We start from the raw sequence: 53,056 nt of genomic DNA, 5'->3' as shown, positions 1-53,056 counted from the left end.
GCGCCTCCAGGATTTATCCTGAACCCTGATGGTACGGTTACCGTTCCGCCAAACACACCGGGAGGAATTTATACGGTAGACTATCAGATCTGTCAGGTGGGCAATCCTAAAAATTGTACTACCGGATCCGTTAAAATAGAAGTTGGAGGACCAACAGACGCCTGCGCGATTAAGGTATCCAATGCCTTTTCTCCAAATGGAGATTTAGAGAACGATCGTTTCTATATCCATGGTCTCGAATGTTATCCGGATAATACCGTAGAAATCTACAATCGCTGGGGCAGGCTGATATACGAATGTAAGCACTACAATAATGTAGATCGTGTTTTCAGAGGAGGAAATGACGAATTGGTTGGGACTTATTATTATGTCATAAGATACACTGATGACAAGTCTCGAACGCATGAAAAAGTAGGATACTTATATATCGGTAAATAATAATTAAACCAAAAAGGGCTCAGTCAAACAAAGCTGAGCCCTTCTTAAAAGAAAGAACATGAGAAAATTATTTTTATTTTGTATAATTTATTCCACAATTGGATTTGCACAGCAAGATTCACAGTTTACCCAATACATGTACAATACGCTTACTATAAACCCGGCTTATGCTGGTTCAAGAGGGACAACGAGTATCTTCGGATTGTACCGTACCCAATGGATTGGACTCGAAGGAGCACCCAAAACAGGCAGTTTTTCGGTACATACACCGCTGAACAATAGTAAGTTGGGAATGGGGGTTTCGTTGGTAAACGATAAAATAGGGCCAACGGATGAGAACACATTATCGGCCGATATATCGTATACAGTACCCACATCGGCCACCTTTAATCTTTCTTTTGGGATTAGGGGAACAGGCAATTTGTTCAGTCTGGACCCCAATAAATTAAGCCCCGAACGACAGGGAGACCCACAGTTTCAAAATTTAAAAAGCGTGTTTTCACCCAATATAGGAGCCGGTGTATATTGGTATTCCGATAAGGCTTACATTGGTTTGTCGATCCCTGCTTTTATCGAAACCAATCGATACAACGATAACAATGTATCCATTTACAAGGATAAAATATGTTACTATTTTATAGGCGGTTACGTATTTGATTTGTCTCCTTCAATTAAATTTAAACCCGCAGTATTGACCAAAATGAGCGCAGGGGCTTCCTTGCAGATAGATCTTTCGGCAAACTTCATGTACAACGAGAAGTTTGTACTTGGAGCGGCTTATCGATCCAATGCTGCCGTAAGTGCTCTGGCCGGGTTTCAAATTACAGAAGGCCTGTTCGTAGGATATGCATACGATTTTGACACCACCGCTTTGCGCAATTACAATTCAGGTTCACACGAGATATTCCTGCGATTCGAATTGTTCAAAAATCAAAAATCAATAATGTCGCCCAGATTTTTCTAGACGGATAATAATAAAAAACGGAGGTAGAAACACCTCCGTTTTTTTTATAGCATACCGACTAAGAATTATTTTAAAACGGTGTGGATAAAGTCCATGGCACCAATTCCTTTGTACGAGGCATAGAGGGCTTTGTCAAAAGCTTCCCGCTTTGCTTTTTTATCTTTCGATTCCGTTTCAACAATCATTTCGTTGAAAATTCGCTCCTGTTCTTCACTATATTTTAAAGAAGCTTCCAGAAGATACGTTTTAGAAACAAACCCGAATGACTCCCAGATCTTATTCCTGATTTTTTCATTTATATTTTTTAACGGATTGTGACTCATATCTCCTGCATTAGTGTTCTACGTTTCCTGTTGGATTAAAAAGGGTAAACAGGGTGTTGGTTTACAGTATGTTTGTGGTTTTTTGTTCAAAAACGAACAAAACACGTTTCAAATGTGTTATTATGACGCAATGTAATTATTTTTTTTAACTCCATTTTTATTTTAAGCAAAAATTGTGATAATTACACGCTTTGTCTTTTACGGAAATCCGTAATATAACAAAAACTCAGTTGTCTAAAAAGGCTTCGGATTTATAAAAATGCATTAAATTGCAAGGACTATTAAAGAACTTGCTGATTTAAGAAATACCGGATGCCGAAAAAAATAATAGAAAATAGCGAAAATTATCAACCCGGACTTTCGATTGACTGTGTCATTTTTGGATTTCATGACAATCAGCTTAAAGTTTTACTCATCAAAACTTCTTTTGATGACAAATGGTCTTTGCCCGGAGGATTTATACCCCTTGAGGAGGATATTGACACCGCAGCAGTTACCGTTTTAAAAGAACGCACCGGAATGCAGGGGATTTTTTTAAGGCAGTTTGCGACTTTTGGCCGTGTAAATCGATACGATCAGGATTTTGGGAATGCAGTATTGGATCATTATGATATTCCGAGAGAAGAGGGGAAATGGCTCCTCCAGCGTTTTATAACCATTGGATATTATGCTTTGATTGATTTTTTGAAAGCGGTGCCACAAAAAGAAAACAGTCAGGAAATTATAGAATGGATCGATCACAAAGAAGTTCCCGAACTCATTTTAGATCACAGAGAAATTCTCGATAAAGCCTTGACTACCCTTAGGATTGAGCTGAATTTAATGCCCGTTGGTTATAATCTGTTACCTGAAAAATTCACCATTCCGCAGCTTCAAAAGCTGTATGAAACCATTTTGGATCGAAAATTAGACAGACGAAACTTTTTGCGTAAAATCACCAACATCGGGATTCTGAAAAAACTGGACGAAAAGAAAAGCAACGTTGCGCACAAAGCGCCGAACTTGTATACTTTTGATACCGATAAATACAAGGAAGTTCTTAAAAACGGATTGAATCAGGGGTGGTAAGAGAGGGGACTTCATCAATTTTAAGCAATAGAATCTTAAAAAAAAGAGTTACATATGGTTACAATTGAAACATTCAGAGCCCTTGCATTATCCTTTCCGGATGCAACAGAAGAACCTCATTTTGAGAAAACATCTTTTCGTATCAGCAAAAAAATATTCGCCACTTTTGATGAAAAGAACAACACCGCCGTTTTAAAATTAACCGAAATCGACCAGTCTGTTTTTTGTGCTTCGAGTGAGATGATTTTTTATCCGGTTCCCAATAAATGGGGCAAACAGGGCTGGACGATTGTAGCGCTTTCAAAAGTAAGACCCGAAATGTTTGAGGACGCTTTGATTCTTTCGTATCAAACTGTGGCATTCAAAAAAAAGTAGTGTTGTACTAAGGTGTTACAATAGTTCTGAACGTCAAATTAACTCTGGGTTTTGAAACCGTTTTTGTGGGAGGCAACCGATGCAACCAATGCGTTTGGGTAGTGCCTTTCATAACCAGTAAACTTCCGTGTTCTAAAAGTAAAGACACCGTTTCTTTGGTTTCTTTGTGTTTGAAGGCAAATTTCCGTTCAGCGCCGAAGCTCACCGAGGCAATGGCACCGTTCTTTTTTAAATCTTTTTCGGCATCACTGTGCCACGCCATTCCTTCCTCACCGGAATGATATAAATTGAGCAGACAAGAATTAAAGGTTTCTCCTGTTTTTTCTTCCATGATTGCTTTTAGTTCGAGTAATTCTGTCGTCCATGAAAGTGCTTTTTTGGTCGTATTGGAATACGTATATTCAAAACCCGAATCGCCGTACCAGGCTACTTTTCGTTTGGTTAAAATTAATTTACCAAAGATAACTGCTTCATCATTTTTCCATTCAATCGTATCGAGAAGCACCTCTAAATAACGATTTGAATCTGTTCTCGAAAAAAGCTTTCCGTAATAATTAACCGTCCCGTCTTTAGGAAGCAGATTCGTTGTTTCGTCGGTATGCGGATTAAATAAGTCCATTTTTCCAGTTTTGACATTCGGTTTTCATGCAATGTCCGCAAGGTCGGAAACCATTTTTTTCGGCTTCTTCCCGAGTAGAAAAGAAAACCCGGTTTTCTCGTTTCATTCTTTTCCCGGAATTGCATTTTAGCGTTCCGTAGATCTTTAGTTTTCGGTTTCCACCGAAGCAAATTTCTACATTTTTAATTTTACTTCGTAAATCCGAATCGGAAATTTTAGAGTGTAGGAGCATTTTTTTTGAGGTGCTGAGGTTCTGAGATTTTTAGGTGCAAAGGGACAGAGGTGCAAAGGGACAAAGGTTTCTTTAAATCTCAATTAGAGATTTAACAGTGTCAAGACATTTATTTTTAAGTTTCAAAGGCTAAGAATCTCAGAATCTTAGTACCTCAGAACCTCAAGACAAAGCATCATGAAAAATAATTCCTAAAGTATGTCGTTCACCCGAATGAATCTCGCTAACGCCATGTTTCATAGCAGCTCGATAATATCCTTTTGTTCCTTTTACGGGTCTGAAATTGGTGGTAAAAACTAAAATGTCTCCTTTTTTAGGTTTCAGTACGATGGCCTTAGATTGTGCCCGCGGTGTTTGCTGTGTCAATACAAACTCACCGCCTGTAAAATCTTCGTCGGGTTCATTGAGAAAAAGTACAATTTGAATTGGAAAATAAACGTCTCCGTACAAATCCTGATGCAAAGTATTGAAACCGCTTTTGCCGTATTTTAAAATTAAAACAGTCGCCTTAAATTGGTGATTGGCATGGCATTGCTCCAGTAATTTTTCGTGTGTATCGGGGAAAACAGTCGGGATATTAAGGGCTTTCATCCAAGTGTTTGCAATGGGAGCCAATTTGGGATAAATGGAAGTACGCAGGCTCTGAATTAAATCAGGCAGCGGATAATTGAAATATTTGTATTCGCCTAAGCCAAAACGGTAGCGTTCCATAACGACCGTCTTTCGGTATAAATCCGGATTGGAATAATTGGCTTTTAAAGCTTCGCATTGATCGTTATGAAGCACATTCGGAATGATTGCAAATCCATTTTCGTGCATAGATTCGGTGATGCTGTCCCAGTGAAGAGAAGCAATTTTTGAGGATATATTTTGCATAATAATTTTAGATTGAGTTTTTTTTCCTGCGATCCAGGCGATAGCGAACGGACGAAGTAATTCACGAATTTCTTTTTTACATCCTGAAAAAAAATAGACAGTAGCATTAGTTTAATTCGTGCATTCGCGGCAGAAGAATTAAGGATTTATTTGTGCACCTTCCCAGCCAATAATAGCCGTTTTACGGGTGTTCCCCCACATATATCCGCCAAAGGTTCCGGTGGATTGAATGACGCGATGACAGGGAATCAGAAAAGCGACAGGGTTGCTTCCAATAGCAGTTCCCACAGCGCGCGAAGCATTTGGTTTCTCAATTTGCTGCGCTATAGAACCGTAAGTAGAAAGCTGTCCCATTGGAATTTTTAAGAGCGTTTCCCAAACTTTCAATTGAAAATCGGTGCCTTTTAAATGCAGTTTAATTTCGGATAGTTTACTCCAGTCATTTTGAAAAATAAACAATGCATTTTGTTGTATTAAATCCAGTTTTCGGGAAAAAACAGCGTTGGGGAATTTATGTTTTAAATCCTCAAAGCCTATTGCTTCACTTGCTGCAAAAGCCATAAAACAAACTCCCTTGAGGGTTGAAGCCACAATGATATTTCCAAACGGACTTTCGGCAAAACTGAAATTGATTGCTAAGTTCTTTCCCCCGTTTTTATACTCGGCAGGGGTCATGCCTTCAATATTGACAAACAGATCGTGCAAGCGGCTGGTGCCCGAAAGACCAGTGTCAAAAGCGGCATCGAATAAAGTCGCCTGACGGTCTTCCTGAAGTATTTTTTTGGCATGTTCAACACTAATGTACTGCAAAAATTTCTTCGGACTTGTGCCGGCCCATTCCGTAAACAAACGCTGAAAGTGAAAAGGACTTAGATGCACTTTTTCGGCAACTTCATCAAGATTGGGCTGCGCTTTAAAATTGGCTTTGATATAATCAATTGCATCAGCAATCCGATTATAATTAATGTTTTCCTGTGTGTTCATTTTCGTTCCATTTTATAAGGCAAATATCGACAGGTTTTTACAGGTATAAAATCCGAAACTTGCGGAAGTAGTTTTTTGTTTCAAGTTTCACGTTCTGCTCAAACCTGAAACCTGAAACTTGAAACAATCACAGCTACAGTTCTTTTTCCATCTTATAATTAATCAGTTCAACCCCCAATCTTAGATTTCGCTGTTCGACTATTGAGGTGAAACCGTTCTTTTCGAAAAAGGGTTTAGCAGTGATACTGATATCAGAGGTTATGATTTTTGAATGTTGTTTCTTCGCTTCACGTTCTAATTCGGTTAAGAGTGTATTGGCGATGCCTTGTCTTTGATAATCTTTGTGGATGTAGAAAAAATCAATATAATTTCCATCCTTCAAAGTGCCAAAACCAACAATCTTGGACTCGATAATAACCAATAAAACAATTTGTGTATGGATAACTTCTAACCAGCGCCCGGTATTATGAACACCTGAAGTCCAGGCCTCAATTTGTGCAGGATTGTAATCGTTTTTACAAACAGCTTGTATGGTTTCGGTATACAATTGCTGCATTTCCGGTAAATCTGAAATTGTTGCTTTTCTGAAAGTTGTCAAAGTATTGATTTTTAGTGTGATGTGTGTCTTGATAGTATCAAATGATACTATCAATTATTGATTTAAAATGCCCTAATGTGCCGTTGTCTTCGAAAAAACATTAATTACAACAACACCAATTAAGATTAGGGCTAATCCAATTATCGCAGGTAAATCAGGTATTTGTTTGAAGAAAATAGCACCAATAATGGTGATTAATACAATCCCGACTCCCGACCAAATGGCGTAAGCAATTCCAACCGGAATGGTTCTGATCGCAAAACTTAAAAAGTAAAATGCACCGCAGTATCCAATAATGGTTATAATGCTTGGAATCAGTTTTGTAAATTCTTCCGATTTTTTTAAAGCCGAAGTAGCAATGATTTCAAACAGTATGGCAATTCCTAAAAAAAAGAAATTTTTCATGCTTTTGTTATTTTTATAAAGTTAGGTTTAATTATTTAAGATTATTTTTTCCCGCAGCAACAAGTATTAATTTATAACCGTTTTCGGTTCTTAAAAATTCAAGATGATCTTGTTTAAAGTCGGCTTTGTTTTTTGAGGTAATAACTATGTTTTTAACGGGATACATCCATTCTTTAGCTTCATTACAATTGTTGAAGTAAGCCGTATATTCATCTGTTTCAAAAATAAATGGATTAAGTCCGTCATTTGATACAAAATAATCCGTTTTAGCGTTTTTTAATTCTTCAAGTTTTAATTTTAGATAAGTATAATTCTGATGGATAAAGGCAGCTTTGGATTCATTTTTCCAGCCAATTGGTTCTTTCCAGTAGGTGATTTTATCAAAGGAATGTCGTTCTAAATTCTTTTTTGATAAATCAGAAAGCAAACTGTTTTTTAACCACAATTTAAATTCTTTCTCATAATTGATGAACGAATAATACTGACCGTCGAAGCCAGGGAAATTTTCTCTTGTTTTGTCTTTACTTGGGACTTTTGATTTTTCTAAAGAATAAAAATTAAGTTCGTCATGATAGGCGAAATTCTCAATTAGGATTTTATTGTTAGTGTCAATCAGATATTCTTTTCCCCCGGACCAGCTAAAGTGTTCGTCGCCAAATTTCTTTTTAACAGCACCTTTTAAGGCGATAATCATTCCGTTTCGGGCTTTGGTCAGGGCGCTATATTCCGCAGGGATTGCAATTTTTCCGTCACCGTTAAACATTCCTGTTAAGTCTGTTTTAGGGTCTGTAAAACGAATAAAACCTTCGTTTTCACAATCAGGACCATTGTCAAAAATGTACAAACTGTCGCGTCCGACTATTTTACCGGATTTGCTGAGATAATAACTCTTCCAGCTTTGGCCGGTTTCTTCGGTTACAGCAATAATTTTGTCAAATTTACGGGCAGTAGTAAATCCCATAAACTTTGGTGGTATCTTAATAGTTCCGTTCAGGTCTTTAAATCCGATATGGGTAGTGTCTTTGTCCCAAAACGCAATCCAGCTGTCTTTGTTTTGAGCCAGTACGGCATAATTGGTAAAGAGGAGCACATATAGAAGGAGCAGACGTTTCATGAAAAGAAATTTACAGTAAAGATAAGGATAACGTTTTTGAAAAAAAGATATTGGTTTTTTGGAACAAAAAAATGTACTTTTCAAGAAAAATAAATAAATGAATAGAATTGTATTGATTTTGATGAGCTTTAGTCTTTCTGTGTTTTCCCAAAAAAAGCAACCAAGTAAAGAGGAGAAAGACATGATTTATGAAGTTACGTATAATGTAAATAAAGAAATTTTTAAAGCTCCTAATTTCCCATTTAAAAAAGTAAAGGGAAAAATGGATGAAATTCAAAAGAAAGCAATTCAATCTGCTGAAGTGATAAATTCTTCAATAGATACGATTATCGCAAGAGGAATTTTGAAATTGGAAAAATCTAAGTATGGATACGACCTGTTGTTTAATTCGCGCTTTCCTTCCTATTTTAAAGAAAATGATGAACCTTCTATTGTAGATTTTCACCCTGTAACCAGCAAGCTGTTTAATCTGAAAAAAGAGTTGATTGAAATTCAGCATGTTGGAGGAACTTCTTTTGGAAGCGAGTTTTTGTATAAATACAAGAACGGAAAAGAGGTTAATTTGAATTTTACGACGCTGCGCAAACAGGATCAGATCAACAATGCTGTAAATTTTAAAAACAACAACGAGCTTGATGAAATTAAAGGAAGTGTGGTTTACAATATTAAATTCATTACAGATTATGCTCAGGTAAAGCTTTCTCAAAAGGATATAGGAAGTAGGTTTAAATTAAATAACATTGAGTACAATTTAGTAGATGTTATAAACAATGTAGTTTTGATAGAGGCCGTTGATCTGAATAGCGATCGGAAAAATAAGATGCGCTTGATAAATTATGATGAATTAGGCAATGTATTGGTCAATTACAGCCACAATGAACTAGCAGAATTAAAGAAGAAAAATAAAAAAATCAATGATGAAAGGGCTGGTTTTGGTGATGTAAGAGGTAATATCAGTAAACGTGTTTTTGAGGCTTTTAAAGCTAATCCTACGATGAGTTTTGAAGAGTTTAAAAAATTATTTACGATAGACGATATAATAAATGAAAAAAAGAACTACATCTTTATTCAGACTATTGCTCCAATTAAAAATGATTTTGTTCTTTTTGAACCTATTTATGGTATAGACAGGTCTTTTGAGATGATCCCGAATCTGAAAGAGCCAGAACCAAAAAAAATGATGGCAGAAGATTATAATGCGCCACAATTATCTGCAGATTGGAATGAGAAACTATTCGGAAATATTAAAGAATACACAGAGAACTTTTACTATGCAACAAAAAAGAACGGCAAGTATGTAAAAGGTAAAATGCAAAATTACACCACGTATAAAAAGAATTCGAATGGGGAGTTTGTCGAAGATAAAATGTTTCCTAAAAAGTCTGATTTTCCGGAGAACAAGTACAATAGTTTAAAGCAAAAGATCGAATCAATAGGTTACGATGATGATGAAAAGATTACCGGAAGAACGATTTATAGTTATGATGCCGGAAATAAATTATTGGAAGAGAAAAGTTATTTTTCGGATAATGATACTTTAAGAAGTTTAGTGAAGTATGTATATAATAAAAATCAAGTTGTAAAAACAAGCTTTTCTTATGATTATCAGGGAGGAGAAACGAAAATTTCAGAGTCTGAGGATGTATTAGTGTATGATGAAAGAGGAAATCTTATAGAAGAACATTCGAAGAATAATAAAGAGGATTCCGTGTATTTGGATGAAATGGTAATTTATAGAAAATACAACTCCGATAATAGAAGAATAGAAGAATCAAGTTCGGATACTTTTTTCGGGGATGGGAAAGTTAAGTTGAGTACAAAATTGGAATATCTTAAGATTGACAATCAAAAAAACTGGACCGAAATGTTTATTGAGGGAGGCTTAAGTTCAGAAAAACCAGAAGTTAATTTTGTTGAGCGAGTTTTTGTCTATGAATAAGAAGTGATACTAAAAACAAAACCCGACAGGTTTTTTAAAACTTGTCGGGTTTGAAAGATAGTAATATTTTAATTTTCCTAAGGATTAAGCGACAATCCGACACTGAAAAACAATCTGACTTTATCGATATTATTGATCCATGAAGTGTCGAAATGAATTGGGCCTAAAATGGACTGATAGGAGATAGCAGCTCCTCCGGATATCAGAAGGCTGGTATTGAAATTATCATCCCACTTTCCTTTTGGCTTAAACACATTGTCGCGGAAATCGCGAAAAGTATCAAAACCTACAGAGGCAATATTAACATGAGGGGTCAGATAGATTTTTCCGGTAATATTTATTTGTGATCCGAGTTTAAGCCCCATATATTGCGTTACATTGAGTTCGTCTTCATGCAAACCAGGGAATGAAAAGCGATTGCTGCCAGAACTCGGGATAATACCACCCAGAAAATATTTTGCTGCATATCCAAAATCGGTAAAGGGCAGTTGATGGTCTTTAAGTTTATCCTGAAAAACAAAATAAGCATCAAATCCTATGATTCCCGTAATTTTCTTTTTTAGGGATATTCTCTTTTCATAGCTAAAACCAAATTTTGTGTAGTCGTTTGTTGCCCCCGAAACACGCGTAAAACCCTCATCGGAAAAGGAGGCATTGATATCGGTAAGAAAGGATCGCGCAATATTTGACTTTATAATGGTTCCGTTTGTAGCAAAGAAAACTTTATCCATATCATTATAGGAATAATGCATGTTGAATTCGATGTTGTTAAAGTTGTAGCTTTTTAGCGAAATGGTGTTCGGACCGTATTCCCGATCATATTTTGGTTTTAAATTGGTGTAATTATAGTTTAAGCCAAAGCCAAAATAGCTTTTCAGCGAATTTAAATTTCGGTTGATCTCACTGCTAAATTCAAATGCGTTATAAAGGATATTGTCTGAGGCCCTGCCATTGATGTAAATTTCTTGTTTTAGGAGAGCTCCGTAAAGTTCAGTTCCCCACCACCATTCTCTGCGTCCTCCAAAATTTTTCTGAAAATTGATTCTGGCTTTTGGCTGTTCAGCAATATCAGCAGTGATCAAAAGGCGAGAGGCATCTGCAAGAATATTTCTGGCGGTGTAATTAAAAATAATACCAACCCCTCTATAGGTGTCATAGTGTACGGAGGTGTTCAGCTGGTTTTTGGCACGTTCAAATCCAAATAAGGTGATGCCCGTTTTGTTACCGTCTTTAACGAAATAGCTATAGCCAATTTCATCAAAAAGATTGGTCCCCATAGCTCTGTTTATACCTGAGATTAAATCTCTGGAGGTATATTTTACATGAGGTCTAAGATTGGCTCTTCCAACGACCAGAGGCAGGTTTTCCGGACTTATTTTTTTATAAACGATGGAGTCAAGAACAAATTCTTTGGGCATATACGGCAATTTGTGCGTTCGTTGCTGAAATCCCTTTAACTTTTCCGACAAAGCAATTAAAGCCGGAAGATTGTGATTTGCCGCTATTTTACCGTCTTTGTAGATTTCGTTACTGGCTGCAAAGTCAGCTGTCGAGAAGCGTAGGTTGGGCATATGATCGACCAGTATGGTACACAGATCACGGTTTGCCGGGTTTTTAACATTACTCGGAAACATACTGGTCTGCATTAATATCATCATAATATTGTTTAGCTTGCCCATTGGCTGCATTCCACCACCTACATCACTACCAATAATAATGTCGGCACCCATTTGTTTGGCAACATCAGTCGGGAAATTATTTAAGACACCTCCATCTACTAATACCGTTTTTTCGTAAGGTACCGGCTTGAAAATAGCAGGTAATGACATACTGGCCCGCATGGCATAAGCTAAATTACCTTTGCTTAAAATAACTTCTTTGCCTTCAACCAGGTCGGTAGCCATAGCTCTAAAGGGTATCGGGAGACTGTCAAAATCTTTAACATTATAGACAGGAAAGGTTAATTCGGAAAGAGATTCTCTAAGATTTTGATCGTTTAAAAGCGAACCGACACTATTGAGTTTTCCGTCTTTAATACCTATTCCGACCAAATATCTTTGGAATTCTCTTTTTTCTTCGGCACTTACCGATTGCAACGATTGGCCTCCGCCAAGGAGTTTGTCCCAATAAATATTCTTGGTGATTTTTTCGATACTATCGCCCGAATATCCCATGGCATATAAACCGCCAATGATACTGCCCATACTGTTTCCCACAATAAGATCCGGAACGATATGCAGAGAATCCAGTTTTTGCAAAAGCGGAATATGTGCAATTCCTTTTGCTCCACCACCGCTTAGTACTAAAACGACTTTAGGTTTTTTTTCCTGCGAAAAAAGAATGCCCGGAAGACATACTAGAAACAAGAAGATCAATAAAAGATATTTTTTTTTCAAGAGCAGGGTGTTTATGTAGTTGAGAAGTAGTGACTTATTTGAATTCTTAAAATTAAAAAGTTATTCTGAAAAAAAAACTTTTTTTGACAGAAATCTTTTGTCTCCTAAGAAATAGGCCTCGTTTATTCATGAAAAGCTATTAAAAACAAAATCCGACCCGTTTTTAAAAACCGGTCGGATTTGAAAGATATAATCGAAGAAATCTAAAATCAGAAATCTTTGATCTAAAATTATTTAGTATCTGTAGTATTCTGGTTTGAATGGACCCTGAACTTCAACACCAATATAAGCAGCCTGATCTTCGCGAAGAACTTCAAGCTCAACGCCTAATTTAGCTAAGTGTAAAGCAGCCACTTTTTCATCTAAATGTTTTGGCAACATATAAACGTCATTGTTGTAAGCAGCACTGTTGTTCCATAATTCGATTTGAGCCAAAGTCTGGTTTGTAAATGAGTTACTCATTACAAAACTTGGGTGACCTGTAGCACAACCAAGGTTTACTAAACGACCTTCAGCCAAAATGATGATATCTTTTCCGGCGATAGTGTATTTGTCAACTTGTGGTTTGATTTCGATTTTAGAAGCACCGTGGTTTTTGTTCAACCAAGCCATGTCAATTTCGTTATCAAAGTGTCCGATGTTACAAACAACAGTTTTGTCTTTCATTTGCTCAAAGTGCTCTCCAAGAACGATATCTTTATTTCCTGTAGTAGTAATGATGATATCAGCATTAGCAATTACAGTGTTTAATTTTTTAACTTCATAACCGTCCATTGCAGCTTGTAAAGCACAAATCGGGTCAATTTCAGTAACCGTTACGATAGATCCTGCACCTCTGAAAGAAGCAGCAGTTCCTTTTCCAACATCACCGTATCCGCAAACTACTACTCTTTTTCCAGCTAACATTAAGTCAGTTGCACGACGAACAGCATCAACAGCAGATTCTTTACAACCGTATTTGTTATCAAATTTAGATTTAGTAACAGAGTCATTAATGTTAATTGCAGGCATTGGTAAAGTTCCGGCTTTTACTCTTTCGTAAAGTCTGTGAACACCAGTTGTAGTTTCTTCAGATAATCCTTTAATTCCAGGAACCAATTCAGGGAAACGGTCAATAACCATATTCGTTAAATCTCCACCATCATCCAAAATCATGTTCAATGGTCTTCTGTCTTCACCAAAGAATAAAGTTTGCTCAATACACCAGTCAAATGATTGCTCATCAAGACCTTTCCATGCATAAACCTGAATTCCGGCAGCAGCAATAGCAGCAGCAGCCTGATCCTGAGTAGAGAAAATGTTACAAGATGACCAGGTAACTTCAGCACCAAGAGCAATTAAAGTTTCGATCAAAACAGCAGTTTGAATCGTCATGTGCAAACATCCAGCAATACGAGCACCTTTTAAAGGTTGTTCGTCTTTATATTCAGCACGAAGCGCCATTAAACCTGGCATTTCTGCTTCAGCTAATTCAATTTCTTTTCTTCCCCAAGCCGCTAGAGAGATGTCTTTTACTTTGAAAGCCACAAAAGGCGTAGTTGTAGTACTCATTTATAGTATATTTGTAATTGTAAAATTTTTGCAAATTTACGGAATAGCTTTTTAATTTTGACTACTTTCTGTCAGATTTGTGAAATGTTTAATTTCTTAATCTTTAGAATATTAGTGGATTACTGTTGCTGTCCTATTGAGCATAGTCGAAATAAGAAGCTAATCCTGCTGTCCACTATATCTTTTGTGTCGAACCCCGCCACAAAAGGATGCCGTTTCCATCAGGGCTAAAAAAGAGACGTTAAATAATAAATTTCGTTTTCAAATCAGGAAAACAACTCATAACTAAAAACTCATAATTCATAACTCATAATTAAAAAAAGAATGCCTCTATTTCAAACCATACAATTCAACGAAACGACTAAAATCTTAGTTTGGCACATAACCGAATCATTTGAGGAGTTAGTGAGCCAAGTAGTTTTGAAAGAAAAAACACAGTTAAGGTTGGACGGAATGAAATCTCAAATGCACCAGCGTGCCTTTTTGAGCGTTCGCATGCTCATTCAGGAAATGGGGTTTACAGATCATGATTTGCATTATGACGAATTTGGGAAACCGTATTTTAATTGTCACACTTACATTTCGATCACGCATTCGCATGATTTTGCAGCCATTATCATCAGCGATGAAACAGTAGGAATCGACATGGAATTGCAACGCGAAAAAATTCTCCGAATCGCCGATAAATTTGTAGAGACCGAAAACAGCTATTTAAACACCCAAAATACCCCCGACTACATCCGCGAACTGACGATAATATGGGGAGCCAAAGAAGCTATTTTTAAAATCAGAAACGAAAAAGGAATCAGTTTTAAAGATCATATCAGCGTAAATGCCTTTTCGTTAGCTAAGAACCAAACGGAGGCGAGTCTCCATTTTAATGATCTGGTACTGGATTTTGATGTGCATTATAAAGAAATTAAATCAGACAGCACAGGGCAAAACTTTACGTTGGTTTATGCTTTTGAAAAATAAAATTTTAATAAAATTCCAATAAAAAAAATCCAAATTCCAAGGTTTAGTCTTGTCATTTCGACTGAAAGGAGACTCGAGCGATAGCGAACAGGCGAAGCAAATCACACCAGAAGCTCGGCAAAGATTGGCAATTTTGTTAGCGGAATTGCTTATGTCATTTCGACCGAAGGGAGACTCGAGCGATAGCGAACAGGCGAAGCAAATCACGCTAGAAGCTCGACAAAGATTGGAATTTTTGTTGGCGGAATTCCCTGTGTGATTTGCTTCGCCTGTTCGCTATCGCTCGAGTCTCCTTTTAGTCGAAATGACAAACGATATGTTTTAATATTTAGAATCACAAGGTTTCACTCATATTCTTACGGTGCTCAAACATACTCATAAACAAGAAAGTGCCCATTTTTCTGGCTCGTCGTTTTAAGGTTTCGGCATTTTCGCCTTCAAAATGTTCCTCTAAAGTCTGAAACCAATAGTTCAGCCAGATTCCAAATTCATTCGAAGTGATTCTTCCTTCAAAATGCGAATCAACCTCATTGTGCACCGCATGCGGATTGCCTTTGTATTTTTTGACGGCAAATAAATTGGTTTCCCAAAAATCGGTTAACTTCTCTAAATGAGCGTCCCAGTCCTGGATCATGGTATTAAAATAAAAGCCGATCTCTTCATCGGCTCTTATTTTAGCGTAAAACTGATGTACTAAAAATTCGACATCTGCCCGGTTCTCTATTTGTTTTCTCATAGTATAAAACTATTTAACAGAATAAAAAATACACTTAAAAGGGCACTTGCAATAATAAAGTTAAAAACCGTTTTGTGTTTCATTTGCGCCAGTATAGAAGTATTGGCAAAAACACAAGCCAGAACAATAATAGCAAGTTGTATCATTTGTGGTATTGAGGTTCCGTTAGCCAGAACGTACATTGCCGCAGCACCCCCTAAACAGCTTTGACCAATTACCGCCATTGCAGCAGAACCCATATAATTTTTATTGAAATTTTCGAATGTTGTTTGATATAGTGTCATGATATTGAGATTTTTATACTACAAAGATACAGTCACTATAGGGGTGCATTTTATGACTTAAATCATAAAAACTAAATTATTTTATCGGTATACTTTCCTGTTTATAATTTTTAAAAGACCTTTTTTCTCAAGCGCTTTTATGGTTCTGATGACCGTTTCGACACGCAAACCGGTTAGGTCTCCAATTTGTTGTCTGGTAAAATTGATGAGGTAGCCATTTTCGTTTTTTTCAAAATTGAAATAGGCAATTCCGTGATCGATTAATTTTAAAACACGATGTTCCGGTTCCTGCGTCGACATTTCAGCCGCCATAACCGATTTATAGTACAGACGCTGCGCCAGGTTTTCGATGATTTTAAGACTGATACCGGGGTTTTCTTCCAGCAATTTCAGGAAGTTGCTTTTGGAAAGCAGCAGTACTTCTGAGGCTTCAACCGCAATGGCATTCGCAGGATAATTTTGATTTAAAAACAAAGGAGGTTCTCCAAAAGACTGTTCTTTGTAAAAAATACCCTGAATAAACTCACGTCCGTCATCGTTATAATTGCTCATTTTTACTTCGCCTGAAACAATTTGGTAATAATGTGTGGGCAGGTTATTTTCTTCAAAAATAATTTCATTTTTGTCGAATGACTTTTTCAACGCGCCATATTTTTCCAACAGATCAATTGCAATCATACTTTTGTTTAGCTATAACACAAATATAATTCATTCAAAATAGTTCTTCTGCATCAAAAAACTTTTACTTTTACGCCCATTATGAGACAAAAATTACTCACCATACGGCAAGAAATTTTGGAAGCTAAAAGGAATGGGCAAAAATTACTGGCTATACTGTTAGATCCGGATAAGATTGTTTGGGAAAATTTAGATCATTTATTGCTCAAAATAAATCAATCGCCCGCAACACATATATTTGTGGGAGGAAGTATTGTACAGGCAACAATTTTAGAAGATTTAATTTCAAAATTAAAACAAGATACCAATTTACCCGTTGTTATATTTCCGGGTGACCCCTCACAGATTTCGCCTCAGGCAGACGCGATTTTGTTCTTATCTTTATTATCAGGCCGGAATCCGGATTATTTAATAGAGTATCAGGTTCAGGCAGCTCCAATTTTAAAAAGAACCAATTTGGAAGTAATTTCGACAGGTTATATTTTGATTGAAAGCGGAAACGAAACGGCCGTAGCACGCGTAAGTAAAACAAAACCACTGGATCGGGATAATTTTGATCTGGTTTTGGCAACAGCACAGGCAGGAGAAATGTTAGGGAACCAATTGATTTATTTGGAAGCGGGAAGCGGTGCAAAAAAAGCAGTTCCGTTAGAAATGATCCGGTTAATTGCCCAAAATGTGGAGATTCCTATAATTGTTGGCGGAGGAATTGTAGATTTGCACGGAATTCAAAACGCTTATAATGCCGGTGCTGATTTAGTGGTTATTGGAACCGCTTTTGAAAACGACAGTCATTTTTTTGAATCATAAAAATAAAACCAACCCAAAATAACCAATTCGATTATGATTGATTTTTTTCTGGACAGTTATAAAAACACTCCGTTATGGCATATTGGCCTGGAGTTTTTAGTTTTTATCTGCGGTATTTTGAGTGTCTGGTTTGCAAAAAAAGAAAATATATGGGTATATCCGACAGGTTTGATCGCCACCGTTATTTCGGTTTATCTGTTATATGTTGCAGGTTATATTGGTGATATGATTATCAACGGATATTTTTCCATTATGAGTATTTACGGTTGGTATGTGTGGGCCAAAGGAGGAACGGTAGAAGATAATTTGCCCATAACACGTACAAATGCAAACGAAAAAATAATTGGAATTGTATTGTTTTTTATAACTGTTTTTGTAGTTTTCGGCATTTACAAATACTTTGATTATGAAATTAGAAATGACAATTATGTCGATATGATTTCATCTGGAATATTTTTTGCGGGAATGTGGTACATGGCGAAGAAAAAGATCGAGAACTGGACGCTTTGGATCATTGGTGATATTATTGTGGTGCCCCTTTATGCTTATCGCGGTTTAGGGATGTTGTCACTTCAGTATTTAATTTTTACAATTTTGGCTATTTCAGCTTATTTAGAATGGAGAAAAATCTTAGACAGCAAAAAACAGCTATCATAAAAATTGCTTTATTTGGTCCTGAAAGTACAGGAAAAACTACCTTGGCAAAACAGCTTTCGGAATATTATGAAACCGAATGGGTTCCTGAATTTGCACGCGATTATTTGCAGGAGAAATGGGAAGAGAACCAGCACATTTGCGTAGCTGAAGACATGCTGCCTATTGCCTATGGACAAGTAGCTTTAGAAAATCAAAAGCTCAGTTTATCTAAAAAATACCTTTTTTGCGATACCAACTTAATGGTGACAAAGGTTTTCTCTGAAATGTACTATGGTTTTTGTGATCCGCTTTTAAATGAGGCGGCATTAGAGCACGAATACGATTTGTTTTTCCTGACAGACATTGATGTCCCATGGGAAAAAGACGATATCAGGGATACTCCGGAAGGTCGTGAGACAGTGTTTTCTGTCTTCAAACAGACCCTTATTGATACAAAGAAACCTTTTATAACCCTTTCCGGAAATAAAGAAAGCCGTTTGGCTAAAGCGGTAGCTATTGTAGAACAATTGGCTATTGCAAAACAACATGGTTTTTCGTCAGAAGATTTCGTTCAGATATACGAGCACGGAATTTCTTTTGAAAAGATTTTACAGCAACTGCAAATTTTTAAGAACGGAATAACCAAATCTAATTTAATTAGTCCGGCTACCATAACCAATGGTATTCTAAGCTTATCAGAAGCGGAATTTGAAGAAAAAGCAGCTTTTTTTGACGCTCAAAAATCAAAAATCAAACTTAAAAAGTTTGTTCCGGCTTCAGGAGCGGCGAGTAGGATGTTTAAATTTTTAAGTGCTTTTTTGAATGATTTTGACATTCAGAAAGAAACTATAAATGCCTATATCAACAGAAGAAAAGATAGTGAATTATCTATTTTTATTGTGGCGATGGATAAGTTTCCGTTTTTTGAAACTCTGGATAAAAAGCTGAGAGAGATTTATCCTGATTTTGAAACGTTAGACAGAGATTATAAAAATTATTATTTTATAAAAACATTATTGTCTTTTGATTATTATGATTTTGCCAATAAGCCAAAAGCAGTTTTGCCTTTTCATCAATACAAAACGCATATAGCGAATCCAATCGAAGAACATTTGAGTGAGTGTGTGCATTATGCAACGTCAAATCAGGTTTCTAATTTGCATTTTACAGTTTCAGAAGCACATCAAAATTTATTTGAAAATGAAGTTGAGGTTCTTAAAGAAAAAGTAGAAGTAGATTCAGGAATTAAAATTGATATTTCTTATTCTTACCAAAATAAAAGCACAGATTCTATTTGTGTAGATGTTAAAAATAGTCCGATTCGGGATAAAAATAATAAATTAGTTTTTAGACCTGGCGGGCATGGAGCATTAATCGAGAATTTGAATGGGCTTGATTCTGATGTCATTTTTATTAAGAATATCGACAATGTAATTCAGAATCATATTGATCAAATTGCGTTGTATAAAAAGGCATTGGCGGGAGTTTTACTTGAAATTCAGCAAAAGGTTTTTGGTTATTTAACAGCAATTGAAAAACAAGAGGTTAAAGAAGAAGACCTTGAAGATATTGTTGCTTTTTTATTGAAGAAGCTTAACATTGAACTGAATAGTGATTTTAGTAAATTTACTTTTGAAAATAAAATCAGTAAGATAAAAGATTTGCTAGACAGGCCAATTCGTGTTTGCGGAATGGTGAAAAATGAGGGAGAGCCCGGTGGTGGACCATTTTGGGTAATGAATGACAAAGGGTCGGTTTCGTTGCAGATTGTTGAAGCCTCACAAATAGATCTGACCAATAAAAAACAACAGGAAATCCTGGCTTCGGCAACTCATTTTAACCCTGTTGATTTAGTTTGTGGAATTAAAAATTACAGGAATGAAAAGTTTGATCTATTGCAATTTGTAGATCAAAAAACAGGTTTTATTGTTGAAAAAAGCGTTGAAGGAAGGGTAGTAAAAAGCTACGAACTGCCAGGATTGTGGAACGGAGCAATGGCCAATTGGCTGACTATCTTTGTGGCAGTACCCTTAATTACTTTTAATCCGGTGAAAACAGTAAACGATTTATTAAAAGCAGCACATCAGCCACAATAATGGATGTCGAAAAAATTATATCAGAGTTAAGTTTTAAAGCAGTACGCAGCAGCGGTGCGGGAGGACAAAATGTAAACAAAGTCTCGTCAAAAGTTGTACTGACTTTTGATTTGAATACTTCGCAGGCGCTGTCTGAAGACGGAAAACTGCTTTTACAACAGAATATTGCAGCCCGTTTAACGACAGAAAATGTTTTGATTTTAAATTGTGATGAAGACAGAAGTCAGCTTAAAAACAAGGATATTGTTGTAAAGCGTTTTTTAGAACTGATTAAAAAAGGTTTATATGTTCCTAAAGTTCGTAAAGCAACTAAAATTCCAAAATCGGTGATTAAAAAACGAATCAAGGATAAAAAGAACGTATCTGAAATAAAACAATCTCGTAGGAAGCCGAATTTAGATTAAATTCCAATTACAGAGTTTAGATTTCGTTGTCAAAAATTGGAATTTGGAATTTGAAAATTGGATTTTTTAATACTACCTTTACCCCGTCTCAAAGGGGTGCTCTAAATAACGAGCTGAGATCATACCCAAAGAACCTGAGCGAGTAATGTCGCTAAGGGAAAGACGACAATTTTAGCGTATACACTATACTTTGTCGTGAAACATTTATTAATTTAACAAAAAGAATAATTCCCCCTTTTATTTGTAATTCTTTACAGATGAAAACTTTTTTTAAAGGTGCTGAGGTGCTAAGTTACAAAGGTTCTAAGATGAACCAAAAATCAATTTTCTTTCTTCTATTTTCTATTTTCTTTTCTCAATTATCTTCCGCACAAGAGCAGGATTCTACTAAAGTCAATAAACTGGATGATGTTTTAGTTTCGGCAGTTCGTGTTACGACCAAAACCCCGGTAAGTTTTAGTAATCTCGATAAAAAAGACATTAAATTTAGAAATCTGGGTCAGGACATTCCAATCCTGATGAACTATCTGCCGTCGGTGGTTACTACTTCTGATGCAGGAGGCGGAATAGGGTATACCGGAATCAGGGTGCGTGGTAGTGATGCTACCAGAGTAAACGTGACCATTAACGGAATTCCCTACAATGATGCCGAAAGTCAGGGAACATTTTGGGTAAATATGCCCGATTTTGCTTCTTCTGTTGAAAGTTTACAGTTGCAACGAGGTGTTGGAACTTCTACCAATGGTTCTTCTGCTTTTGGAGCCAGTTTGAACATGCTGACCGATAATTATGCGACCAAAGCAAGCGGGGAAATTTCAAGTTCTTACGGAAGTTTCAATTCAAATAAAAATACGGTAAAATTCAGTACAGGTTTATTAAACGATCATTTTGAACTGGCAGGACGTTTGTCTACCATTAAATCGGATGGTTATGTAGATCGTGCAAGTTCTGACTTAAAATCGTATTTTCTTCAGGGAACTTATATAGGTAAAACAACTTTGATTAAAGCACTCGTTTTTGGAGGTACTGAAAAAACATACCAGTCCTGGAACGGAATTGATGCCGAAACTTTAAATTCAAATCGAACTTACAATTCAGCCGGAAAATATAAAGATGAAGCAGGAAATGTTCATTTCTATGATAATGAAACAGACAATTACAAACAAAATCATTATCAATTGCATTGGAGTGAATCCATTTCCGATCAATGGAGCAGTAATTTAGCGGTTCATTATACAAAAGGGCAGGGGTATTATGAAAACTTTAAATACAATGAGCCAGTTGCAGGTTATGGACCAATTCAGCCCACTAAAATGGTGGAAAATGATCTTGGAGAACTTGTTCCTGGCACTGACTTAATTCGTCAGAAATGGTTGGACAATGATTTTTACGGGACAACTTTTTCAGTAAAATACAAAGAAGAAAAACTGGATGTGATCGTAGGTGGTGGCTGGAATAAATATGAGGGATCTCATTTTGGTAAAGTAATTTGGGCAAGAAATTCTTCTCAGGCCCTGCCTGGAAATCACTATTACGACGATTTCTCAACTAAAACGGACGGGAATATTTTTGCAAAAGCAAATTATCAGTTTACCGAAAAGCTAAGCTTTTATGGCGATTTGCAATACAGAAATGTACAGTACAAAGCCAATGGTAAAGATACAGGATTAGTAGATGACAGCTTTAATTTCTTTAATCCGAAAGCCGGTTTGAATTACGAAATTAACTCCAAAAACACCCTTTACTTTTCATACGCCAGAGCCAATCGCGAGCCTAACAGAACCGATTACGAAGGCGGAAATGTAAAGCCTGAAAAACTAAATGATTTTGAATTAGGATGGAGATTCAATTCGGATAAATTTCAATTGAATTCAAATGTTTATTACATGGCCTATAAAGATCAGTTAATTTTAACCGGAAGACTGGACGATGTTGGAGCCCCAATTCGTGCAAATACCGAAAAAAGTTACCGTTTAGGTTTGGAAGTAGATGCGACAATACAACTTTCGGAGAAGTTTATTCTTAGACCAAACTTCACTTTAAGCAACAATAAAAATATTGATCTGGCTGTTGAAGGGGAGCATTACGGAACAACTGATATTGCTTATTCACCATCGGTTATTGCTGGAAATATTATTGTGTACAGTCCGATTCAAAGTTTACACATTTCGTTATTGCAAAAATATGTAGGCGAGCAATACATGAACAATATTGAATTGCCGGCTGCTAAACTGGCAGATTATTTTGTGAACGATTTGAATGTTTCTTATGAAATCAAGCCAAAATCTGTTTTCAAATCGATTTTAATTACAGGTTTGGTAAACAATATTCTGGATAAAAAATATGTTTCAAATGGAGCAATGTGGGACGTTTATCCCTACTATTATCCTCAGGCCGGGATTAATTTCTTAGCGGGATTGACATTGAAATTCTAAAAAAGTAAAAAAGCCTGAAAATTTGATTTTTCAGGCTTTTTTTTATTTTAATTGTAAACGTGAATCACCGTTCCGGTTACTTCTACGCGATATTGTTTTAAGGGATATTCTTTACCTCCCAATCCGGTAAATAAACTATAAGCAGTCTTATCGCAGGAGCAAACTGCATTTATACCATCGATGGTCATGGCGGTGCATGATGTTATGGGCTGATTAGGACAGGCAGCATCAAATGCATTGTAACCGCTTCCGGTATTAAAAATAATAATTCCTTTTGCACCATAATTTGGAACAATGACAGCATTACTTACAAATTTAAGGTTTGAATAGGCCGGCAAATTCATATCAACAGAAAGGTTAACCGTATAGCTTGGAATGTAAGGGTTTTTATTACTTCGGTTATTGTCACTACAGGATAAAAGCACAGAAACAAAGACAATTAAGTACCAGAATTTTTTCATTATTTTAATAAGAATTAGTGAAACAAAAATAATTTATTTAGATTTGAATTCTATATGATTAACATATAATTATGTACTATTAAAAATAATAGTATATTTGTAATAAGAAATCCCGTCCCGATGGGATTTTTTGTATTTATATAAACGACGAAGTTATGAGTAAAGTATCTTATTATACAGCAGAAGGATTAAAAAAATTAAAAGATGAGTTGGAGCATTTAAAAAGTGTAATGCGTCCAAAGGCATCTCAAGATATAGCGGAAGCAAGAGATAAAGGTGATTTATCTGAAAACGCCGAATATGATGCTGCAAAAGAAGCGCAGGGTCTGTTAGAAATGAGAATTGCTAAGCTGGAAGAAGTGTATTCTAATGCGAGATTAATTGACGAATCTCAATTGGACGTTTCGAAAGCGTTGGTTCTTTCTAATGTGAAAATTAAGAATCAAAGCAACGGAATGGAAATGAAATATACGCTTGTTGCCGAAAGTGAAGCCGATTTAAAAACAGGAAAAATCTCTGTAACCTCTCCGATTGGAAAAGGTTTACTAGGAAAGTCTGTTGGAGAAGTAGCTGAAATTACGGTTCCAAACGGAGTTTTGAAATTCGAAATTCTTGAAATTACCAGAGACTAATTTTTTAAGTGTAACTGTTTAATCGTTAAATCGGTTGAACAATGAACCAATTAAACGAAAATAGAATGTCAATATTTACCAAAATAGTAAACGGAGAAATTCCGGCTTATAAAATTGCTGAAGACGATAATTATTTGGCTTTTTTAGATGTAAACCCAAATGCAAAAGGACATACACTTTGTATTCCGAAAAAAGAAATCGACAAAATTTTCGAGATTGAAGACGAGTTGTATTTAGGGCTAATGAAGTTTTCTAAAAAAATTGCAATTGCTTTAGAAAAAACCGTTCCCTGTAAAAGAGTCGGAATGGCGGTTGTTGGTTTAGAGGTGCCTCACGCACACGTACATTTGATTCCGTTAAATGAAATGGATGAAATGCGTTTCCATAATAAAGTTTCACTATCTAAAGAAGAGTTTGAAGCTTTGGCTAAAGACATTCAGTCAAATTTATAAAACACCATGTTAGACTGAGCAAGGTCAAAGTCTTTCATTTCAAACATAAGAATCTCGACTTCGCTCGATTTGACAGTCGAAATAAAAAAGATAAAGTGCAGTAAGTAATTTTACTGCACTTTTTTATTTAACGAAATTTGGAATGTAGTTCCTTTTCCAATTTCAGAATGTAAAACTTTTATTTTTCCGCCATGATACTCCTCAACGATTCTCTTGGTCAATGAAAGTCCCAGACCCCAGCCACGTTTTTTCGTGGTAAAACCGGGCTCGAAAATAGTTTTGAACTGTTTTTTATAAATTCCTGTTCCGGAATCTTTTACATTAATTTTTACATGTTGCGAATCTTCTTCGATTTGAAGGTCAAGAGTCCCTTTTCCTTTCATGGCGTCGATTGCATTTTTAATCAAATTTTCGATCGTCCAGCTGTGCAACGTGGGGTTTATCATAGCCAAAATGCTTTGCTGAGGGGCATGATAAGAGAACGAAACCTGTTTTGAAAAACGGGATTGCAGGTATTTGTAGGTGTTCAGTGTTTCAGCAACAATATCTTTCTCTTCTAACACAGGAACCGATCCAATTTTAGAAAAACGGTCTGTAATGGTTTGTAAACGCTCAATGTCCTTTTCGATCTCAAGGGTTATAGACGGATCGATCTCTTCTGTTTTTAAAATCTCAACCCAGCCAATCAAGGAAGATAAAGGTGTTCCGATCTGATGTGCTGTCTCCTTAGCCATTCCTGCCCAAAGCTTGTTTTGAGTGGCCATTTTGGTACTCCGGTAAAAGTTATAAATCAAAGCTCCAAATAAAAAGATAATCAGCAATAAGGCAATTGGATAGTATTTTAGTTTGTTGATCAATGCCGAATTTCCATAATACAATGCCTGATGTTTCCCGGGAGCATACTCAATAACGATAGGCTCATTTTCATTTTTTAGATTCTTGAGATAGGACAATGTGTTTTTTTCATTTTGAAGAACTTCTTCGGGGACATTGACAGAACTAATTACCTTGTCATACATGGTAAGCATAACAGGAACCGAGGTATTGTTGTTGATAATTTCAAGCGGTAAATCCAAATCTGTATTTTCATCTGCATTGACCAGTGTCTTTTGTGCATTGGCCCAAAGATTCATTTTCAGGCGTTCTTCGTTTTTAAAGATTTGAAAAAAAGTATAAGTGTTCCAGAGAATCAAAGAAATGATTAAAAAGGAAATAAAAATAATGATCCAACGTGTTGTATTTCTTCGCTCGGAAAAAGACATAACTATTTTTTTGTGGTATAAATATAACGAAATATACACATTTAATATTTTGTGGAGCGTTAAAGATTTTTTTGTTTTTAAGTCTGAAACTATTTCTTTGGATTAAACGATTTTTCTATTTTTGTAGCTACGGAAATGAGGTTCCATTAAAAAGAAAAATATGATTAGCATTGATCCAAAAGAAATACCAACGGCAAAATTACAAGGTTATTTACAAAGTGCTGTAGGGCCGAGGCCAATTGCATTTGCAAGTACAATTAGTGCTAAAGGAATACCCAATTTGTCGCCTTTTAGTTTCTTTAATGTGTTCAGTGCCAATCCGCCAATTTTGGTTTTTTCACCGGCCCGACGTGTACGCGATAATACGGTCAAACACACTTTGATTAATGCGGAGGAAACCCGCGAAGTCGTAATTAATGTTGTGAATTATGATCTGGTACAGCAAACATCGTTAGCGAGTACAGAATATGGTGAAGGTGTAAACGAATTTATAAAAGCCGGATTGACACAAATTCCGTCTGATTTTGTAAAACCTTATCGCGTAAAAGAGTCTCCGGTACAGTTTGAATGCAAAGTGACTCAGATTATTCCGTTAGGAGATCAGGGTGGTGCGGGGAATTTAATTCTTTGTGAAGTGGTTAAGATTCATATTCACGAAGCAATTTTAGATGAAAACGGAGCCATTGATCAGCATAAAATCGATTTGGTTTCGAGATTGGGAAGTAATTGGTACTCCAGATCGAATCAGGGACTTTTTGAAGTGCCTAAACCATTGACAACTTTAGGAGTTGGAGTAGATGTGATTCCGGATTTTATCAAAGATAGTCCCGTTTTTGACGGAAATGATCTTGGAAAATTAGGCAACATCGAAGCCTTGCCTACCACAGAAGAAGTTAGTATATTTGTGAAAGAAAATTTTTCGGTAAAAGGAGTTTTAAGCTCAGACGATCTCGAAAAAGTACACTTAGAAGCCAAAAAATATCTTAATAAAGACGATATTTCATCGGCCTGGAAAGTACTTTTAGCAAAACAATAAGAATAGAAACAATAATTAATATAGAAAGAAGATGGAAGTTACAGGAAAAGTAAAAGTGGTGAACCCAGAGCAACAAGTTAGTGCTGCATTCAAAAAAAGAGAGTTGGTTGTTACCACAGATGAGCAGTATCCACAGCATATTTTGATCGAATTTACGCAAGATAAATGCGATTTGTTAAGTAGCTACAAACAAGGTGAGGCAGTAAAAGTTTCTATCAATTTAAGAGGAAGAGAATGGGTTAATCCACAAGGTGAAACCAGATATTTCAATAGTATTCAAGGTTGGAGAATCGAGAGACTGGCACCGGAAGGTCCTGGGCAAACGGCTCCAATGCCAGCTGCAGAAGCTTTTGCACCGGCAACTAATTTGAACGAAGACGAACCGGACGATTTACCGTTCTAAAAAAGTTAAAATTTCAAATAGTAAATTCCAAATTCCAATTCATGAAATGTGCAATTGGAGTTTGGAATTTGCTTTTATATTTAAACTTAGTGTAGTCGTTTATCCTTTCTGAAAAAGGAAAAAATGAAACACCATCCCGGAATTTGGAATTTTAATATTGGATTTTTTTAAAATGTATTACGTATTTAACGATTTGTTTTTTCCTCCCGTTTCAGAAGCCGATGAAGAAGGAATTCTGGCTATTGGCGGAGACTTAGACCCGGAAAGGCTGAAACTGGCTTATAAAAGCGGAATTTTTCCGTGGTTCAATGAAGGAGAACCGATTTTATGGTGGTCACCAGATCCCAGAATGGTTTTGTTTCTTGATGAGTTGATCGTGTCAAAAAGTATGCGCAATATTTTGAATAGAAAACAGTTTAAAGTTACCTTCAATCAAAGTTTTGAGGCTGTGATTTCGAATTGCCAGAACATCAAACGTGATGGTCAGAACGGAACCTGGATTTCAAACGAAATGATTGATGCCTACTGTAAATTAAACGAACAGGGAATTGCAAAATCTGTTGAAGTCTGGCAGGATGAAGTTTTGGTAGGAGGTTTGTACGGTATTGATTTGGGTCATGTTTTTTGCGGAGAAAGCATGTTTTCGAAAGTATCAAATGCTTCAAAAGTAGCTTTCATCGCTTTGGTGCAGTACTTAAAAGAAGCGAACTACAAACTTCTGGATTGTCAGGTTCATAATTCGCATTTAGAGAGTTTAGGTTGTCGCGAGATTGATCGCGAAGCGTTTATATCCATTTTAAAAAAGGAATAAAATGAGTGCAGTTCATATTGTAAAAGAACTTTATATCTATCCTGTAAAAAGTCTGGCAGGAATAAGCTGTCAAAGCGCCTATGCCGAAGAAATGGGGTTTGAAAACGACCGCAGATGGATGCTTGTTGATGCTGAAAACAAGATGCTGACACAAAGAGAATATCCTCTCATGAGTCAGTTTTATCCTCAGATTTCGGAAGGTAAAATTAGCATTACTTTTAAAGACCAAAAGCATGATTTTTTAATCGAAGAACATTTAGATCAGTCCATCGCCGTTAAAGTGTGGGAGGATGACAGTGATGTCGTTGAGGTCAATAAAAATACTTCGATCTGGTTTAGCGAACATTTAGGTTTCGAATGTAAACTAGTTAAAATTATTAGAAACGGAGATCGTAAACACGAAAGTTCAAAGCTAAAAGAAACCTTTAATGTAAGTTTGGCCGACGGTTATCCGTATTTAATGATCGGAACCGAAAGTCTGGATTTTCTAAATGAAAAACTGGAAGACAAAATTACCGTTTTGCGCTTCCGTCCGAACATTGTAATCAGCAGTCAGAAGGCTCATGAGGAAGATGATTTTGTTGCTTTTAAAATCGGAGAAGTGTACTTTAGAAACATAAAACCCTGCGGAAGATGTATTATGGTAAATAATGATCCGCAAAAAAGTATTGTAAAAAAAGAACCTCTGAAGACTTTAAGTAAATATCGAAATGTAAACAATTCCGTTTTATTCGGAACCAATATTGTAAGTCTGAATTCTGGACTTATCAGTGTTGGAGACGCGATTGTTTTTTAAAAATTAATTTTCATAAAGTTCCAGTTTAACGTATTGAAGAGCACTAACTCATTGTTTAAGGTGGGTAATTCCAAAATTAATTTGAGTGTTTCATGCGCCATCATTGTACCGATAATTCCGGGTAATGTTCCTAAAACGCCATTTAAATTGCAATTCGGGACATCTTTTGGATCCGGCATTTCGGGGAATAAATCACGCAGGTTTTTACTGCCCTTATGATTGAAAACGGCAACTTGCCCCTCAAAGTTTAAAATGCTGCCATAGACTAAAGGTTTTTGCAACGCCACACAAGTATCGTTAACCAGATAACGGGTGGTGAAATTATCCGAACCATCGACTACAATATCGTATTGCTCAATAATCTGTGCTGCATTTTCGGGAGTTAATTTTTCAACAATAGCTTCAGCTTTTATTAATGGATTTAGTTCTGAGACCACTTCTTTTGCAACAATAGCTTTGAGTTTGCCAATTTCATTTTCGGTATATAAAATTTGCCTGTGCAGGTTGTGAATTTCGATAGTGTCAAAATCCATAATACCAATGTAACCGACTCCGGCTGTTGCAATATATTGTAGAATTGGACAGCCTAAACCACCAGCGCCAATCACTAAAACTCTGGCTTTTTTGAGTTTTTCCTGACCTTCGTCCCCGATTTCGGGAAGAATGGTTTGTCTGTTGTAGCGGAGAAATTCTTGTATAATGCTCATTTTGGAATTTTAGATTTTAGATTGTTGGAATTTGGAATTTGGGATTTGGAATTTGAATATTGAAATTTCCCTAACAGTAACTTTTGTCCCAGTCCTTCCAAACAGGTTCATAGCCTGAATTGGTTATAATTTGTGCAATTTCTTTGGCAGAACGTTCATCGCTAATCTCAAATTGTTCCAGTGATTGAGGGTCAACAACGTAACCACCGGGATTGGTTTTCGATCCTGCACTCATGCTTGTAACGCCAATTGGTATAATATTATTTCTGAACTTTTCATTTTCACGTGTAGAAATCGAAATTTCCAGATCTTCATTCCACAAACGATAGGCGCAAATCAACTGAGTGAGATCTTTATCATCCATAATAAAATTAGGCTCGATAATGCCTTCTGCCGGTCGGAGTCTTGGAAAGGAAACGGAATATTTGGTTTGCCAGTATTTCTTTTGCAGATAATCCAGATGCAAGGCATTAAAAAAACTATCCGTTCGCCAATCTTCCAGACCTAGCAAAACACCCAGCCCCATCTTATGGATTCCTGCTGTGCCAATTCGGTCGGGAGTCTCCAGTCTGTAATCAAAATTAGACTTTTTTCCTTTTGTATGGTATTTTTTATAGACATCCTGATGATAGGTTTCCTGATAAACCAGAACAGAATAAACACCAGCCTGATGTAAACGCTCATAATCTTCGGTGGAAAGCGGCTGGACTTCGACAGAAATAATGGAAAACTCTTTTCTTATTAAGGCAATGGCATTCAGAAAATAATTGATGTTTACCGTATAGTTTGCTTCACCGGTAACCAGTAAAACGTGGTCGAAACCGATCTCTTTTAAAGCTTCTACTTCAATTTTGATCTCAGCATCAGTAAGGGTTTTTCGTTTGATTTTATTGTCTAAACTAAATCCGCAATAGGTGCAAATGTTTTGGCATTCGTTGCTTAGGTACAGCGGCGCATACATTTGAATGGTTTTGCCAAAGCGCTTTTTGGTAATTTCATGACATTGCTGTGCCATTTGCTCCAGATATTGTTGTGCAACAGGAGAAATTAATACCAAAAAATCATCGAGACTTCGTTTGGTTTTAAACAAAGCGCGTTCTACATCTTTTGATGTGGTTTGATATATTTTAGATTGAATAGTATCCCAATCATAATTCTCAAAAACCGATTTGAATGTTTTCATAGTTTTTAACCGCAAAGTGCGCGGAGATTTACGCAAGGTTTGCAAAGCTTTGCGTTCTTAGCGCTTTTCTTTGCGAACTTTGCGGTTAAATTGTTTAATCTACTCATATAAAAAAGAGGTCAAAGGACTGGAAGCCAAAGCATGATTTTGCTGAGGAGCAATTTTAGCTTCATAGGCTTTTCGGCCGGCAATAACAGCTTCTTTAAAGGCCTCTGCCATTAATCTCGGATTTCCGGCAACCGCAATTGCAGTATTCACTAAAACCGCATCAGCACCAATTTCCATCGCTTTTGCAGCGTCAGACGGTGATCCGATTCCGGCGTCGACTATTACCGGAACATTACTCTGTTCGATAATAATTTCCAGAAAATCGATCGTTTTTAAACCTTTATTGCTTCCAATGGGAGAACCCAAAGGCATAACGGCTGTTGTTCCTGCACTCTCCAAATGTTTGCATAAAACGGGATCGGCATGAATGTAGGGCAGAACAAAAAAACCAAGTTTAGCCAGTTCCTCTGTTGCTTTTAAAGTCTCTATCGGATCGGGCATCAGGTATTTTGGATCCGGATGAATCTCGAGTTTCAACCAATTTGTTTCCAGTGCTTCTCTCGCTAATTGTGCAGCAAAAACGGCTTCTTTAGCATTTCGTGCTCCTGATGTGTTGGGTAATAAATGAATGTTCGGATGATTCAAATGCGTTAAAATAGCATCTGTTTCGGTTTCGAGATCGATACGTTTTAGAGCGACAGTTACCAACTCGCTTCCCGATGCCAAAATAGCCTCTTCCATTTCCAGGTTGGAACCAAATTTACCCGTTCCTAAAAACAGGCGGGAGGTTAGAGTTTTATCTCCTATGTTAAACAATGACGTTTGCATATAACTTTTCGTTTAGTTGTTGAATAAGTTTTCCTTTTTGATCGCTTTCTGTAAGCATTCCTGAGACTGCAATTCCATGGATTCCGGTTTCCATTAAAGGAGCTACGTCGTTCAGCGTGATTCCTCCAATAGCATAAACAGGAATCTCAAGTTTATTCCTTTTTAGCTCTTGTATAATTTTAAAATAGCCTGACAGACCCAGAATCGGACTTAGCTTTTCTTTGGTTGTTGTAAAACGAAAGGGCCCCAAACCAATATAATCACAGCCATTTTTAATATGGATTTCAATATCCTCAAAAGTGTTGGCGGTTGCTCCTATGATTTTGGTATTGCCCAATATGGCTCTTGCTTCGTCAATTTTCATGTCCGAAAGTCCTAAGTGAACTCCGTCTGCTGCGATTTGCTGAGCGAGGTAGAGGTTGTCGTTCACAATAAAATTCGCCAGATACTCTTCGCATAAAAATTTTACGGCTTCAGCCAAAGCAAAAGTGTCTTTTTCAGTTTGATTTTTAAAACGCAGCTGTACCCAATCGCATCCGGCATCTAAAGCCTCATGGATATTATACAGTTGCTCTTCTATGGTTTCTCCTTGTGAGATGTATTGCAATTTATGATACATAATGATGTCCGATTAAAGTTGAAGTGGAATTCAGATATTTTTCTATGTAGATCTTAGCATTCCTACAGGCTTCTTTTAAAGGTTGATTCCATGCAAGATTTGAGGCAATTGCGGCTGATAATACGCAGCCTGAACCGTGTTTCTCAAAGCATTTTTTATCAGAAGGCAGCAGATCAGTAATTTCGTCTTTCAGAAACAAACGATCGGTTCCGGTTGTCGAAGGATGATGTCCGCCTTTTAATAAAATGTTCGTGGGAATTTCATTTTGAAGCCCAGGTTGATTAGTGATAAAACCCGGAAATAATAATTCGATTTCGTTGTAATTAGGCGTAATCAAATCAATTTTGGATAAAATTTCATTTAAATCGAAACGATCGTCAAGGCTTGTGAATTCAAATTGAGTAGTTGATTTTAAAACCGGATCCCAAACGATTAAAGTGTCAGGCGATAGTTGTTTTATCACCGAAAGAATCTGATTCAGATAATTCAAGGACGGAACAATTCCAATTTTAACAGCGCTGATTTCGTACCGTTCGAAAAAGGTTTCGACAGTACGAATGACAAAGTTCAAAGGGGTCCATTGAATTTCAATAAACTCATTTTCAGTTTGAATGGTATTTGCGGTTAAAATCGCAAAACCGGTTACCTGATGCTGCTCAAATGTTTTGATGTCTGCCAAAACACCGGCACCACCCGAGGGATCAAAGCCGGCTATTGAAAGTGCAATTGGACGATTTGCTGACATAATTTAAATTGTTTTACGGGGTTTTCATTTTTCCAGATCGTTCCTAAAAGAGCGACATCATCAAAACCATTTTCGAGTGTTTTTTGAATGTTTTCGGCATCCATTCCGCCTAAAGCGATCACTTTTGTTTTGTGGTTTGTTCTTGATTTTAAAGCTTCAAACAGGTTAGTTTTTGGATGATATTCTTCTTTGGAAATACTTTTAAAAACGGGACTTAAAAATGCGTAATCAAAATCATTTTCCAGTGAATTAAAATCTTCAATAGTGTGTGTTGATGTCGATTTTGTTCCGTTTTTATTCCTGTCAGGGTTTAAAAATTTTGCTGAAATCTCATGACGATGGTTTCTTTCTTTTTCAGAAAAATGTAAGCTGCCAATTCCTAAATCTTCTGCCAGGTCATGATGATTATGCAAGACAAGTTTATTTCGATACTCCGGTTTTATTTGGTGAATAAACTGCACGGTTTCTGCTTCAGAAAAATCGGGTTTCCGAATATGAAGCAAAGCCAATCCTTCTTCAAATAAGGAATGAACGATGTCTGTTTCATTTTTAATTGGCGAAGGATTGGTAATTACGATCATATCTTTTCTGTAAAATGTTTTATGTGAGATGTTTTATGTGAGATGTAAAATGTAAAATGTTTTCTGTGAGATAGGTAATCCTCATCTCACATTTCACAAAAAACATTTTACATACTAGATGTAAATCTCTTTCCCCTGTTCGATAAACTCTTCTGATTTTTCCTGCATGCCTTTTTCAGCAGCAGCGACATCACGAATTTCCTGAGAAATCTTCATAGAGCAGAATTTAGGACCACACATCGAACAGAAATGAGCCACTTTTGCACCATCGGCAGGCAGTGTTTCATCGTGGAATTCTCTCGCCGTATCGGGATCTAGAGCTAAGTTGAACTGATCTTCCCAGCGGAATTCAAAACGCGCCTTGCTTAGTGCATTGTCACGGTATTGCGCACCTGGATGGCCTTTGGCCAGATCGGCAGCATGAGCAGAGATTTTATAGGTGATTACACCGTCTTTTACATCTTTTTTATTGGGTAAACCAAGGTGTTCCTTCGGGGTAACATAACACAGCATCGCACAGCCGTACCAGCCAATCATTGCCGCTCCAATGGCAGAGGTAATATGATCGTAACCCGGTGCAATGTCCGTTGTTAGAGGGCCTAATGTATAAAAAGGAGCTTCATGACAATGTTCCAGCTGTTTGTCCATATTCTCCTTGATCATGTGCATAGGAACGTGACCCGGTCCTTCAATGAAAACCTGAACATCGTGTTTCCAGGCAATTTTAGTTAATTCTCCCAAAGTTTCTAACTCGGCAAATTGAGCTGCATCATTGGCATCTGCAATAGAACCCGGACGTAAACCATCCCCCAGAGAAAAAGCAACATCATATTGTTTCATGATTTCGCAGATCTCTTCAAAATGAGTGTACAAAAAGTTTTCTTTGTGGTGAAATAAGCACCATTTTGCCATGATAGATCCGCCACGCGAAACAATTCCCGTAACCCTGTCGGCAGTTAAATGAATGTAACGTAACAGTACTCCGGCGTGAATAGTAAAATAAGAAACACCTTGTTCTGCCTGTTCGATTAAAGTATCGCGGAAAACTTCCCAGGTTAGGTCTTCGGCAATTCCTTTTACTTTTTCAAGAGCCTGATAAATGGGCACGGTACCAATCGGCACGGGAGAGTTACGAATAATCCACTCTCTGGTTTCATGTATGTTTTTACCCGTTGATAAATCCATAATGGTATCGGCACCCCAACGGCAAGCCCAGACGGCTTTTTCTACTTCTTCTTCAATGCTTGAAGTCACAGCGCTATTACCAATGTTGGCGTTTATTTTTACCAAAAAGTTACGCCCAACAATCATGGGTTCGCTTTCAGGGTGGTTGATGTTGTTTGGGATAATAGCTCTTCCGCAAGCTACTTCGCTGCGAACAAATTCGGGAGTGATTTTGCTTTTTGGCGTATTGGCTCCAAAACTATGACCGCCGTGCTGGCATTGCATGGCTTTGGTTTGTTCGTTTAAAAGTTCTATTCGCTGGTTTTCACGAATAGCAATATATTCCATTTCAGGAGTGATAATGCCTTGTTTGGCGTAATACAATTGCGTGACATTTGCTCCGTTTTTGGCTCTTTTAGGCTGATGCAGATATTCAAATCGAAGATGATTTAAACTTTCGTCTTTCAATCGGCTCTGTCCGTAATCAGAAGTGATTTCACTTAGAATTTCGACATCATTACGATCTAAAATCCATTGTTCTCTTAGTCTTGGAAGCCCTTTTCGGATGTCAATTTCAATATTTGGATCGGTGTATGGACCTGAAGTGTCGTAAACCGTCACGGGAGGATTTTTTTCAACTCCGCCGTTTGAAAGTTTAGTGTCGCTTAGCAGCACTTCGCGCATGGCCACTTTGATAGGGTGAATTTCACCATTTACGTATACTTTTTTGGAGTTGGGAAATGGTGTTCTGGAAATTTGCTCTTCTGTAGTCATAGCTTGTAGTTGTATTTTGTGAGATGTGAAATGTAAGATGTGAAAATATAATTGTCGATTGTAGAGGGGCACGGCAGTACGCCTACTTCTTACTTGACAATTGGAATTTGGAATTTGAAAATTTAGAGTTTTATCCCCCCTGAGTAGCAGAAATAATCAGAATTTCGTCAGTTTCGGATACGAGTTGTTGGTTCCAGTTGGCTTTTGGAACAACATTATTGTTGAGGGCAACGGCAATTCCGTTTTGTTTATTGGGAATTTCGAGATCGAGCAATGACTGAATGCTTAACGATTCAGCACTGAATTGTTTGATTTGTTGGTTGATTTTTAGTTCCATTCCTTTTGAGTTTAGTATGTAGTTATACTTTAGGAATGGCTACAATTGCGCATAAAAATGCGCTCAGAAGTCATCTTACTTTTCCCTACGCTAGTGTGAGCTAGATCAGGTTCAGAGGGTAAAATCTCAGCCTACAAGTTGTAGACACCCCTAAAGTGTGAAGCAAATATAATGTTTTTTTTAAAGTTTTCGGTTTTCAGTCAAAGTTTTCAGTCTTTCACTAAAAAACTGCGACTGTGACTGCGACTAAAAACTGCGACTAAAACTATTTCCCCTTTCGGATAAAGCAGTCTTCGACATGATCGTTAACCATTCCGGTGGCCTGCATATGAGCGTAAATCACCGTTGAGCCAACGAACTTGAAGCCGCGTTTTTTCAAATCTTTGCTAATTTCGTCGGAAAGTGGAGTAGTGGCGGGAACGTCTTTTAAGGTTTTCGGGTTGTTGTCGATCGGTTTTCCGTTGGTGAATTTCCAAATATAGTTGGAGAAGGTACCAAATTCTTCTTGTACTTTCAGGAATGCCTGAGCGTTTGAAACGGTAGCGCGAATTTTAAGTTTGTTGCGAATAATTCCGGTATCCTGTAATAGAGATTCTATTTTTTCTTCGGGATACTGAGCAATTTTTTTATAGTCGAAAGCATCAAAAGCAGCTCTGAAGTTTTCTCTTTTGTTCAAAATGGTGATCCAGCTTAAGCCTGCCTGAAAGGTTTCCAGTATTAAAAATTCGAATATAGAAGGATCGTCGTAAACAGGAACTCCCCATTCTTCGTCGTGGTATTTTTTATATAAAGCACTGGCAGAGCACCAGCCGCATCGTATTAGATTTTCACTCTCCATTATTTTTTGTGTTTGTGGTCTTCGTGTGCCGGATCTTTGTCTAAGTATTTCTTAATCAAATGATGTCCTGCATAAATCGCCGGTGTCAGTAAAACAGCAACAGACAGTTTAAAAATATAACCGGTTAACCCTGATGAAATGAAAGTATCAAAATCAATTTTTCCGGGCAACCAGAAGGCAATTCCAAGTACAATAAAAGAATCAAACAATTGTGAGATTACAGTTGATCCTGTTGTTCTGAGCCATATTTTTCGTTCTCCGGTACGTCTTTTAAAAAACCAAAAGATCCAGACATCGATCAGCTGAGAAGCGATGAAAGCGATTAAACTTCCGACGATGATCCACATACTTTGACCGAAAACGGCACTAAATTGCTCGTCGTTAACAGGACTGATTCCTTTGGCAGCCGGAATTACAATGGCCATGAATAAGATCAGAAAGGCATAAGCAATCAAACAGGCGGTTATAAAGGACAGTTTTTTTACTCCTTTTTCACCAAAATACTCGTTGATCAAATCGGTTGTTAAAAAGACAATAGGCCAGGGCAAAATACCAATGCTCATGACAAATGGTCCAATCTGAATTAATTTTCCTCCAATAAGTTCGGCTACAACAGCATTCGTGATAAAGATGCCGGCCAGAATTACAAAAACAATTTCTCTGCGGTTTTTAAACATGTGGTTTGGTTAATGATGTTTCAAATTTAAACTATTTCTCTATAACTTTTTAGCGGAATATTTAAATTAAAGGGTAGTTTTTTAGAGGGTCTCAAAGTTAAAATTTTCAAATGAATACTGATTTTTAGTTACATTTGGGATAATAAACTATTTAAAACAAATCGACGATAATGAAAAAATTAATGACAATTTTTCTCATGGGAACAACCTTATTTGCGGCTAACGCACAGACCAATCCGTTGGTTCAAAAATGGACGGGCCCCTATGGCGGAGTTCCTGCTTTTAATGAGTATAAAGTTTCGCAGTTTAAACCGGCAATTGAATTTGCGATTCAGGAAAAACTAAGCGAAATAGATGCGATTGCTAACAATCCGAAAGCACCAACTTTTGAGAATACGATTGCTGCTATGGAGCGCTCAGGTGCTACAATGGACCGAATTTCTGCCGTTTACGGAATTTACAGATCTAATTTAAGCAGCCCGGAATTTAGTGCTATTGACAGAGAAATGTCTCCTAAGTTTTCGGAGTTTAGTGATAAAATCAATCAGAATAAAAAACTCTTTACAAGGATTGAAACGCTTTACAATGCTAAAGAGAGTAAAAAATTAACCAGCGAACAACAACGTCTGATCTGGTTGTATTATACAAATTTTGTTCGCCAGGGAGCAAAGTTAAATGAAGCGGATAAAGAGAAAGTGGCTGCGATAAATAAAGAGCTGGCGACACTTTTTACCCGTTTTAGTCAAAACTTATTGGCGGAAGAGCAAAATCAATATGTGGAATTAAAAACAGAAAGTGATTTTGACGGACTGCCTGAAGAGGTTAAGAAAGCTGCTATTGCTGAGGCCAAAGACAGAAAACTAAATGTTTTGGGCTGTATTGCTAATACGCGTTCTTCAATTGAGCCTTTCCTGACTTTTTCTACACGCAGAGATTTAAGAGAAAAAGCATTTGATATTTTTGTAAAACGTGGTGATAATGGAAATGCGAACGATAACAATTCGACATTAGTTTCTATTTTAGAATTACGAACTAAAAAAGCTAAATTATTAGGTTTCCCAACTTTTGCTCATTGGAGTTTGTCCAACAAAATGGCAAAGGATCCTCAGAAAACTTTAGACTTAATGCTTTCTGTATGGGAACCTGCAGTTGAAAAAGTGCGTGAAGATGTAGCAGAAATGCAAAAAATCGTAGATGCAGAAGGAGGTAAATTCAAAATCCAGCCATGGGATTACCGTTATTATGCTGAAAAAGTTAGAAAAGCGAAGTACGATTTGGATCAAAATGAAGTTAAACCGTATTTACAGTTAGAAAAATTAAGAGAAGGAATGTTTTGGGTAGCGGGCGAATTGTTTAATTTGAGTTTTAAACAAATTTCAAATGTGCCGGTGTATCACCCTGACGTTCGTGTTTGGGAAGTAAGTAATAAATTGACAGGTAAAGCAGTTGGTTTGTGGTATTTTGACCCTTATGCACGTGCAGGAAAACGTTCAGGAGCCTGGATGAATGCGTATCGCAATCAGGAGAGAATGGATGGAGAGGTGTTGACGATTGTGTCTAACAACTGTAACTTTATAAAAGGAGCTCCAAACGAGCCTATTTTAATCTCCTGGGAAGATGCTTCAACTTTGTTTCATGAGTTTGGACACGCGCTTCACGGATTGTGTTCAAATGTAACTTATCCAAGTTTAGCAGGGACTTCTGTAGCTCGTGATTATGTTGAGTTCCCATCTCAATTATTAGAGCATTGGTTAGCGACTCCTGAAGTGTTAAACAAGTTTGCACTACACTACAAAACGGGTGAGCCGTTGCCGAAAGCTTTGGTGGGCAGAATTGAAAGAGCCGCTAATTTTGGTGAAGGTTTTTCAACTGTAGAAACTATTTCGAGTTCTTTAATCGATATGAAGCTTCATTTGGCGACTACGACTATTGATCCTCATAAATTTGAAAAAGAGACTTTAGATGCGCTTCATATGCCGTCAGAAATTGTAATGCGTCATAGAATTCCTCAATTCGGACACATTTTCTCAGGTGACGGATATTCGGCAGGATACTACAGTTATTTATGGGCTGATGTGATCAATGCAGATGCTTACGAAGCTTTTACGGAAGGAAAAGGACCTTATGATAAAGCGGTGGCAAAACGTTTGTACGAAACTATTTTCAGTGTTGGAAATACGATTGATCAGGAGAAAGCCTATGAAAACTTTAGAGGAAGAGCTCCTAAATCGGATGCTTTAATGCGTGCCAGAAATTTTCCGATTAAGAGTAAGAAGTAATAATGTAAAATGTTAGATGTGAACTGTGAGATGTGGATTGTAAAATGTACATCTCACGGTTTGCATTTTACTTTTCACAATTTACATTTCACAAATCTACAATAACATAAAAAAAGCCCGAATAAATTAATATTCGGGCTTTTTAAATATTGAAATAATATATTAACCTAAAGTAACTCTTTTGAAACCTGTAATTTCAACATTGAATCCTTTAACATAATCACCAACTTTTTTACTGTCATCTTTGATAAAGTTTTGATCTAACAAAGCTTTTTCTTGATCTAAAGTAGTGTTGTCAGAGATGAAACGTTGAACTTTTCCAGGAATAATTTTATCCCAAATTTGCTCTGGTTTACCTTCAGCTTTTAATTCAGCTTTAGCATCTTCTTCAGCTTGTTTTAAAACTTCTTCAGTTAATTGAGAGAAAGAGATGTATTTAGGAACATTTTTTAAAGTTTTTCCTAAACGTTTTGCCTCTTCATTATCTTTTTCGATTACAGCAATACGAGCAGCAAGTTCAGATTCAACGAAAGCAGGATCAAAATCTTTGTAAGATAATGTATCAGCTCCCATAGAAGCAACTTGCATAGAAACATCTTTAGTTAAAACGTCAGCGTTAGGAATTGCAGCAGAAATTGCAGTTAATGCAGCAATTTTGTTAACGTGAACATAAGATCCAACGAAAGCACCTTCTAAAATTTCAAAACCACCGATTTCGATTTTTTCACCGATAACACCAGTTTGTTCGATTAATTTTTCAGCAACAGTAATTCCGTTGAAATCTGAAGCTAAAAATTCTTCTTTAGAAGAAAAGTTAATAGCTTTTTCAACTAAATCTTTAGCTAAAGTTACGAAAGCTTCATTTTTACCTACGAAATCTGTTTCGCAGTTTAAAGTGATGATAGCTCCTTTAGTGTTGTCTGCATTGATAAAAGAAACAGCAGCTCCTTCAGAAGACTCACGGTCAGAACGGTTAGCAGCAACTTTTTGTCCTTTTTCTCTAAGGATTTGGATTGCTTTATCGAAATCTCCTTCAGCTTCAACTAAAGCTTTTTTACAGTCCATCATTCCGGCACCTGTAGATTGTCTTAATTTATTTACGTCTGCAGCAGTAATTGTTGCCATAATATTTTGAATTTTAATGTTAAAAGTAAAAATTCCATCTTCTAAATTCTAAACTCCAATTTTATTAAATTATCAACATAACGTTTTTAATTTGTGTTTGGAATTTAGAATTTAAAATTTGGAATTTAAAATTTGATTTATTCTTCAGTTGCAGGAGCAGCATCAACAGCTGGTGCAGCTTCAACAGCAGCAGCAGTTTCTTCTGTAGCTTCAGTTTCTTTTTCAGAACCTCTGTCAGAAAGACCTTCGATTACAGCAGCAGTTACTAAAGATAAAATTTTGTCAATTGATTTAGAAGCATCATCATTTGCAGGAATAACGTAATCAACCTCTCTTGGGTCAGAATTCGTATCAACCATTGCGAAAACTGGAATGTTTAATTTTTGTGCTTCTTTTATTGCGATGTGTTCAGCTTTGATATCTACTACGAACAATGCTGCAGGTAGTCTAGACATATCAGCGATTGAACCTAAGTTTTTCTCTAATTTAGCACGTAGACGATCAACTTGCAAACGCTCTTTTTTAGATAACGTCATGAAAGTACCATCTTTCTTCATTTTATCAATAGAAGACATTTTTTTAACTGCCTTTCTGATAGTAACAAAGTTAGTTAGCATTCCACCTGGCCATCTTTCAGTGATGTAAGGCATGTTTGCAGCTTTTGCTTTATCAGCAACGATGTCTTTTGCTTGTTTTTTGGTAGCTACGAATAAGATTTTTCTACCTGATGCAGCGATTTTTTTCAAAGCTTCGTTAGCTTCTTCGATTTTTGCTGCAGTTTTATATAGATTGATAATGTGAATACCATTACGCTCCATATAAATGTAAGGGGCCATATTTGGGTCCCATTTTCTAGTCATGTGTCCAAAGTGAACACCTGCTTCTAGTAAGTCTTTAACTTCTATTTTGTTTGCCATTTTTGTACTAGTTTACGTTCTGTTGATTAGCAATGTGTTTTTTTGGCTTTAGGCGCTAAGCATTACGCTTTCGGCTTCAAGACTTTTAACCCATTTAGATGCTAAACTATTTCCTACCTCGATAGGAGAGCAACAACAACTGTGTTTTTTAATTTCAATAAATAATTGATGGTGTCCTGTACCAAATGCACAAGACAGGTAAATATTAACGTTTAGAGAATTGGAATCTCTTACGAGCTTTCTTCTGACCGAATTTCTTACGTTCAACCATTCTTGGATCTCTTGTTAATAAACCTTCTGGTTTTAAGATAGCTCTGTTTTCGATGTTCACTTCACACATTACACGTGCTAATGCCATTCTTACAGCTTCTGCCTGACCAGTTGAACCACCTCCGTAAACGTTTACTTTTACATCAAAGTTACTTGCATTTTCTGTCATAGATAATGGTTGTAAAACTTTGTATTGTAAAGTTGCAGTTGGAAAGTAAGTTGCGAATTCTTTTTTGTTTACAGTGATTTTTCCTGTTCCTTCAGAAACATATACACGTGCAACAGCGGTTTTTCTTCTACCGATTTTGTGAATAACTCCCATTACTTAAGATCGTTTAGGTTAACAGTTCTAGGTTTTTGAGCTCCGTGAGTATGCTCAGCACCTACAACAACATTTAGATTTCTAAAAAGTTCAGCTCCTAATTTGTTTTTAGGTAACATTCCTTTTACAGCTTTTTCTACTAATAATGCAGGATTCTTAGATTGCAATACTTTAGCAGTTAAAGTTCTTTGTCCTCCTGGGTAACCTGTATGACGCATGTAAATTTTGTCATTCATTTTTGTACCTGTAAGGTTAATTTTTTCTGAGTTGATAACAATTACGTTATCTCCACAGTCAACGTGCGGTGTGTAACTTGGTTTGTACTTACCTCTTAAGATCATTGCAACCTTTGAAGCAAGACGACCTAAGTTATGACCCTCAGCATCAACAACAATCCACTCTTTAGTTACAGTGGCTTTGCTCGCTGAAATTGTCTTGTAGCTTAATGCGTCCATAATATTATTTTAATTAAACATTCCATCCCCAATAAAGGGGATGCAAAAGTACAATTAATTATTTTAAAACCAAATACCTGAAAAGAATATTTTATCTGCTGAAAATCAGGGCATCAGTTTTTGATTTAAAACAATTAAAAAAAACCGCCTTCACAATAACGCGAAGGCGGTTCAATATTTAGAATTGTTTTGAGCTAAACAATAAATAAATTGGCAATATCAACGACTTGTTGTGTCGTAAGTGGCTCATCATAAGCTTCTGACCCTGCGGAAGCTCCAAATGCGGCGGCGGTATTAAATCCTGCCTGCACCGTAACACCTTCGCCATTGTAAACCGCTTGTGTTGCTTCGGGCATTCCTGCTCCTCGCTCGCTATTCGAAATCCATCCTTTTAATCCTCTTAAGCGTCGTACTTCAGAAGCATGACGGGCTTCTACGGAGTGAATTTGTAAGGCGGCAGTCAATAAGTCGGGTGTCGTGATTAAATTGGCTGCCTGACCTTTGTAGGCTCTAACGCCCGTATCTTCAAAGGCTTGTGCCAAAGCTAAAAAGGTTGGGTAATCATGAAATGGATCAAAAGCGCCTCCAACGGTAAAGTCAAAAGTAGGTTTGGGAACAAAGTTGGCGCTCATCGTACCTCCTAATCCTTTGATTAAAAAAGCAACGTGATCAGACTCGTGTGCTGCTATTTGCTGGAAAACTTTCAAATCACGTCCGCCATTTTCTGATGCCGGGATTACTCCGAAATCTAATGCCATGGCATAAAATTCGTTTTCCAGGTATTCTAAAGTTAAGGCAAATTGCAAAGCTCCAATGGGAGTTGCAGGTGTCGCTGTAATGTCTTTTGCCAATGCTTTATTGGCCATTGCAGATAATCCGAAAGGGATGGATGCATAAGCCAGTGTTTTTCCAATACTTCCAAACTGATTAAAACTGTCTCTTCTTGAACCAGTGCTTCTCATCAAGCTATCATCAGTAAACGTTTCTATAAATTTTAAAATATTCATAATTTCTAAGTTTTAGCTTGTTAAGATTAAGGTAAGTATTTGGCTGTGAATTTTGTGGTGATGAAACCTCCTGCAATAGGTAGAATTTTTGAAGGATCTTGTGCCACATCCAAACCTGTAGTTGCGTTTACAACATCATCGCCGGCAAAATCCTTAGAGTTCGGATTAATTAAGCTTCTGATGGCCGAGGCATGTCTGGCTTCTACCGATACAATTTTTCCGGCTAAAAGCAGATAATCGGCACTTTTAATTAATTTTCCGGCTCCGTTATAAGCAGCTACTCCGGTATCTTCGAGCGCTTTTGCGGTAGCAAGAACTTCGGTACGGCTGTTAAAATTTAAGGAACCATAATTAAAAGCTAAGGAGGGAAGCAGTTGAGAGCTTGGGTCAGGAAGCGCTCCGGTTAAAGCGGCCTTGAAAAAATCTCTGTGAATAACTTCGTGATGATACAAGTCTGTTAATACCTGCCGTTCGATAGGATTAAAAGTGGCATTAAAGTTTGCTGCGTTTACAACCTTAGTATAAAAGTCGGCTTCCAGCTGTTCTAAAGCATACGCATAGGTTAATACTCCGAAATCACCGGATCCTAAATCAAAGACGCCGTTTCTGATTCCGGGTAACGTAGTGTCTTCCATATCGTTATCATTGTCATTATCACTGCAACCGGCCATAATCAAACCGGCACCAACTAATGTAAGACCGCTAAGCTTAAGAAAGCTCCTTCTGTTATTCAATGAAGGATCAACTTCATGAATTTTAACTTCGTTTTTCATAATCAAGGACTTTTAAAAGGTTAATAACATGTATTAAGGTATTAACGAAATTTTAGGACTTGCGGTTTTAGAAACGAAGCTTATTTTAGTTTTATTTAAAAAACACGCTGAAATTTTAAATAGGACCACGTGTTTTTTGTTTTATTTTAGGTAATTCTACTATATTTGTATTAATTACATAAAATTTATTTTTAAATGAAAGCTAAAGCAACTCTAAAACAAATTGCGAAGGAACTGGGTGTTTCTGTATCGACTGTTTCTAAGGCACTGAATGATAGCCCGGAGATTAGTGAGCAAACAAAGGTGAAGATTAAGGAGTATGCCAAACTCAAAAATTATAAGCCTAATGTTATTGGTTTGAATCTGAAGAATCGTAAAACCAAAACAATAGGAGTAATTATACCTAATATATTAAATTCCTTTTTTGCAAAGGTTTTTAGTGGTATCGAAAAAGTAGCAGATAAAAAAGGATATAATGTAATCACTTGTATTTCGAATGAATCTTTGGAGAAAGAAGTGCATACGCTTGAAATGTTAAGCAACGGAACGATTGACGGGTTTATCTTATCAGTATCAGAAGAAGCGCAAAAATTAGAAGACTATGCTCACTTTTCGGCGATCATTGCTGATGGAACTCCTATCGTGATGTTTGACAGAATAGCTGATGGGGTAGAATGTGATAAAGTGGTCGTAGACGATTTCGATTCGGCCTTAAACTCAACACAGCATTTAATTGATTTAGGCTGTAAAAACATTGCACTGATTTCTTCGGTAGACAATTTGAGTGTTGGAAAATTAAGAGCCGATGGTTACTTAAAAGCGTTGAAAGACAATAATATTCCAGTAAACGAGAATATCATTCTTCGTACCGACTCGGAAGAGGATATGAAAGCTAAAATTGACGCCATTTTTGAACATAAAGTAGATGCTATTTTTGCTTTGGATGAAAATGATTCGGTGGCTGCTTTACGTGTAAGCTTGAAAAAAGGATATAAGGTTCCGGAAGATATTTCGATAATCGGTTTTGCTGATGGAATTCTGGCATCGAGACGTTTGTCGCCAAGTTTAACGACAGTAAGTCAGCACGGAATTGAAATTGGTGAGGTTGCTGCCCGACAGTTAATCAAACGTTTAGAGGAGTCGGAAGAAGAGACCTCCGATTATGAAACGATCGTCATCAAAACAAAGTTGAAAGAACGAGAATCAACCAGAAAATCTAAATAATAAAGAAAAACCATCAGCTAAAACTGATGGTTTTTTTATGTTTAAAATAAAAGTAAAAGAATAAATACCGTTAGAAAAAATAATACTATTCTGAATTTCTTTTGTTGTTCTGCTTTACGCAAATACCCCTCTTTTTCTAAATCCCAGGCGAATATAATTTCTACAAGCGTTTCTCCTAAATTAAATATAAAGTCAAAGATGCTATAGCTTTCTTTGGAAATTTTTAATGCCTCAAGATTTTCCTTTTTCTTTTCTATATATTTAGCCTGATCTATTAATTTAAAATTGATTTTTCGGTTGTAGAGTTCGTCAATTGCCAATTTGTATGCCTGAGGATTCCATTTTTTTGGAGCTCCTGCTATCGCCAGTAATTCTTTTGTTGTTCGGGTTTTAATAGGCGGCTTAAAATTGTCTTTCATATGGATCTGACATAAAATCTAAAATCAACACTCTGAAATCTAAAATTATTAGTGTGCAGCCAGCCAGTCTTTACCCATTCCAAGTTCAACTTCTAAAGGAACTGCCATAGTAAAGGCGTTTTCCATTTCGTGTTTGATCATAGGCTGAATCTTCTCGAGTTCGTCGTTGTGAACATCGAACACAAGCTCATCATGTACCTGAAGCAGCATTTTAGATTTCCAGTTTTCTTCTTTTAGTTTTTTATGAATGTTGATCATCGCGATTTTAATCACATCGGCAGCGCTTCCCTGAATAGGTGCATTTACGGCATTTCGTTCGGCAGCACTTCTGACCACAGCATTTGCCGAGTTGATGTCTTTTAAATAACGACGACGCCCCAAAATGGTTTGTACATATCCTTTTTCACGCGCAAATTCAATTTGTTCAGAAATATAAGATTTCAGTCTCGGGTAGGTTTTGTAATATGCCTCGATCAAAGCGGCACTCTCGCTGCGTGATAACGAAGTCTGATTGCTCAGTCCGAAAGCAGAAACTCCATAGATAATCCCGAAGTTAACGGTTTTGGCGTTGCTTCTTTGTTCGCGGGAAACTTCATCCAGAGGCACATCAAAAACTTTAGCAGCGGTTGCTTTGTGAATGTCTTCTCCGTTTTTAAAAGCCGCAATCATATTTTCTTCACCACTTAAAGCGGCAATAATTCTTAATTCTATTTGCGAGTAATCGGCAGAGATTAAAGTATGGTTTTCATCGCGGGCGACAAAAGCTTTACGAATCTGACGTCCTCTTTCGGTACGAATCGGGATGTTTTGTAAGTTCGGATTGTTAGAACTCAAACGTCCTGTTGCTGCAACGGTTTGCATATAATCGGTATGAACGCGTAATGTTTTTTTGTCTACTTGTTCCGGTAAAGCCAGTATGTAAGTACTTTGTAATTTCACCATCTGACGCCAGTCCAGAATTTGTTTTACAATAGGGTTGTCGTTGGCCAAATAAGTCAAAACTTCCTCGCCGGTTGCGTATTGTCCGGTTTTGGTTTTCTTTTGCTTCGCTCCGCCAATTTTAAGTTTATCAAATAAAATATCACCCAACTGTTTCGGAGAAGCTAAGTTGAATTTTTCTCCGGCAGTTTCGTATATCTGCTGTTCTAAAGACTTGATCTCTACATCCATTTCTTTAGACATTGCGTTTAAAAACTCAACATCCAGACGAATTCCTTCGGTTTCCATAGCTGCTAAAACGCTTACTAACGGAATCTCGATTTCGTCAAACAGTTTTTTAGTCTCGGTTTTGTCTAATTCTGTCGTAAAAATTTCTTTTAACTGCAACGTAATATCAGCATCTTCGGCAGCATATTCCTTGATGTCTTCAAGTGCTACATCGCGCATTGTGATTTGATTTTTTCCTTTTTTACCAATCAGTTCTTCAATTGGTTTAGGGGCATATTTCAAATAGGTTTCTGATAAAACATCCATATTGTGACGCATGTCCGGATTGATCAGATAGTGCGCAATCATGGTATCAAAAAGTTTTCCTTTTACAGTAATGTCGTAATTGGAAAGGATTTTTAAATCGTATTTTAAGTTCTGACCTATTTTTTCGATGTTTTCATTCTCAAAGAAAGGTCTGAATTTTTCAATTAAAGTCTGAGCTTCTTCCTGGTTTTCCGGAAACGGAACGTAAAATGCTTTTCCTTTTTCGTAAGAGAAAGCAATACCTACCAACTCGGCATGCAAAGCATCTAAACCTGTAGTTTCGGTGTCAAAACAAACAGAAGTCTGGTTTTGCAGGTTTTGTAAAAGCAGTTTTATACCAAGATCTCCCTGAATCGCCTGATAGGAGTGAGGCGTATTTTCGAGTGTATTGTAAAAAGAAGTTCGGGCTGTTTCTGTATTTTCTTCAGTAGAACCGCCTCCAAAAAGATCAAACTGATCTTCGTTTTTAGGCTGTGGTTTTTTGTATAATTTGGCATCAGAAATCGGAGCTGAAGCTGCTGATTCATTCCCGTTGCCTGTTTTAAACAAATTGTCAAATTGCTCTGCCATTCGTCTGAATTCAAGTTCCTGAAAAATAGCATCGGTTTTTTCAATATCAGGACGAACTAATTCGTAATCGTCTTCGTTAAATGTTACCGGACAGTCCAATAAAATGGTTGCCAGTTTTTTAGACAACAATCCTTTTTCTTTATTTGCCTCGATATTCTCTTTCATTTTTCCTTTTAGCTTATCAGTATTGGCTAATAGGTTTTCCATCGTTCCAAATTCTTTCAGAAGTTTTTTGGCGGTTACTTCACCCACTCCCGGAAGTCCTGGAATATTATCGGCAGCATCACCCATCATTCCAAGAAAGTCGATGACCTGTTCCGGGCGCTCGATTTCAAATTTTGCCAAAACTTCAGGAACTCCCCAAATTTCAATTCCATTTCCCATACGGGCCGGTTTGTACATGAAGATATTTTCTGAAACCAATTGGGCAAAATCCTTATCCGGAGTTACCATAAAAACTTTATAATTTTCTTTCTCGGCTTGTTTGGCGATCGTTCCAATTAAATCGTCGGCTTCAAAACCCGACACTTCAATAATTGGAATGTGCATGGCTTTCAACAATTCGCATATATAAGGAACGGCAATTTTGATGGCTTCAGGCGTCACATCGCGATTGGCCTTGTATTCAGGGAATAATTCGTTTCGTAAATCACTTCCGCCTTTATCAAAAGCTACAGCCAGATGATCCGGTTTTTCACGTTTGATCACATCCAAAAGCGAATTCATGAATCCCATGATTGCAGAGGTATCCATTCCTTTGGAGTTGATCCTTGGGTTTTTTATGAAGGCGTAGTAGCCGCGAAATATTAAAGCGTAAGCATCAAGTAAAAAAAGGCGTTTTTGTGACGACATATGTTCAGTTTATCAATTCAATTTTCAAAGTTACAAATATCGATATAATATTAGGACACAAATTAATTTGTTATTTGTTTTTCCTGATTATAGTAGGAAGGATTTAATTTTTTTTCTGTGAAGTTTAAAATAGAACTAAACCAGAAGGAAGGTTTTGTCGTAAGTAAGTAAAAAACAATGTGTTATGAGAGAAAATTTATTTACACCGCGATCACTTTTTTTGATGGGATTAATGTCATTTTTAGGTGCATGTTCTAATGATGACGACAGAACTCCAATTCCACAGCCCGAACCAGAACCAATGCCTAGTACTGCCCCTCCGGTAGACTTCACCGCATTAAGTAATGATAATAAAGTTTTTTATTTTAATGCCAAAGATTTAAAAACTCCTGTTCGTTCTTATTCTATAACAGGGTTACAATCAGGCGAGAGTATTATTAGTATTGACTACAGACCAGCTACAGGCCAATTGTATGGATTGGGCTCTACCAGCAGATTATATACCATAAATGAAAGTTCGGGATTAGCAACAGCTTTAGGAACGGCATCTTTCTCTCCGGCAATTGAAGGAACATCGTCTTCTATAGATTTTAACCCCACGGTTGACAGGGTACGTCTGGTGTCTAATAACGGAAAAAATCTGAGATTGCATCCCGAACTCGGAACTGTAGCTGCAACCGACGGAAATATTAACGGGGTAGCGAATGCTCAAGTAGGAGCGATTGCTTATACCAATAGTCTTTCAGGAAGTACGACCACACAGCTTTTTGATATAGATTATGCTACGGATAAATTGTACCTGCAAAATCCCCCAAATGATGGAACTCTTCAGGAAGTAGGGAGCTTAAAAGTTGATTTTTCAGGAGTTGGAGGTTTTGATATACAGCCGGATTCGAATTTAGGAATAGCAGTAAACAATAAAAATAGCGAATCAAGATTATATACGATTAATTTAACGAATGGAGAAGCAACCTGGGTCGGGGTTTTTACACAGCAGATTGTTGAAGTAGCTTTTAAAACAAAACCTATCGCTTTCGCAACATCCGAAACAAACATTTTGTACCGATTTAATCCGGTTACAGGAACTTCAAATTCAGTTGCTCTGATAGGGATGAATTCGAGTGAGCAGGTGGTGGGTTTGGACTTCAGGCCTGCAAACGGAGCACTTTATGCCCTAACCAATCAAAGCAGACTGTTAACGATTAATTCTTCAAACGGACAGGTGACCGCTGTTGGTACTGGATTGTCTCCAACATTGTCCGGACAGAATTTTGGTTTTGATTTTAATCCAACGGTTGACAGAATACGTGTGGTAAGCAATACAGGACAAAACCTCCGACTGCATCCGGATACAGGGGTTGTTGCTGCTACAGATCTCAGTCTTAATCCGGGGACACCATCCGTTACGGCTGCTGCTTATACCAATAATTTTGCACAGGCATCAGCGACACAGTTGTTTGTTATTGATTCAGGGACGAATAGTCTCTACCTTCAAAATCCGCCAAATAACGGAACTTTAGTATTAGTAGGCAATCTTGGAGTGACAGCCACAGGAATGAACGGATTTGATATAGGAGGTGCCAGTAATGAGGCCTTTGCAGTATTAACAGTTAGTGGTGTACAGTCGGTTTATAAGATTAATTTAACCACCGGTACAGCAACAAAAACAGTTGATTTTTCTCCGGCAGTTACTTCGATGACTTTAGGATTGGGCTTTTAAAAGATAGAATAAAATATACATGCGATAAAGCGACAGGATATTCCGGTCGCTTTTTTTATAAATTAAAGTTAAAATTTTAATAGGGCATGATTTCTTCATTTTGTCTTCATATTGCAGGGGTAAATTTGATCTGTAAAATAAACGGTATTAATATAAAATTTTAGAAATCATGAGAAATTTATTGATGTTACTAGTGGCAGTTTTAGGAACAAGTGTTATGGTAAGTGCATTTCCAGCTAAAGGTATTAAACCGGCTCCGGCTAAAGAAGTAAAAGCGACCAAACACCCTAAACATAAAACAGATAAAAAAGCGAAAGCAGTAAAAACTGCAGCGCCAAAAGCAGAAGCTCCAAAAGACAAAAAATAAGACAATAAAAGTGTAAAACAAAAGAACAATTTAAAACAAAAAGTTATGAAAAATCTAATGATGTTACTCGTGGCAGTTTTGGGAACAAGTGTAATGGTTAGCGCGCAAACAGCTCCGGCAAAGCCAACTCCTGTGAAAGAAGTAAAAGCAACTAAGCACCACAAAAACAGAGCCGATAAAAAAATGAAAGCGGAAAAAAGCGAAGCTCCAAAAGCAGAAACAACTAAAATGAAGTAGTAGAAATTGTTTTCGTTTTGCTTACGGAAAATTGTAAACGAGGCAAAACAGAAGTAATGATTATGGAGAATGAGGTTGAAGAGAGCTGGTAAAGAAATTTACTGGCTTTTTTTATTCGTTAAATTTTTTAATAATGCGCAGCGATGCTTTTTATAATTGCTTAAATTTAGTTGCGCTTAAAAGCTGTATTATGAATATTTTAATTGTTGAAGATACTAAAGAACTTGCAGTAGAAGTTTATGATTTTCTGTGTAATGCAGGTTACGTTTGTAAAATTGTTCACAATTGCGGTGACGCTTTAGAAGAAGTAAACAGCAACGATTACGATGCTATGCTGCTGGATCTTGGTTTGCCTGACGGAGACGGATTTGAAGTGCTGAAAACCGTTCGGAAAACCAAATCGAAAATGGCTGTTATTGTACTTACGGCCCGTGGTGAACTCGATGACAGAATAAACGGTTTACATTTGGGTGCCGATGATTATCTGACAAAACCGTTTGCGCTCACAGAACTTAGTGCGCGATTGTTTGCCGTCATTCGCAGGATGCATGGTTTTACTTTGAATAATTTAAGCATCCATGGTTTTTTATTACAGCTTCAGGATTACAAAGTAAGTTATAATGAAACGCCTATCAATCTCACCAAAAAGGAGTTTGATATTTTTCAATATTTGGTTCTCAATAAAAACAGGGTCATTACCCGATTGCAATTGACAGAACATATTTGGGGAGACATTCTCGAGGTCAATTCCGATTCGAATTTTATTGATGTCCATGTTCGGAACCTTCGAAAAAAACTGGACAAACATACCGAAATTGACTGGTTTGAAACGGTCAGAAACGTGGGGTATCGTATAAACGAATAAAGAGTAACGACTGTGAAAATAAAACATCAACTGGCTATTTTTAATGCGCTGACAAGACTGTTGGTTATTTTAATTTTATGGCTGATGCTGCCTATATTGGTCGAAAATGTGGTGTACAGACATATTAATAACGGCCTGCTCGAAAAGAAGCAGAAGTTTATCGAACATTTGAATCAGAATGAGATTGATGATTTTATGGAGAATTCAGGTGATTCGACCGAAACCTACTCGCAGTTTTCAACCCTTCACAGTGAGTTTCTGGTACTCTCAAAGTCTTCGGTAAAACCCGATCAGAAAAAGCCTGTTTTTAGTAATGACTACAGGATTATCGAAGGAGAAGAGAATGAATACCGGATTTTGCAGTACCATTTTACTTATGGGAACCAGGATTATCAGCTCGAAATTGGAAGCAGTCTGGGGGAAGTAAAAGACCTTACTTTTATTATCCGCTTTTTTATCATAATTGTTTTTGTCGTTATATTGCTGATTACTTTTTTGGCGGATACTTTTTACATCGAATATTTACTCAAGCCTTTTTATAAAATTATTGATACTAAAATAAGGCGGGTCAATGAGCCTGAAGCCTTTGATCATACGCCAATAAAAGCCAGATCGCGGGATTTTAGAGAGCTTGATTTTGTTTTGAATCAGATGATGGATCGTATTGCGGAACTTTTTAAAAAAGAGAAACAGTTCATTTCAAATGTTTCGCACGAGCTTCTAACGCCCATTGCACTGCTTAAAAGCAAGTTTGAGAACCTATTGCAAAACGAATCTCTGGATGATAATGCATTTGATAAAATTGCAGGGGCTCTGAAAACATTGGACATGCTCAAAAAAATCATCAACAATTTATTACTCATTTCCAGAATAGAGAACAATCAGTATGAA

Annotated in this window: 57 protein-coding genes and 1 riboswitch (1 of these 58 running past the window's edge); of the genes, 24 read left to right on the top strand and 33 right to left on the bottom strand. The window is 36.9% G+C overall.

Features of this window, described 5'->3' with window-relative positions:
• Both ACN1CN_RS20295 and ACN1CN_RS20290 read left to right on the top strand, forming a co-directional pair.
• A partial coding sequence (locus ACN1CN_RS20295) for a gliding motility-associated C-terminal domain-containing protein (protein WP_419137190.1) occupies positions 1-438 on the top strand: 438 nt, incomplete at its 5' end.
• Between the two features lie 58 nt (positions 439-496).
• Positions 497-1,402, top strand: coding sequence for a type IX secretion system membrane protein PorP/SprF (locus ACN1CN_RS20290; protein WP_419137188.1), 906 nt, complete (start codon positions 497-499; stop codon positions 1,400-1,402).
• Positions 1,403-1,467: 65 nt separating this feature from the next.
• On the opposite strand, the gene ACN1CN_RS20285 is transcribed toward ACN1CN_RS20290, so the two are convergent.
• Positions 1,468-1,725: a hypothetical protein gene (locus tag ACN1CN_RS20285; RefSeq protein ID WP_419137187.1), complete on the bottom strand. Its 258-nt coding sequence runs from the start codon at positions 1,723-1,725 to the stop codon at positions 1,468-1,470.
• Positions 1,726-2,037: 312 nt separating this feature from the next.
• On the opposite strand from ACN1CN_RS20285, the gene ACN1CN_RS20280 reads away from it, so the two are divergent.
• Positions 2,038-2,793: an NUDIX hydrolase gene (locus ACN1CN_RS20280; RefSeq protein ID WP_264526262.1), complete on the top strand. Its 756-nt coding sequence runs from the start codon at positions 2,038-2,040 to the stop codon at positions 2,791-2,793.
• A 54-nt stretch (positions 2,794-2,847) separates the two neighbouring features.
• Positions 2,848-3,168 (top strand): MmcQ/YjbR family DNA-binding protein, encoded by a 321-nt coding sequence (locus tag ACN1CN_RS20275; RefSeq protein ID WP_419137185.1) that lies wholly within the window; start codon positions 2,848-2,850, stop codon positions 3,166-3,168.
• Positions 3,169-3,175: 7 nt separating this feature from the next.
• Here the strand turns inward: ACN1CN_RS20275 and ACN1CN_RS20270 are convergent, their stop codons facing one another.
• From ACN1CN_RS20270 to ACN1CN_RS20240, 7 genes are all read right to left on the bottom strand, one after another.
• Positions 3,176-3,787: an alpha-ketoglutarate-dependent dioxygenase AlkB family protein gene (locus ACN1CN_RS20270; RefSeq protein WP_419137183.1), complete on the bottom strand. Its 612-nt coding sequence runs from the start codon at positions 3,785-3,787 to the stop codon at positions 3,176-3,178.
• Positions 3,774-4,019 (bottom strand): Ada metal-binding domain-containing protein, encoded by a 246-nt coding sequence (locus ACN1CN_RS20265; RefSeq protein ID WP_419137181.1) that lies wholly within the window; start codon positions 4,017-4,019, stop codon positions 3,774-3,776. The genes ACN1CN_RS20270 and ACN1CN_RS20265 overlap by 14 nt, the downstream gene beginning before the upstream one ends.
• Positions 4,020-4,181: 162 nt before the next feature.
• On the bottom strand, positions 4,182-4,895 hold the full coding sequence (locus tag ACN1CN_RS20260; RefSeq protein WP_419137179.1) for a 2OG-Fe(II) oxygenase: 714 nt from the start codon (positions 4,893-4,895) through the stop codon (positions 4,182-4,184).
• A gap of 138 nt (positions 4,896-5,033) precedes the next feature.
• The gene (locus ACN1CN_RS20255; RefSeq protein ID WP_419137177.1) at positions 5,034-5,879 is read right to left on the bottom strand and encodes a methylated-DNA--[protein]-cysteine S-methyltransferase; all 846 of its coding nucleotides are present in this window, start codon (positions 5,877-5,879) and stop codon (positions 5,034-5,036) included.
• A 133-nt stretch (positions 5,880-6,012) separates the two neighbouring features.
• Entirely contained in the window at positions 6,013-6,531 is a 519-nt protein-coding gene (locus ACN1CN_RS20250) for a GNAT family N-acetyltransferase (protein ID WP_419137175.1), read from the bottom strand.
• A gap of 18 nt (positions 6,532-6,549) precedes the next feature.
• Complete coding sequence (locus ACN1CN_RS20245) at positions 6,550-6,882, bottom strand: DMT family transporter (RefSeq protein ID WP_264526269.1); 333 nt, start codon at positions 6,880-6,882, stop codon at positions 6,550-6,552.
• Positions 6,883-6,913: 31 nt separating this feature from the next.
• Positions 6,914-7,996, bottom strand: coding sequence for a hypothetical protein (locus tag ACN1CN_RS20240; RefSeq protein ID WP_419137172.1), 1,083 nt, complete (start codon positions 7,994-7,996; stop codon positions 6,914-6,916).
• A gap of 97 nt (positions 7,997-8,093) precedes the next feature.
• Between ACN1CN_RS20240 and ACN1CN_RS20235 the strand changes: the two genes are divergently transcribed.
• Positions 8,094-9,935, top strand: a complete 1,842-nt coding sequence (locus ACN1CN_RS20235) for a hypothetical protein (protein WP_419137170.1) — start codon at positions 8,094-8,096, stop codon at positions 9,933-9,935.
• 77 nt (positions 9,936-10,012) lie between these two features.
• Here ACN1CN_RS20235 and ACN1CN_RS20230 read toward each other — a convergent pair whose 3' ends face one another.
• Positions 10,013-12,331, bottom strand: coding sequence for a patatin-like phospholipase family protein (locus ACN1CN_RS20230; RefSeq protein WP_419137169.1), 2,319 nt, complete (start codon positions 12,329-12,331; stop codon positions 10,013-10,015).
• Between the two features lie 234 nt (positions 12,332-12,565).
• A complete protein-coding gene (ahcY, locus tag ACN1CN_RS20225; RefSeq protein ID WP_264526274.1) occupies positions 12,566-13,882 on the bottom strand; it encodes an adenosylhomocysteinase in 1,317 nt (438 codons plus the stop codon).
• Between the two features lie 324 nt (positions 13,883-14,206).
• Here ahcY and ACN1CN_RS20220 point away from each other — a divergent pair, with 324 nt between their 5' ends.
• On the top strand, positions 14,207-14,857 hold the full coding sequence (locus ACN1CN_RS20220) for a 4'-phosphopantetheinyl transferase family protein (protein WP_419137167.1): 651 nt from the start codon (positions 14,207-14,209) through the stop codon (positions 14,855-14,857).
• 334 nt (positions 14,858-15,191) lie between these two features.
• Here ACN1CN_RS20220 and ACN1CN_RS20215 read toward each other — a convergent pair whose 3' ends face one another.
• The 3 genes from ACN1CN_RS20215 to ACN1CN_RS20205 all read right to left on the bottom strand — a co-directional run bounded on the left by ACN1CN_RS20215 (position 15,192) and on the right by ACN1CN_RS20205 (position 16,555).
• Positions 15,192-15,593, bottom strand: a complete 402-nt coding sequence (locus ACN1CN_RS20215; RefSeq protein ID WP_419137166.1) for a group III truncated hemoglobin — start codon at positions 15,591-15,593, stop codon at positions 15,192-15,194.
• A complete protein-coding gene (locus ACN1CN_RS20210; protein ID WP_264532187.1) occupies positions 15,590-15,877 on the bottom strand; it encodes a hypothetical protein in 288 nt (95 codons plus the stop codon). Before ACN1CN_RS20210 ends, ACN1CN_RS20215 begins: the two co-directional genes overlap by 4 nt.
• 81 nt (positions 15,878-15,958) lie before the next feature.
• Complete coding sequence (locus ACN1CN_RS20205) at positions 15,959-16,555, bottom strand: Crp/Fnr family transcriptional regulator (RefSeq protein WP_419137164.1); 597 nt, start codon at positions 16,553-16,555, stop codon at positions 15,959-15,961.
• Between the two features lie 81 nt (positions 16,556-16,636).
• Here ACN1CN_RS20205 and ACN1CN_RS20200 point away from each other — a divergent pair, with 81 nt between their 5' ends.
• The 5 genes from ACN1CN_RS20200 to ACN1CN_RS20180 all read left to right on the top strand — a co-directional run bounded on the left by ACN1CN_RS20200 (position 16,637) and on the right by ACN1CN_RS20180 (position 22,936).
• On the top strand, positions 16,637-17,365 hold the full coding sequence (locus ACN1CN_RS20200) for a geranylgeranylglyceryl/heptaprenylglyceryl phosphate synthase (protein ID WP_264526279.1): 729 nt from the start codon (positions 16,637-16,639) through the stop codon (positions 17,363-17,365).
• Positions 17,366-17,398: 33 nt separating this feature from the next.
• The gene (gene pnuC / locus ACN1CN_RS20195; RefSeq protein ID WP_419137162.1) at positions 17,399-18,022 is read left to right on the top strand and encodes a nicotinamide riboside transporter PnuC; all 624 of its coding nucleotides are present in this window, start codon (positions 17,399-17,401) and stop codon (positions 18,020-18,022) included.
• The gene (locus ACN1CN_RS20190; RefSeq protein ID WP_419137160.1) at positions 17,983-20,097 is read left to right on the top strand and encodes a DUF4301 family protein; all 2,115 of its coding nucleotides are present in this window, start codon (positions 17,983-17,985) and stop codon (positions 20,095-20,097) included. The genes pnuC and ACN1CN_RS20190 overlap by 40 nt, the downstream gene beginning before the upstream one ends.
• A complete protein-coding gene (gene arfB, locus ACN1CN_RS20185; protein WP_419137159.1) occupies positions 20,097-20,501 on the top strand; it encodes an alternative ribosome rescue aminoacyl-tRNA hydrolase ArfB in 405 nt (134 codons plus the stop codon). Before ACN1CN_RS20190 ends, arfB begins: the two co-directional genes overlap by 1 nt.
• A gap of 257 nt (positions 20,502-20,758) precedes the next feature.
• Positions 20,759-22,936, top strand: coding sequence for a TonB-dependent receptor (locus ACN1CN_RS20180; RefSeq protein ID WP_419137157.1), 2,178 nt, complete (start codon positions 20,759-20,761; stop codon positions 22,934-22,936).
• Positions 22,937-22,983: 47 nt separating this feature from the next.
• On the opposite strand, the gene ACN1CN_RS20175 is transcribed toward ACN1CN_RS20180, so the two are convergent.
• Positions 22,984-23,397, bottom strand: coding sequence for a Rieske (2Fe-2S) protein (locus ACN1CN_RS20175; RefSeq protein ID WP_264526283.1), 414 nt, complete (start codon positions 23,395-23,397; stop codon positions 22,984-22,986).
• A 155-nt stretch (positions 23,398-23,552) separates the two neighbouring features.
• Between ACN1CN_RS20175 and greA the strand changes: the two genes are divergently transcribed.
• Together greA and ACN1CN_RS20165 are read left to right on the top strand one after the other, a co-directional pair.
• Entirely contained in the window at positions 23,553-24,029 is a 477-nt protein-coding gene (gene greA / locus ACN1CN_RS20170) for a transcription elongation factor GreA (protein WP_017497969.1), read from the top strand.
• Positions 24,030-24,094: 65 nt separating this feature from the next.
• Positions 24,095-24,481, top strand: coding sequence for an HIT family protein (locus ACN1CN_RS20165; RefSeq protein ID WP_419137155.1), 387 nt, complete (start codon positions 24,095-24,097; stop codon positions 24,479-24,481).
• A gap of 110 nt (positions 24,482-24,591) precedes the next feature.
• On the opposite strand, the gene ACN1CN_RS20160 is transcribed toward ACN1CN_RS20165, so the two are convergent.
• On the bottom strand, positions 24,592-25,743 hold the full coding sequence (locus tag ACN1CN_RS20160; protein WP_419137153.1) for a sensor histidine kinase: 1,152 nt from the start codon (positions 25,741-25,743) through the stop codon (positions 24,592-24,594).
• A gap of 160 nt (positions 25,744-25,903) precedes the next feature.
• On the opposite strand from ACN1CN_RS20160, the gene ACN1CN_RS20155 reads away from it, so the two are divergent.
• From ACN1CN_RS20155 to ACN1CN_RS20140, 4 genes are all read left to right on the top strand, one after another.
• On the top strand, positions 25,904-26,779 hold the full coding sequence (locus ACN1CN_RS20155) for a flavin reductase family protein (protein ID WP_419137151.1): 876 nt from the start codon (positions 25,904-25,906) through the stop codon (positions 26,777-26,779).
• A 31-nt stretch (positions 26,780-26,810) separates the two neighbouring features.
• Positions 26,811-27,182, top strand: a complete 372-nt coding sequence (locus ACN1CN_RS20150) for a DUF3127 domain-containing protein (protein ID WP_041516416.1) — start codon at positions 26,811-26,813, stop codon at positions 27,180-27,182.
• Positions 27,183-27,354: 172 nt separating this feature from the next.
• The gene (gene aat / locus ACN1CN_RS20145; protein ID WP_419137149.1) at positions 27,355-27,993 is read left to right on the top strand and encodes a leucyl/phenylalanyl-tRNA--protein transferase; all 639 of its coding nucleotides are present in this window, start codon (positions 27,355-27,357) and stop codon (positions 27,991-27,993) included.
• Position 27,994: 1 nt separating this feature from the next.
• A complete protein-coding gene (locus ACN1CN_RS20140; protein WP_419137147.1) occupies positions 27,995-28,789 on the top strand; it encodes an MOSC domain-containing protein in 795 nt (264 codons plus the stop codon).
• Here the strand turns inward: ACN1CN_RS20140 and ACN1CN_RS20135 are convergent.
• The 10 genes from ACN1CN_RS20135 to ACN1CN_RS20090 all read right to left on the bottom strand — a co-directional run bounded on the left by ACN1CN_RS20135 (position 28,786) and on the right by ACN1CN_RS20090 (position 37,290).
• On the bottom strand, positions 28,786-29,496 hold the full coding sequence (locus tag ACN1CN_RS20135; protein WP_419137145.1) for a HesA/MoeB/ThiF family protein: 711 nt from the start codon (positions 29,494-29,496) through the stop codon (positions 28,786-28,788). The two genes, ACN1CN_RS20140 and ACN1CN_RS20135, sit on opposite strands and share 4 nt — an antisense overlap.
• A 70-nt stretch (positions 29,497-29,566) precedes the next feature.
• Positions 29,567-30,679, bottom strand: a complete 1,113-nt coding sequence (thiH, locus tag ACN1CN_RS20130; protein WP_419137143.1) for a 2-iminoacetate synthase ThiH — start codon at positions 30,677-30,679, stop codon at positions 29,567-29,569.
• A gap of 99 nt (positions 30,680-30,778) precedes the next feature.
• Positions 30,779-31,555 carry a thiazole synthase gene (locus ACN1CN_RS20125; protein ID WP_419137141.1) on the bottom strand — a complete coding sequence of 259 codons (777 nt, stop codon included), beginning with the start codon at positions 31,553-31,555 and terminating at the stop codon, positions 30,779-30,781.
• The gene (locus tag ACN1CN_RS20120) at positions 31,536-32,174 is read right to left on the bottom strand and encodes a thiamine phosphate synthase (RefSeq protein WP_419137139.1); all 639 of its coding nucleotides are present in this window, start codon (positions 32,172-32,174) and stop codon (positions 31,536-31,538) included. Before ACN1CN_RS20120 ends, ACN1CN_RS20125 begins: the two co-directional genes overlap by 20 nt.
• A complete protein-coding gene (locus tag ACN1CN_RS20115) occupies positions 32,164-32,919 on the bottom strand; it encodes a hydroxymethylpyrimidine/phosphomethylpyrimidine kinase (protein ID WP_419137137.1) in 756 nt (251 codons plus the stop codon). The genes ACN1CN_RS20120 and ACN1CN_RS20115 overlap by 11 nt, the downstream gene beginning before the upstream one ends.
• On the bottom strand, positions 32,886-33,500 hold the full coding sequence (locus ACN1CN_RS20110; RefSeq protein ID WP_419137135.1) for a thiamine phosphate synthase: 615 nt from the start codon (positions 33,498-33,500) through the stop codon (positions 32,886-32,888). Before ACN1CN_RS20110 ends, ACN1CN_RS20115 begins: the two co-directional genes overlap by 34 nt.
• Positions 33,501-33,614: 114 nt before the next feature.
• Positions 33,615-35,438, bottom strand: a complete 1,824-nt coding sequence (gene thiC / locus ACN1CN_RS20105; protein ID WP_291287301.1) for a phosphomethylpyrimidine synthase ThiC — start codon at positions 35,436-35,438, stop codon at positions 33,615-33,617.
• Positions 35,439-35,568: 130 nt separating this feature from the next.
• A complete protein-coding gene (thiS, locus tag ACN1CN_RS20100; protein ID WP_419137132.1) occupies positions 35,569-35,775 on the bottom strand; it encodes a sulfur carrier protein ThiS in 207 nt (68 codons plus the stop codon).
• Positions 35,776-35,840: 65 nt separating this feature from the next.
• Positions 35,841-35,937: riboswitch (TPP riboswitch) on the bottom strand.
• A gap of 103 nt (positions 35,938-36,040) precedes the next feature.
• Positions 36,041-36,613 carry a DNA-3-methyladenine glycosylase I gene (locus tag ACN1CN_RS20095; protein ID WP_291287303.1) on the bottom strand — a complete coding sequence of 191 codons (573 nt, stop codon included), beginning with the start codon at positions 36,611-36,613 and terminating at the stop codon, positions 36,041-36,043.
• A complete protein-coding gene (locus ACN1CN_RS20090) occupies positions 36,613-37,290 on the bottom strand; it encodes a queuosine precursor transporter (RefSeq protein WP_419137130.1) in 678 nt (225 codons plus the stop codon). The genes ACN1CN_RS20095 and ACN1CN_RS20090 overlap by 1 nt, the downstream gene beginning before the upstream one ends.
• Positions 37,291-37,460: 170 nt before the next feature.
• Here ACN1CN_RS20090 and ACN1CN_RS20085 point away from each other — a divergent pair, with 170 nt between their 5' ends.
• A complete protein-coding gene (locus ACN1CN_RS20085) occupies positions 37,461-39,569 on the top strand; it encodes a M3 family metallopeptidase (RefSeq protein WP_419137129.1) in 2,109 nt (702 codons plus the stop codon).
• Positions 39,570-39,731: 162 nt separating this feature from the next.
• Here the strand turns inward: ACN1CN_RS20085 and tsf are convergent, their stop codons facing one another.
• The 6 genes from tsf to ACN1CN_RS20055 all read right to left on the bottom strand — a co-directional run bounded on the left by tsf (position 39,732) and on the right by ACN1CN_RS20055 (position 44,438).
• On the bottom strand, positions 39,732-40,694 hold the full coding sequence (gene tsf, locus ACN1CN_RS20080; protein WP_264526300.1) for a translation elongation factor Ts: 963 nt from the start codon (positions 40,692-40,694) through the stop codon (positions 39,732-39,734).
• Between the two features lie 137 nt (positions 40,695-40,831).
• On the bottom strand, positions 40,832-41,611 hold the full coding sequence (gene rpsB, locus ACN1CN_RS20075) for a 30S ribosomal protein S2 (RefSeq protein WP_291287306.1): 780 nt from the start codon (positions 41,609-41,611) through the stop codon (positions 40,832-40,834).
• Positions 41,612-41,816: 205 nt separating this feature from the next.
• Positions 41,817-42,203, bottom strand: a complete 387-nt coding sequence (rpsI, locus tag ACN1CN_RS20070; RefSeq protein WP_017497947.1) for a 30S ribosomal protein S9 — start codon at positions 42,201-42,203, stop codon at positions 41,817-41,819.
• Positions 42,203-42,658: a 50S ribosomal protein L13 gene (rplM, locus tag ACN1CN_RS20065; RefSeq protein ID WP_026983738.1), complete on the bottom strand. Its 456-nt coding sequence runs from the start codon at positions 42,656-42,658 to the stop codon at positions 42,203-42,205. The genes rpsI and rplM overlap by 1 nt, the downstream gene beginning before the upstream one ends.
• A gap of 194 nt (positions 42,659-42,852) precedes the next feature.
• Positions 42,853-43,665, bottom strand: coding sequence for a ferritin-like domain-containing protein (locus ACN1CN_RS20060; protein ID WP_264526302.1), 813 nt, complete (start codon positions 43,663-43,665; stop codon positions 42,853-42,855).
• 26 nt (positions 43,666-43,691) lie between these two features.
• Complete coding sequence (locus ACN1CN_RS20055; RefSeq protein ID WP_419137126.1) at positions 43,692-44,438, bottom strand: ferritin-like domain-containing protein; 747 nt, start codon at positions 44,436-44,438, stop codon at positions 43,692-43,694.
• A gap of 195 nt (positions 44,439-44,633) precedes the next feature.
• On the opposite strand from ACN1CN_RS20055, the gene ACN1CN_RS20050 reads away from it, so the two are divergent.
• Complete coding sequence (locus ACN1CN_RS20050) at positions 44,634-45,662, top strand: LacI family DNA-binding transcriptional regulator (protein ID WP_264526304.1); 1,029 nt, start codon at positions 44,634-44,636, stop codon at positions 45,660-45,662.
• 41 nt (positions 45,663-45,703) lie between these two features.
• Here ACN1CN_RS20050 and ACN1CN_RS20045 read toward each other — a convergent pair whose 3' ends face one another.
• Together ACN1CN_RS20045 and polA are read right to left on the bottom strand one after the other, a co-directional pair.
• Complete coding sequence (locus ACN1CN_RS20045) at positions 45,704-46,081, bottom strand: hypothetical protein (RefSeq protein WP_419137124.1); 378 nt, start codon at positions 46,079-46,081, stop codon at positions 45,704-45,706.
• A gap of 48 nt (positions 46,082-46,129) precedes the next feature.
• On the bottom strand, positions 46,130-48,976 hold the full coding sequence (gene polA / locus ACN1CN_RS20040; RefSeq protein WP_419137122.1) for a DNA polymerase I: 2,847 nt from the start codon (positions 48,974-48,976) through the stop codon (positions 46,130-46,132).
• A gap of 184 nt (positions 48,977-49,160) precedes the next feature.
• Between polA and ACN1CN_RS20035 the strand changes: the two genes are divergently transcribed.
• The 5 genes from ACN1CN_RS20035 to ACN1CN_RS20015 form a co-directional block, all read left to right on the top strand.
• On the top strand, positions 49,161-50,696 hold the full coding sequence (locus ACN1CN_RS20035; RefSeq protein WP_419137120.1) for a DUF4394 domain-containing protein: 1,536 nt from the start codon (positions 49,161-49,163) through the stop codon (positions 50,694-50,696).
• A 169-nt stretch (positions 50,697-50,865) separates the two neighbouring features.
• Entirely contained in the window at positions 50,866-51,063 is a 198-nt protein-coding gene (locus tag ACN1CN_RS20030) for a hypothetical protein (RefSeq protein ID WP_419137118.1), read from the top strand.
• Positions 51,064-51,108: 45 nt separating this feature from the next.
• Positions 51,109-51,300: a hypothetical protein gene (locus ACN1CN_RS20025; protein WP_419137116.1), complete on the top strand. Its 192-nt coding sequence runs from the start codon at positions 51,109-51,111 to the stop codon at positions 51,298-51,300.
• Positions 51,301-51,490: 190 nt separating this feature from the next.
• A complete protein-coding gene (locus tag ACN1CN_RS20020) occupies positions 51,491-52,165 on the top strand; it encodes a response regulator transcription factor (RefSeq protein ID WP_264526310.1) in 675 nt (224 codons plus the stop codon).
• A gap of 12 nt (positions 52,166-52,177) precedes the next feature.
• On the top strand, positions 52,178-53,056 hold the 5' portion of the coding sequence (locus tag ACN1CN_RS20015; RefSeq protein ID WP_419137114.1) for a sensor histidine kinase. The gene runs 459 nt beyond the window's last position; the window shows 879 of its 1,338 coding nt (coding positions 1-879); it begins with the start codon at positions 52,178-52,180; the stop codon falls past the right edge of the window.

It is taken from the genome of Flavobacterium sp. T12S277, assembly GCF_048514875.1.
Lineage (GTDB): Bacteria > Bacteroidota > Bacteroidia > Flavobacteriales > Flavobacteriaceae > Flavobacterium.
This window is presented reverse-complemented; position numbering and strand designations above follow the sequence as displayed.

Coding starts and splice junctions, on each gene's coding strand:
- ACN1CN_RS20290 (WP_419137188.1), top strand. CDS start 497: ATGAGAAAATTATTTTTATTTTGTATAATTTATTCCACAATTGGATTT.
- ACN1CN_RS20285 (WP_419137187.1), bottom strand. CDS start 1,725: ATGAGTCACAATCCGTTAAAAAATATAAATGAAAAAATCAGGAATAAG.
- ACN1CN_RS20280 (WP_264526262.1), top strand. CDS start 2,038: ATGCCGAAAAAAATAATAGAAAATAGCGAAAATTATCAACCCGGACTT.
- ACN1CN_RS20275 (WP_419137185.1), top strand. CDS start 2,848: ATGGTTACAATTGAAACATTCAGAGCCCTTGCATTATCCTTTCCGGAT.
- ACN1CN_RS20270 (WP_419137183.1), bottom strand. CDS start 3,787: ATGGACTTATTTAATCCGCATACCGACGAAACAACGAATCTGCTTCCT.
- ACN1CN_RS20265 (WP_419137181.1), bottom strand. CDS start 4,019: ATGCTCCTACACTCTAAAATTTCCGATTCGGATTTACGAAGTAAAATT.
- ACN1CN_RS20260 (WP_419137179.1), bottom strand. CDS start 4,895: ATGCAAAATATATCCTCAAAAATTGCTTCTCTTCACTGGGACAGCATC.
- ACN1CN_RS20255 (WP_419137177.1), bottom strand. CDS start 5,879: ATGAACACACAGGAAAACATTAATTATAATCGGATTGCTGATGCAATT.
- ACN1CN_RS20245 (WP_264526269.1), bottom strand. CDS start 6,882: ATGAAAAATTTCTTTTTTTTAGGAATTGCCATACTGTTTGAAATCATT.
- ACN1CN_RS20240 (WP_419137172.1), bottom strand. CDS start 7,996: ATGAAACGTCTGCTCCTTCTATATGTGCTCCTCTTTACCAATTATGCC.
- ACN1CN_RS20235 (WP_419137170.1), top strand. CDS start 8,094: ATGAATAGAATTGTATTGATTTTGATGAGCTTTAGTCTTTCTGTGTTT.
- ahcY (WP_264526274.1), bottom strand. CDS start 13,882: ATGAGTACTACAACTACGCCTTTTGTGGCTTTCAAAGTAAAAGACATC.
- ACN1CN_RS20220 (WP_419137167.1), top strand. CDS start 14,207: ATGCCTCTATTTCAAACCATACAATTCAACGAAACGACTAAAATCTTA.
- ACN1CN_RS20215 (WP_419137166.1), bottom strand. CDS start 15,593: ATGAGAAAACAAATAGAGAACCGGGCAGATGTCGAATTTTTAGTACAT.
- ACN1CN_RS20210 (WP_264532187.1), bottom strand. CDS start 15,877: ATGACACTATATCAAACAACATTCGAAAATTTCAATAAAAATTATATG.
- ACN1CN_RS20205 (WP_419137164.1), bottom strand. CDS start 16,555: ATGATTGCAATTGATCTGTTGGAAAAATATGGCGCGTTGAAAAAGTCA.
- ACN1CN_RS20200 (WP_264526279.1), top strand. CDS start 16,637: ATGAGACAAAAATTACTCACCATACGGCAAGAAATTTTGGAAGCTAAA.
- pnuC (WP_419137162.1), top strand. CDS start 17,399: ATGATTGATTTTTTTCTGGACAGTTATAAAAACACTCCGTTATGGCAT.
- ACN1CN_RS20190 (WP_419137160.1), top strand. CDS start 17,983: ATGGAGAAAAATCTTAGACAGCAAAAAACAGCTATCATAAAAATTGCT.
- arfB (WP_419137159.1), top strand. CDS start 20,097: ATGGATGTCGAAAAAATTATATCAGAGTTAAGTTTTAAAGCAGTACGC.
- ACN1CN_RS20180 (WP_419137157.1), top strand. CDS start 20,759: ATGAAAACTTTTTTTAAAGGTGCTGAGGTGCTAAGTTACAAAGGTTCT.
- ACN1CN_RS20175 (WP_264526283.1), bottom strand. CDS start 23,397: ATGAAAAAATTCTGGTACTTAATTGTCTTTGTTTCTGTGCTTTTATCC.
- greA (WP_017497969.1), top strand. CDS start 23,553: ATGAGTAAAGTATCTTATTATACAGCAGAAGGATTAAAAAAATTAAAA.
- ACN1CN_RS20165 (WP_419137155.1), top strand. CDS start 24,095: ATGTCAATATTTACCAAAATAGTAAACGGAGAAATTCCGGCTTATAAA.
- ACN1CN_RS20160 (WP_419137153.1), bottom strand. CDS start 25,743: ATGTCTTTTTCCGAGCGAAGAAATACAACACGTTGGATCATTATTTTT.
- ACN1CN_RS20155 (WP_419137151.1), top strand. CDS start 25,904: ATGATTAGCATTGATCCAAAAGAAATACCAACGGCAAAATTACAAGGT.
- ACN1CN_RS20150 (WP_041516416.1), top strand. CDS start 26,811: ATGGAAGTTACAGGAAAAGTAAAAGTGGTGAACCCAGAGCAACAAGTT.
- aat (WP_419137149.1), top strand. CDS start 27,355: ATGTATTACGTATTTAACGATTTGTTTTTTCCTCCCGTTTCAGAAGCC.
- ACN1CN_RS20140 (WP_419137147.1), top strand. CDS start 27,995: ATGAGTGCAGTTCATATTGTAAAAGAACTTTATATCTATCCTGTAAAA.
- ACN1CN_RS20135 (WP_419137145.1), bottom strand. CDS start 29,496: ATGAGCATTATACAAGAATTTCTCCGCTACAACAGACAAACCATTCTT.
- thiH (WP_419137143.1), bottom strand. CDS start 30,679: ATGAAAACATTCAAATCGGTTTTTGAGAATTATGATTGGGATACTATT.
- ACN1CN_RS20125 (WP_419137141.1), bottom strand. CDS start 31,555: ATGCAAACGTCATTGTTTAACATAGGAGATAAAACTCTAACCTCCCGC.
- ACN1CN_RS20120 (WP_419137139.1), bottom strand. CDS start 32,174: ATGTATCATAAATTGCAATACATCTCACAAGGAGAAACCATAGAAGAG.
- ACN1CN_RS20115 (WP_419137137.1), bottom strand. CDS start 32,919: ATGTCAGCAAATCGTCCAATTGCACTTTCAATAGCCGGCTTTGATCCC.
- ACN1CN_RS20110 (WP_419137135.1), bottom strand. CDS start 33,500: ATGATCGTAATTACCAATCCTTCGCCAATTAAAAATGAAACAGACATC.
- thiC (WP_291287301.1), bottom strand. CDS start 35,438: ATGACTACAGAAGAGCAAATTTCCAGAACACCATTTCCCAACTCCAAA.
- thiS (WP_419137132.1), bottom strand. CDS start 35,775: ATGGAACTAAAAATCAACCAACAAATCAAACAATTCAGTGCTGAATCG.
- ACN1CN_RS20095 (WP_291287303.1), bottom strand. CDS start 36,613: ATGGAGAGTGAAAATCTAATACGATGCGGCTGGTGCTCTGCCAGTGCT.
- ACN1CN_RS20090 (WP_419137130.1), bottom strand. CDS start 37,290: ATGTTTAAAAACCGCAGAGAAATTGTTTTTGTAATTCTGGCCGGCATC.
- ACN1CN_RS20085 (WP_419137129.1), top strand. CDS start 37,461: ATGAAAAAATTAATGACAATTTTTCTCATGGGAACAACCTTATTTGCG.
- tsf (WP_264526300.1), bottom strand. CDS start 40,694: ATGGCAACAATTACTGCTGCAGACGTAAATAAATTAAGACAATCTACA.
- rpsB (WP_291287306.1), bottom strand. CDS start 41,611: ATGGCAAACAAAATAGAAGTTAAAGACTTACTAGAAGCAGGTGTTCAC.
- rpsI (WP_017497947.1), bottom strand. CDS start 42,203: ATGGGAGTTATTCACAAAATCGGTAGAAGAAAAACCGCTGTTGCACGT.
- rplM (WP_026983738.1), bottom strand. CDS start 42,658: ATGGACGCATTAAGCTACAAGACAATTTCAGCGAGCAAAGCCACTGTA.
- ACN1CN_RS20060 (WP_264526302.1), bottom strand. CDS start 43,665: ATGAATATTTTAAAATTTATAGAAACGTTTACTGATGATAGCTTGATG.
- ACN1CN_RS20055 (WP_419137126.1), bottom strand. CDS start 44,438: ATGAAAAACGAAGTTAAAATTCATGAAGTTGATCCTTCATTGAATAAC.
- ACN1CN_RS20050 (WP_264526304.1), top strand. CDS start 44,634: ATGAAAGCTAAAGCAACTCTAAAACAAATTGCGAAGGAACTGGGTGTT.
- ACN1CN_RS20045 (WP_419137124.1), bottom strand. CDS start 46,081: ATGAAAGACAATTTTAAGCCGCCTATTAAAACCCGAACAACAAAAGAA.
- polA (WP_419137122.1), bottom strand. CDS start 48,976: ATGTCGTCACAAAAACGCCTTTTTTTACTTGATGCTTACGCTTTAATA.
- ACN1CN_RS20035 (WP_419137120.1), top strand. CDS start 49,161: ATGAGAGAAAATTTATTTACACCGCGATCACTTTTTTTGATGGGATTA.
- ACN1CN_RS20030 (WP_419137118.1), top strand. CDS start 50,866: ATGAGAAATTTATTGATGTTACTAGTGGCAGTTTTAGGAACAAGTGTT.
- ACN1CN_RS20025 (WP_419137116.1), top strand. CDS start 51,109: ATGAAAAATCTAATGATGTTACTCGTGGCAGTTTTGGGAACAAGTGTA.
- ACN1CN_RS20020 (WP_264526310.1), top strand. CDS start 51,491: ATGAATATTTTAATTGTTGAAGATACTAAAGAACTTGCAGTAGAAGTT.